42 protein-coding genes, 2 tRNA genes and 2 pseudogenes are annotated in these 50,191 nt (G+C 60.8%); 10 read left to right on the forward strand and 36 right to left on the reverse strand.

Going from position 1 to position 50,191, the window contains the following annotated elements:
* Positions 1 to 1,913 (forward strand): MDR family MFS transporter (locus SFHG_RS09600; protein WP_222859231.1); only part of this gene is annotated, 1,913 nt, incomplete at its 5' end.
* 124 nt (positions 1,914 to 2,037) lie between these two features.
* On the opposite strand, the gene SFHG_RS09605 is transcribed toward SFHG_RS09600, so the two are convergent.
* The 5 genes from SFHG_RS09605 to SFHG_RS09625 all read right to left on the reverse strand — a co-directional run bounded on the left by SFHG_RS09605 (position 2,038) and on the right by SFHG_RS09625 (position 7,756).
* Entirely contained in the window at positions 2,038 to 2,955 is a 918-nt protein-coding gene (locus SFHG_RS09605; RefSeq protein WP_042436902.1) for a dimethyl sulfoxide reductase anchor subunit family protein, read from the reverse strand.
* A gap of 108 nt (positions 2,956 to 3,063) precedes the next feature.
* Positions 3,064 to 3,735, reverse strand: a complete 672-nt coding sequence (gene dmsD, locus SFHG_RS09610; protein ID WP_042436905.1) for a Tat proofreading chaperone DmsD — start codon at positions 3,733 to 3,735, stop codon at positions 3,064 to 3,066.
* A gap of 93 nt (positions 3,736 to 3,828) precedes the next feature.
* A complete protein-coding gene (locus tag SFHG_RS10280) occupies positions 3,829 to 4,686 on the reverse strand; it encodes a dimethyl sulfoxide reductase anchor subunit family protein (protein ID WP_052297938.1) in 858 nt (285 codons plus the stop codon).
* A 1-nt stretch (position 4,687) separates the two neighbouring features.
* Complete coding sequence (locus SFHG_RS09620) at positions 4,688 to 5,308, reverse strand: 4Fe-4S dicluster domain-containing protein (protein WP_042436907.1); 621 nt, start codon at positions 5,306 to 5,308, stop codon at positions 4,688 to 4,690.
* Between the two features lie 27 nt (positions 5,309 to 5,335).
* Positions 5,336 to 7,756 (reverse strand): DMSO/selenate family reductase complex A subunit, encoded by a 2,421-nt coding sequence (locus SFHG_RS09625; protein ID WP_042436993.1) that lies wholly within the window; start codon positions 7,754 to 7,756, stop codon positions 5,336 to 5,338.
* 408 nt (positions 7,757 to 8,164) lie between these two features.
* On the opposite strand from SFHG_RS09625, the gene SFHG_RS09630 reads away from it, so the two are divergent.
* Positions 8,165 to 9,931, forward strand: a complete 1,767-nt coding sequence (locus SFHG_RS09630; protein ID WP_202898178.1) for a helix-turn-helix domain-containing protein — start codon at positions 8,165 to 8,167, stop codon at positions 9,929 to 9,931.
* Positions 9,932 to 9,978: 47 nt separating this feature from the next.
* Here the strand turns inward: SFHG_RS09630 and SFHG_RS09635 are convergent, their stop codons facing one another.
* The 13 genes from SFHG_RS09635 to SFHG_RS09695 form a co-directional block, all read right to left on the reverse strand.
* Positions 9,979 to 10,614 carry a SanA/YdcF family protein gene (locus SFHG_RS09635; RefSeq protein ID WP_238318330.1) on the reverse strand — a complete coding sequence of 212 codons (636 nt, stop codon included), beginning with the start codon at positions 10,612 to 10,614 and terminating at the stop codon, positions 9,979 to 9,981.
* A gap of 188 nt (positions 10,615 to 10,802) precedes the next feature.
* Entirely contained in the window at positions 10,803 to 13,376 is a 2,574-nt protein-coding gene (gene leuS / locus SFHG_RS09640) for a leucine--tRNA ligase (RefSeq protein ID WP_042436913.1), read from the reverse strand.
* A gap of 312 nt (positions 13,377 to 13,688) precedes the next feature.
* Positions 13,689 to 14,981 carry a phosphopyruvate hydratase gene (eno, locus tag SFHG_RS09645; protein ID WP_042436916.1) on the reverse strand — a complete coding sequence of 431 codons (1,293 nt, stop codon included), beginning with the start codon at positions 14,979 to 14,981 and terminating at the stop codon, positions 13,689 to 13,691.
* 270 nt (positions 14,982 to 15,251) lie between these two features.
* The gene (locus SFHG_RS09650) at positions 15,252 to 15,998 is read right to left on the reverse strand and encodes an energy-coupling factor transporter transmembrane component T family protein (RefSeq protein ID WP_042436999.1); all 747 of its coding nucleotides are present in this window, start codon (positions 15,996 to 15,998) and stop codon (positions 15,252 to 15,254) included.
* 224 nt (positions 15,999 to 16,222) lie between these two features.
* On the reverse strand, positions 16,223 to 16,711 hold the full coding sequence (gene rplQ, locus SFHG_RS09655) for a 50S ribosomal protein L17 (RefSeq protein ID WP_042436918.1): 489 nt from the start codon (positions 16,709 to 16,711) through the stop codon (positions 16,223 to 16,225).
* A gap of 12 nt (positions 16,712 to 16,723) precedes the next feature.
* Positions 16,724 to 17,674 (reverse strand): DNA-directed RNA polymerase subunit alpha, encoded by a 951-nt coding sequence (locus tag SFHG_RS09660; protein WP_042436921.1) that lies wholly within the window; start codon positions 17,672 to 17,674, stop codon positions 16,724 to 16,726.
* Between the two features lie 27 nt (positions 17,675 to 17,701).
* A complete protein-coding gene (rpsD, locus tag SFHG_RS09665) occupies positions 17,702 to 18,298 on the reverse strand; it encodes a 30S ribosomal protein S4 (RefSeq protein ID WP_042436924.1) in 597 nt (198 codons plus the stop codon).
* Between the two features lie 19 nt (positions 18,299 to 18,317).
* Positions 18,318 to 18,716 carry a 30S ribosomal protein S11 gene (gene rpsK, locus SFHG_RS09670; RefSeq protein WP_042436927.1) on the reverse strand — a complete coding sequence of 133 codons (399 nt, stop codon included), beginning with the start codon at positions 18,714 to 18,716 and terminating at the stop codon, positions 18,318 to 18,320.
* A gap of 16 nt (positions 18,717 to 18,732) precedes the next feature.
* Positions 18,733 to 19,101, reverse strand: a complete 369-nt coding sequence (rpsM, locus tag SFHG_RS09675) for a 30S ribosomal protein S13 (protein WP_042436929.1) — start codon at positions 19,099 to 19,101, stop codon at positions 18,733 to 18,735.
* 21 nt (positions 19,102 to 19,122) lie between these two features.
* Complete coding sequence (gene rpmJ / locus SFHG_RS09680) at positions 19,123 to 19,236, reverse strand: 50S ribosomal protein L36 (protein ID WP_006363204.1); 114 nt, start codon at positions 19,234 to 19,236, stop codon at positions 19,123 to 19,125.
* A gap of 100 nt (positions 19,237 to 19,336) precedes the next feature.
* Complete coding sequence (infA, locus tag SFHG_RS09685; RefSeq protein ID WP_042436934.1) at positions 19,337 to 19,555, reverse strand: translation initiation factor IF-1; 219 nt, start codon at positions 19,553 to 19,555, stop codon at positions 19,337 to 19,339.
* 378 nt (positions 19,556 to 19,933) lie between these two features.
* Positions 19,934 to 20,007 (reverse strand) — tRNA-Gln (locus SFHG_RS09690).
* Between the two features lie 37 nt (positions 20,008 to 20,044).
* Positions 20,045 to 20,120 (reverse strand) — tRNA-Lys (locus tag SFHG_RS09695).
* 142 nt (positions 20,121 to 20,262) lie between these two features.
* Here SFHG_RS09695 and SFHG_RS09700 point away from each other — a divergent pair.
* Positions 20,263 to 21,183, forward strand: a complete 921-nt coding sequence (locus SFHG_RS09700; RefSeq protein WP_042436936.1) for a LysR family transcriptional regulator — start codon at positions 20,263 to 20,265, stop codon at positions 21,181 to 21,183.
* Between the two features lie 115 nt (positions 21,184 to 21,298).
* Here SFHG_RS09700 and SFHG_RS09705 read toward each other — a convergent pair whose 3' ends face one another.
* The 6 genes and pseudogenes from SFHG_RS09705 to SFHG_RS11275 all read right to left on the reverse strand — a co-directional run.
* A complete protein-coding gene (locus tag SFHG_RS09705) occupies positions 21,299 to 22,816 on the reverse strand; it encodes an IMP dehydrogenase (protein WP_042436938.1) in 1,518 nt (505 codons plus the stop codon).
* Positions 22,817 to 23,012: 196 nt separating this feature from the next.
* Positions 23,013 to 24,419: a sodium-dependent transporter gene (locus SFHG_RS09710; RefSeq protein ID WP_042436941.1), complete on the reverse strand. Its 1,407-nt coding sequence runs from the start codon at positions 24,417 to 24,419 to the stop codon at positions 23,013 to 23,015.
* 140 nt (positions 24,420 to 24,559) lie between these two features.
* Positions 24,560 to 27,874, reverse strand: a complete 3,315-nt coding sequence (locus SFHG_RS09715; RefSeq protein WP_042436943.1) for an ABC transporter ATP-binding protein/permease — start codon at positions 27,872 to 27,874, stop codon at positions 24,560 to 24,562.
* Between the two features lie 292 nt (positions 27,875 to 28,166).
* Positions 28,167 to 29,108 carry a serine hydrolase gene (locus SFHG_RS09720; RefSeq protein ID WP_162096592.1) on the reverse strand — a complete coding sequence of 314 codons (942 nt, stop codon included), beginning with the start codon at positions 29,106 to 29,108 and terminating at the stop codon, positions 28,167 to 28,169.
* Between the two features lie 11 nt (positions 29,109 to 29,119).
* Positions 29,120 to 30,130 carry a DUF6273 domain-containing protein gene (locus SFHG_RS09725; RefSeq protein ID WP_222859233.1) on the reverse strand — a complete coding sequence of 337 codons (1,011 nt, stop codon included), beginning with the start codon at positions 30,128 to 30,130 and terminating at the stop codon, positions 29,120 to 29,122.
* Between the two features lie 126 nt (positions 30,131 to 30,256).
* Positions 30,257 to 30,385, reverse strand: a pseudogene (locus SFHG_RS11275) (zinc-ribbon domain-containing protein); the annotation flags it as partial.
* Positions 30,386 to 30,576: 191 nt separating this feature from the next.
* On the opposite strand from SFHG_RS11275, the gene SFHG_RS09730 reads away from it, so the two are divergent.
* The 4 genes and pseudogenes from SFHG_RS09730 to SFHG_RS09740 all read left to right on the forward strand — a co-directional run bounded on the left by SFHG_RS09730 (position 30,577) and on the right by SFHG_RS09740 (position 33,945).
* The gene (locus SFHG_RS09730) at positions 30,577 to 31,233 is read left to right on the forward strand and encodes a DUF4282 domain-containing protein (RefSeq protein ID WP_042436949.1); all 657 of its coding nucleotides are present in this window, start codon (positions 30,577 to 30,579) and stop codon (positions 31,231 to 31,233) included.
* Between the two features lie 121 nt (positions 31,234 to 31,354).
* Positions 31,355 to 31,417: pseudogene (locus SFHG_RS11280) on the forward strand (zinc-ribbon domain-containing protein); the annotation flags it as partial.
* Positions 31,418 to 31,528: 111 nt separating this feature from the next.
* Complete coding sequence (locus SFHG_RS09735) at positions 31,529 to 32,398, forward strand: hypothetical protein (protein ID WP_238318328.1); 870 nt, start codon at positions 31,529 to 31,531, stop codon at positions 32,396 to 32,398.
* A gap of 140 nt (positions 32,399 to 32,538) precedes the next feature.
* On the forward strand, positions 32,539 to 33,945 hold the full coding sequence (locus SFHG_RS09740; protein ID WP_042436952.1) for an aminopeptidase: 1,407 nt from the start codon (positions 32,539 to 32,541) through the stop codon (positions 33,943 to 33,945).
* A gap of 274 nt (positions 33,946 to 34,219) precedes the next feature.
* Here SFHG_RS09740 and purB read toward each other — a convergent pair whose 3' ends face one another.
* Positions 34,220 to 35,563 carry an adenylosuccinate lyase gene (purB, locus tag SFHG_RS09745; protein WP_042436955.1) on the reverse strand — a complete coding sequence of 448 codons (1,344 nt, stop codon included), beginning with the start codon at positions 35,561 to 35,563 and terminating at the stop codon, positions 34,220 to 34,222.
* A 206-nt stretch (positions 35,564 to 35,769) separates the two neighbouring features.
* On the opposite strand from purB, the gene SFHG_RS09750 reads away from it, so the two are divergent.
* Positions 35,770 to 36,414, forward strand: coding sequence for an MOSC domain-containing protein (locus SFHG_RS09750; RefSeq protein WP_202898180.1), 645 nt, complete (start codon positions 35,770 to 35,772; stop codon positions 36,412 to 36,414).
* Between the two features lie 245 nt (positions 36,415 to 36,659).
* Here SFHG_RS09750 and SFHG_RS09755 read toward each other — a convergent pair whose 3' ends face one another.
* The 6 genes from SFHG_RS09755 to trhA all read right to left on the reverse strand — a co-directional run bounded on the left by SFHG_RS09755 (position 36,660) and on the right by trhA (position 41,916).
* Positions 36,660 to 37,331 carry a potassium channel family protein gene (locus tag SFHG_RS09755; protein ID WP_042437006.1) on the reverse strand — a complete coding sequence of 224 codons (672 nt, stop codon included), beginning with the start codon at positions 37,329 to 37,331 and terminating at the stop codon, positions 36,660 to 36,662.
* Between the two features lie 45 nt (positions 37,332 to 37,376).
* Complete coding sequence (locus tag SFHG_RS09760) at positions 37,377 to 38,036, reverse strand: potassium channel family protein (protein ID WP_042436957.1); 660 nt, start codon at positions 38,034 to 38,036, stop codon at positions 37,377 to 37,379.
* 67 nt (positions 38,037 to 38,103) lie between these two features.
* Entirely contained in the window at positions 38,104 to 38,913 is an 810-nt protein-coding gene (locus SFHG_RS09765; RefSeq protein ID WP_042436959.1) for a hypothetical protein, read from the reverse strand.
* Positions 38,914 to 39,244: 331 nt separating this feature from the next.
* Positions 39,245 to 40,177 (reverse strand): PspC domain-containing protein, encoded by a 933-nt coding sequence (locus SFHG_RS10285; protein WP_052297941.1) that lies wholly within the window; start codon positions 40,175 to 40,177, stop codon positions 39,245 to 39,247.
* Positions 40,174 to 41,055: a hemolysin family protein gene (locus tag SFHG_RS09775; RefSeq protein WP_052297942.1), complete on the reverse strand. Its 882-nt coding sequence runs from the start codon at positions 41,053 to 41,055 to the stop codon at positions 40,174 to 40,176. Before SFHG_RS09775 ends, SFHG_RS10285 begins: the two co-directional genes overlap by 4 nt.
* A gap of 42 nt (positions 41,056 to 41,097) precedes the next feature.
* Positions 41,098 to 41,916, reverse strand: a complete 819-nt coding sequence (trhA, locus tag SFHG_RS09780; protein WP_081469077.1) for a PAQR family membrane homeostasis protein TrhA — start codon at positions 41,914 to 41,916, stop codon at positions 41,098 to 41,100.
* Positions 41,917 to 42,079: 163 nt separating this feature from the next.
* On the opposite strand from trhA, the gene SFHG_RS09785 reads away from it, so the two are divergent.
* A complete protein-coding gene (locus SFHG_RS09785; protein ID WP_042436967.1) occupies positions 42,080 to 42,523 on the forward strand; it encodes a GatB/YqeY domain-containing protein in 444 nt (147 codons plus the stop codon).
* 391 nt (positions 42,524 to 42,914) lie between these two features.
* On the opposite strand, the gene SFHG_RS09790 is transcribed toward SFHG_RS09785, so the two are convergent.
* The 4 genes from SFHG_RS09790 to mazG form a co-directional block, all read right to left on the reverse strand.
* Positions 42,915 to 44,042: an aldo/keto reductase gene (locus SFHG_RS09790; RefSeq protein WP_042436970.1), complete on the reverse strand. Its 1,128-nt coding sequence runs from the start codon at positions 44,040 to 44,042 to the stop codon at positions 42,915 to 42,917.
* Between the two features lie 328 nt (positions 44,043 to 44,370).
* Positions 44,371 to 45,798, reverse strand: a complete 1,428-nt coding sequence (locus tag SFHG_RS09795) for a glycoside hydrolase family 30 protein (RefSeq protein WP_052297943.1) — start codon at positions 45,796 to 45,798, stop codon at positions 44,371 to 44,373.
* A 5-nt stretch (positions 45,799 to 45,803) separates the two neighbouring features.
* Complete coding sequence (locus tag SFHG_RS09800) at positions 45,804 to 46,580, reverse strand: GTP pyrophosphokinase (protein WP_222859232.1); 777 nt, start codon at positions 46,578 to 46,580, stop codon at positions 45,804 to 45,806.
* A 284-nt stretch (positions 46,581 to 46,864) separates the two neighbouring features.
* Positions 46,865 to 47,767: a nucleoside triphosphate pyrophosphohydrolase gene (gene mazG, locus SFHG_RS09805; protein ID WP_042436972.1), complete on the reverse strand. Its 903-nt coding sequence runs from the start codon at positions 47,765 to 47,767 to the stop codon at positions 46,865 to 46,867.
* 618 nt (positions 47,768 to 48,385) lie between these two features.
* Here mazG and SFHG_RS09810 point away from each other — a divergent pair.
* Complete coding sequence (locus tag SFHG_RS09810) at positions 48,386 to 49,237, forward strand: TrmH family RNA methyltransferase (RefSeq protein ID WP_042436974.1); 852 nt, start codon at positions 48,386 to 48,388, stop codon at positions 49,235 to 49,237.
* 202 nt (positions 49,238 to 49,439) lie between these two features.
* Here the strand turns inward: SFHG_RS09810 and SFHG_RS09815 are convergent, their stop codons facing one another.
* Complete coding sequence (locus SFHG_RS09815) at positions 49,440 to 49,871, reverse strand: universal stress protein (RefSeq protein ID WP_042436977.1); 432 nt, start codon at positions 49,869 to 49,871, stop codon at positions 49,440 to 49,442.
* Positions 49,872 to 50,191 lie beyond the last annotated feature (320 nt).

The raw sequence follows: 50,191 nt of genomic DNA on the forward strand, positions 1-50,191 counted from the left end.
CCGCTATGGCTGATTGGGGGCTTACCCGCAAACAAATCGTCATGCTGATCGTGCTGGTGTTCGGTACCTTCGTCACCGTGCTGAACCAGACGGTCGTGGCACCGGCATTGCCGTCGATCATGAGCGAGATGAGCGTCGACGCCGCCGTCGCGCAGTGGTTGACCACCGGATTCACCCTGGTCAACGCCATCATGGTGCCCATCACCGCGTTTTTAACCGACCGCTTCACCACGCGCCGGCTGTTCCTTGCGTCCATGGTCCTGTTCACCGCCGGCACGGCGCTTGCCGCCTGGGGCCCGAACTTCCCCGTGCTGCTTTCCGGCCGCTTGATTCAAGCAGCCGGCGCCGGCATCCTCATGCCGCTCGTGATGACGGTGCTCATGTGGACGTTCCCCATCGACCGCCGCGGCACCGCCATGGGCGTGTTCGGCATCGTCATCGCATTCGCCCCTGCCGTCGGCCCCACCGTTGCAGGCATCATCATCGACCAGGCGAACTGGCACATCATGTTTTGGATCATCGCCGCGCTATGCGCTGCGGTCATCGTGTTCGCCGGCGCAGCGCTTGAACGTGGCGGCGAAACGAACAAGGATGTGAAACTCGACGTGGTTTCGGTCGTCCTGTCAACGCTCGGGTTCGGCGGCCTGCTGTACGGCCTGTCCGCCATCGGCAGCTACGGCGTGACCGTCGATTCGGCTGCCGGCGTCATCATCGGCGTGGTTGCACTGGCGTTCTTCTTCCGCCGCCAGCTACGGATGGAGCAGCCTATGCTGCAGGTGCGCGTGCTGACGAACCGCAAGTTCTTCATCGCCACCATCATCGTGATGCTCGTGCAAGGCGCGCTGCTCGCCGGCGGCATCCTCATCCCCATCTTGCTGCAGTCCTACATGGGATTCTCGGCCACCACGTCGGGCCTTGTGCTGCTGCCCGGCGCCATCGTCATGGGCGCCATGGGCCCGGTCGCCGGCCGCCTGTTCGATAAGCACGGCCCGCGCGTGCTGGCCGTCATCGGCACCGGCGTGCTGGCGCTGACCACCGCCACGTTCATGTTCATGGGGCCGGGTATGGGTCTGATCACGCTCACGGTCATCTACACGGTGCGCCTGTTCAGCCTGTCGCTCGTGAACATGCCCATCTCCACCTGGGGCATGAACGCGCTGCCTGACAAGCTGATGAACCACGGAACCTCCGTGCAGAACACGTTCCGCCAGGTGGCGGGCTCGCTGGGAACCGCCGTCATCGTCTCGACGTCCACCGTTGCCACCAACATGGTTTCCGGTTCGACCGATACCATGACCGCCGGCGTGTTCGGTATCCACATGGCGTTCGCTGTGGCAACGGCGCTATGCGTGCTGGGCTTTGTGCTGACGGTGGTGCTCGTGCGCAACAAGCCCGGCGACGAGGCGGCCGCCGACGAAGATAACGCGCACCGTTCCCTCATCGAGCAGATCATGAAGCGCGACGTGTACACGCTGCCCGAAAACGCCACCGTGCTCGAAGCCATGCAGCTGCTGGTGAACAACCATATCAGCGCCGCGCCGCTGGTCGACGCCGCCGGCAAGCCGACCGGTTTCATCTCCGACGGCGACATCATGCGCTACCTGTCCAAGCGCGGCCAGATGATCATGGACCCTGTGGTGATGATCGTGCAAACCGTGGACGCATACTCCGACCACAAGGATTACGCCCACAAGCTGGAGCACCTGATGGGCATGAAAGCCTCCGATATCGGCGCGAAGGGGATCATCGGCGTCAGCGTGCACGCCGACCTGCCCGAGGTCTGCCGCGTGCTCGGCGAGAACCACTTGAAGAAGGTGCCCGTGCTCGAAGACGGCGTGATCGTGGGCGTCATCAACCGTAGCGACATCACGCACTTCAGCATGGAAAAATATTTGGAAGAGCGCGGGGCGTAGAGTCCCTGCGTTGAGGCACGAAAGGGGAGCCTCAACGCGAGCGATCCCCCCTGAACGCAAAAAATCCCGCAACCGCGCTATTTGCGGTTGTGGGATTTTTTGCAACCTGAACCTATTTCTGGGCCTATACGGCAAGGCCGACCGTCAAATGCATCATGTAGAACGCGAAACGCATGACGAAGATGCCGGCGAACGCCAGCAGACACGAGACAAGCAGGCGAACAAGCACGCGCTTGGAGAATGCAAGCTCATCCCCGCCGCGCACCACCGCTTCCCTCGACACGACATGCATCGTGAAGGCGGCAAGCACGCAACCGGCAAAGCACATCAACGCGAACGCCAGCAGCATCGTGCGGTAATGCGGCACAAGGTCGGCTGCCGCGAGCACCGAATTCGCAATACCGTTCAATAGCCGCCCCTGCACGATATACACGACCATATTCGCCGCAAACGCAATGAAGGGCACCGTCATCAGCAGCAGGCCGAAACGCCCCGCAAGCGCGCGCCACTGGGCGGCATACAACGTGATCGCCGCCAGCAGAGGCCCTCCCATCAGGGCATTCAACCACAATGAAATCGGAACCGTAGGCAGGCTCCAAGTGACGATGGTGTCAACGGAATACGCGAGGGACACCATTATCACGAACGCGACGCCCATTGCCGCGATCATCATCAGCAGCAGCCGCTGCAGCCATACAAGGGGTTTGACCGAAAACGAGTACAGCCAATACAGGCCGCTGCACGCCAACAATCCCACCGCACTGACGACTTCGTTCGAAAGAGGGCTGGAGCCGAAATGCAAAAACACGTACAGCGCATTGGCCGGGTTCCCAAGATGCGTAGCCGACGCGACAAGCCCCACCATGGTAACCACAAGGGGGATGCACATGAACGTGCTGATGCGCGCCCGCATCGTCGATTCAAGTTTCGGAAACAACAGCACCGCCGCAACCAAGACAAGGGCGACGGCGCCCGAGGGGGCAAACGTGGTGAACAGCACCAACGTCACCTCGCTTAACGCGGTATCGAACCCGGAAATCATCAGCTCCCCCTCTTTGCAGCACTGCTCGACGCGAAACGCGCATAACGCCCGCATGGTCCGGCGCGTCAGCCTGCAGCGACGCGCCGGACCAAACGATTCCTTGGTATTTTAGCGATAGAAGCGAGGCGTGACGACCTCCAACCCCAACGCCTCCCGAACGCCGTCCAAGCTTGCACGCGTTAAGCGAGCCAGCCCTTCATAGAAAGGATGCTCGGCGGCATCGGCAAGCTCGTCCAGGAAATGCCCCGCCCACGTCAGGAAATGAAGGCTCAGAAACTCGCCCAGGTCAGCGGGCTGGTTTTGAGCAAGCCACGCCATAAGGGCAAGCATGAGCCCGATATGATCCTCCGGCGTTTTCTCGTCAGCGGTTCGCGCAACGCCGTGTTCACGCATCCATGCGCGCAGCTCAAGGGTGGTCGCACCGAACACCACGCACTCGCGATCGGTGTATACCGAGCCCCACGGCGGCGCCGGCTTTGCGCCCGGGCCGATGAACAAGCGGCGATATTCCCACATCAGATCATCGTCTGCGACAAAGGCGCCGCCCTCTCCGGCAGCACGGCTCGGGGCAAGACCCTCAACCATCATGCCCAAACAGCGAGCGGCCTGCGCCTCGCCGACGAAGGGCCATTCCGCGCCGGCAGCCTGCGCATCAAGCGCAGCGACCGCCGCAAACTCGGCGCCGGCATCGCCCGTGCGCGGGTCCTGCAGGAAAAACGGGGCCAGCGTGTTCCCTAAAAACGCAACGCCTTCAAGCGTCGCAGCATCAAGATCCGTCATGCGATCCTCTCCTTATCGCTTAAGGCAACCATCATACGGCAAGGGGCGCGCCCGCAAACCGGACGCGCCCCGAAAAAGCATCGACCTCAGCGATTAGCCGATATACAGGCCAACGCTCAGCTGCACCGCGTAGAACGCCAGGCGAGCGGCGAACACGCCCACGATTGCCAGCACCGGAGCCGCAGCGGCAAGCGCCGTGGACTTCGAGTTACGCAGAGCCATGAAGGCGGCGGCTGCGGCAACGACCATGCACACCACGCCGATCCACATGGGAGCGGAGGCGGCGGCGACCAGGTCCGCGCCATCGACCAGCGCATTGCTCATGCCGGACACGTTCATGACCTGCACCAACAGGCCAACAACACCAAGGACCAGGCCGATGACCAGCACCGCCAGAGCCGCCATCTTGAAGCCGCCCTTCGCAGCGTCCTCAAGCGCACCGGACAGCGCCAGCACGAGCACGCCCAGGGAAACGCCGCCCAGCAGGCTGAAGCCCAGCACGGCAACGGGGACCATCGGGGTGTTCCAGGAAGCGATGGTCTCCATCATGTAGGCAGCGCCCGTGAAGCACGCGAACACGATCGCCATGACAGCTACCACAGCGGCAAAACCCTTGCGAGCACCCTCGCCAAGCTTGCCGGCGAGCGCCACGATCCAGTACACGATAGCCAGCACGGCGAACACGACACCGGCGAGCAGCTCGTTGGACAGCGGACTCGCGCCCAGGCCGGCGAACACGCCGAACGCATGCATGGGGCTAGCCAGGTGGAAGAACGCGCAGATGAAGCCGGCCACCAGCACGACGACCGGGATGGTGGTCATACGGTCGATCTTCTTCAGCTGCTCATCGGAGAACTTCGTGGTGAAGAAAGCCACGGCCAGCGCGATGAACGCGCCCGCGCCGATAGGCGCCAGCGTGGTGAACAGGGCCAAAGGCAGCTCTGCCATCATGCTACATCACCTCCAGGGGATTCACGACTTTGCCGTCCTCCGCGCCTGCGGGCAGGGCATCAGCGGAAGCCTTGATGTATAGATTCGGTTTCGTGTAGGTGGGCTCGGGCAGGGGCGCGATGTTCCCGCGCTCGCCCAGCTTGGCCATTTCCTCGATCGTGCCGAAGTCCAGCGCGCGAGCCGGGCACGCCTCCACGCATACCGGCTTCTCACCTGCGGCGACGCGCTCGGCGCAGCCGTCGCACTTCACGCTGTGGCCCTTTTCACGATCGACCTTCGGCGCGTTGTACGGGCAGGCCATGTGGCAGTAGCCGCAGCCGATGCACTTGTCGGCGTCCACGGACACCAGACCGGTTTCGGGGTCTTTGTGCATTGCGGTGGTCGGGCACACCTTGGTGCACGCCGGGTCATCGCAGTGGTTGCACGACATGGACAGCGGATAGCTCACGCAGCTGCTGATGACGCAGCCGTTCGCATCGCGCTCGGTCGTGCCCAACGTCACCTCGTACACCTTGCGGAACGCGGTGCCGACGCTCAGGTCCTTGAAATCCTTGCAGGCCATCTCGCAGGTTTTGCAACCCGTGCAGCGAGTGCCGTCGAAATGAAATGCATATCGAGTCATCTTTTACTCCTCTCGTACTCGCTGCCTTTAAGCCTTCACGACTTCGCAGATGTTGGAATGCTGCGGATTGCCCTTTGCCAACGGGCTCGGGCGATGCGTGGTTAGCGTGTTGATGCAACCACCCTTGTCCAGACGAGCCTTGGGATCGGAGGAGGACATGTCCGCATTGTGCCAAGCGCCCTGGGAGATGGCGACCATACCCGGGATAACGCGCGGCGTAACCTTCGCCAGCAGCTCGATGGTGCCGAACTCGTTCTTCACTTGGACGGTGTCGCCCTGCTTGATGCCGCGAGGTTCCGCGTCGGCGGGATTGATCCAAGCCTCCTGCGGGTTGACCTCCTTCAGCTCCTCGATACCGCCCCAAGAGGAATGCAGACGACCGCGATAATGGAAGCCGCCCAACGCCAACGGATACTCGTCGGTGGTCGTTTCAACGCCATCCCACTCGGGGACGTACGCAGGAATCGGAGGCAGCGTATTCAGGCACGCAAGCGTATCGCCATCGGTCAGCTCCCAGCCTTCGGTGTCTTTCAGCAGCTTCTCAGAGAAGATCTCGATCTTGCCGGAAGGCGTGGTCAGGGCATTGGCCGCAGGGTCGTCGCGGAACTTCTTCATGGAGATGGTGGGGGCGTATTCGCGCGTGTACACGCCCATCTTCACCGCCTCGTCCCACGTGGGCAGCTCCTCGTCCTTCTCGCGAGACTTCTCGTACAGCTCCTTCATCCACTCGAGCTCGGTCTTGCCCTCGGTGAACTTATCTTTAATGCCGAACTTGTCGGCGATAAGCTCGCACATCTCGTAGCAGGTCTTGCGCTCGTACTTCACGGACGTAGCAGGGGTGCCGGTGATGACATAGCCCCAGTTCGAACCCGTGGCGATCTGCGAGTTCTGCTCAAAGCGGAACATGTCGGGCAGGATGACGTCGGAATACTTCAGGGAATCGGTCATCACGATATCAATGCCCAGGATGAACTCGCACAGCGACTCGTCCACCAGGATGTCATGCGCGTAGTTGATGTCGCCATGCTGATTGGTCAGGCAGTTGCCGGCATAGTTGATCATGTACTTGATGCCAGTGTTCAGCTTGTCGACGTATTTCACGCCCCAGTTCTTGGCCGTCATGTCCGCGCCATGCTTGATGGCGTCGGTCCACACGAAGCACGAGATGGAGGCCTTCACCGGATTGGTGCCCGCCGGCAGGGACTGCAGCGTCGGGCTGTTGCGCGCCTCGCGGCAACCGTTATTGGTGCCCGCCAGGCCGACCTGGCCGACCAGGCACGGCAGGGCCATGATAGACCAGGACGTCCACTCACCGTTGCTGCGGCGCTGCGGGCCCCAGCCCTGGCAGACGAACAGCGGCTTGGTGGTGCCGATCTCTTCAGCCAGCTCCTCGATCTTCTTCTCGGGGATACCGGTGACCTTGGCAGCCCACGCCGGCGTCTTCTCCACCTTGTCGTAGCCCATGCCCATAACGTAATCGAAGTAGGACATGTTCTTGCCCTGATATGCCTCGGGCATGGTCTGCTCGTCAAAGCCCACGCAGTAGGTGTGCAGGAAGTCCATATCGCACATGTCGTGCTGAATCAGGTAATGGGCGATACCCGCGACCAACGCGGCGTCGGTGCCGGGATTGATGGGCAACCACTGGTCGGAATGGCCCATGATGGAGTCGTTCATGCGAGGGTCGATCACATAGATCTTCGCACCGGTCTTCTCGCGCAGCTGGACCCAATCGTAATGAGTGGTAAGACCGCCCTGGCGCGTTTCGGTGGGGCTGGTGCCGAACATGAGGATGAGCTTGGCATCCTCGGCGTTCTTGAAGGAGCTGCCGCCATTGTTCTTGGAGCCGTACATGTAAGGGGTGATGGCCGTGATCTGGGCAGTGGAATAATCGCCGTAGCGATTCAGGCTGCCGCCCAGCATGTTCAGCAGTCGATTGAACGGACGAGCCGTGGTTGCGGAAACGCCGGTCGCATACGGCAGGTACACGGCCTCGTTGCCATACTTTTCGATAACCTCTTTGAGCTTCGTGGCTGCCAGATCGATAGCCTCGTCCCAAGAGATGCGCTCGAACTTGCCCTCGCCGCGCTTGCCGACGCGCTTCATGGGGTAGTTGATGCGATCGGGATGGTTCATCCAACGACGATACGTACGGCCACGCAGGCACGCACGGGGCTGCGGGTCGTCGAAGCCGGCGTCCTTGCTCGTGCAGGTGTCCACCCACACAACCTCGTCGTCCTTCACATGGAACTTCAGGCTGCAGCGGCCCGGGCAGTTGATGGCGCAATGGCCCCACGTGATCTTCTCCTCGGACTCCGCGAGTGCCGGCTCGGTTGCGCCGAACAGGTTCGCGCCCGTTGCAGCGGCGCCGCCGACGGCGGCCAGAGCACCCAGCGCACCCGTCGACTTGACGAACGTGCGGCGGTTCATGCTTGGCATGTCTTGCATTGCCTCCCCCTTCATTCTTTCCTTTTCGCCTCTGCCGAAACGGCTGCGCTATCGCGCGCCGCGACACGGCTTCTTCCTTTCGCGACCTTTTCGCCGCGCACCACCCTTGCTTCCTTAGTTGGGGCTCGTCTACCCTCCAAGCGCGGATTTGGTGATGAAATCTTATCGCCTTGTTTGCCCCACCGTGTCACATAAAACGTGCGAATTTCACGTTTGCCCAGTTCACAGGCTATCACCCATTACAGTATGTGACAGCCTGAACCCGATTGCGCGCTATACTGTTTTGAGCAATCGATTTCGCATTCTTGCTATGCAGCGGCGAAATCACGCAAGGGAGAAGAGCACTCGACCATCCGCCGCCGGCACCTTCAGGCGGGCGAACGGCAGTGCCCGACGACGAGGATCTCTGTGGCACGCACACGCATTTCCAACATAGCCCGCACGTTCAAGCCGAACACCGCATCGCTTGGATACGCCCTCTTTTTGGCCATCAACGCAGCCGGCGTTTGGGGTGGCGTGTTCCCGTTTTTACCCATGAGCTTCCAAACCCCGGATGTCATGTTCTGGTTCTTCTTTATGCAGTCGCTCGTGTTCTCGCTATGCTATTTCGCCAGCGCCATCGGAGTGTACTACCTTCCCGGACCCACGCGCCGATTCATGGTGATGCTCGCAAGCGCGCCATATCTGCTTGGCTGGTGCTGCCTTATCGGGGCCATTTACCTGCATGGAATCGCTCAGATATTGGTAATCGCCGGCGGTGCGCTTCTGGGCTTAGGGTCTGCCGGTTTCTACATGCTGTGGCAGCGACTGTTCGCCAGCTTCGACGCAGACCATGGCAACCATGATCTGATCCTGGGCACCGCTTATGGTGCGCTTCTGTACTTCGCCCTGTACGCCATCCCGCAAGCCGTGACCGCGTTTCTCATCCCGCTGGTGTTCATGCCGCTGTTCGCGCTTGCCATCGTGCTGAAAAGCCGGCACATCGACTTGAAGCAGCCCATGTTCGAGGATGTTCCGCGCGAGCACCCGAACGTGTATAGGCGCGTGCTGCGCGATTACTGGCGCAGCGCCTTGTGCGTCGGCGCCATCGCATTCTGCACCGGCGTCATGCGCTCGCTGGCCATCGGCGACCCGCGAGTCGGCAGCCTTGTGAACCTGCTGTCGATGACGGGATGCCTGGTTGCGGGCATCGGCGTTTTGGTGCTCTGGCAGTTCAAGAACGTGAGAATGAATGTCGCCAACGCCTACCGCATCGCCTTCCCGTTGCTCATCACCTCGTTCCTGGTGCTTCCGTTTTGCAGCGACGGTTATGCGCGATGGCAAGCCGCCATCCTGTATGCGGTATACAGTGTCGCCATCGCGCTCATGATGATCCAGTGCGCGCAGGCATCGCGCGACCGAGGCATCAACCCCGTGTTCATCTACGGCTTCTTCGCCGGCATCGTGTACGCGTTGCATGATGTCGGGTTCCTTGCCGGCACGTTCGCCGAGCAGATCCGCGTCATGGGCATGCAGCCCGATGCCGTCGTCGCGCTGGTGGCGGTGTATTTGCTCGGTCTCATGTTCTTCATCGGCCAGGGCGGCTTCAAGCGAGCATTGGCCGCAAGCCAAGCAGAGGATATCGAGCTCGTCGCTGGCATGCCTTTGCAAATCGCCGATATCAACGAGCGCCAAACCGACCTCGATGAGGCCGAATCGGAAAGCGAAGCGTCTCCCGCGGCGAACGCCGGATGCGCGGGCCCCTGTCCTTTCAACATGCAAGATATCGGCTTGTTCGAGATGAGGCCCATCATCATCGCACGGACGGATACCGAGAACGCCCTGACCGTCGAAGAGCCTGCGATGGCGCCCGACAACGGCCCCTTCCCGACGGATACCGCAAAACTCGAGAAACGCGACCATGCCCGCAGCTCCGATGCACCCAACTACCAGGATCGCCTGTCGAAGCAGGCTGCGCTAGTTCGACAGCACTACCGCCTATCCGCACGCGAAACCGAGGTCATGGAGCTCATCGCCCGCGGCAACACCGTGGCGCGCATCGCCGAGCAGCTGGTGGTTTCGGAAAACACCATCCGAACCCACAGCAAGCGCATTTACGCCAAGCTGGATATCCACAAGAAGCAGGAGCTCGTCGACCTGCTGGAAACGTTCAATCCGAAAGACCTGGAAGATTAGCCCCCCTGAACGGACGACGGCCGCGCATTCCGCGCGGCCGTCTTGTTCTAGTTCGTCACATCTCCGCTTTGGTCAAGGCTGATCGCTTCGCCCACATACGTGGACGGCACGCGGAACAGCGCCTTGAAGAAGTCCTTCGTGCGCGCGGGAATCTCGCGGATATCATACTGCAGCTGTTTTTGGTACTCGTGATAGTCGCTGGGAACGCCCTCGGCTTGCATTCCCAGGCTTTTCGCGGACCACAGCGCGCGATACAGGTGATACGTCTGCGTGGCAACCACGATGCGCTCGCACCCGAACACGTACTTCGCCCGATACATGCTCTCATACGTGGAGAAACCCGCGTGATCGCAGAAGATGTCCTGGCTTGGCACGCCCTGCGCAATGGCGTACTGCTTCATGGCCTTCACCTCGTTGTACGAGGCGGTGCCGTTGTCGCCGCTCATGATGATCTTCGGCGCCACGCCCGCGAAGTACAGCGCGATGCCGTCATCCAGACGATCGGCCAGAATGCCCGAAGGCGTTCCGTCCGGCAGCACCGATGCCCCGAGCACCACGATGGCATCGGCATTGCCGATACTGGCCTTCTCGGGGGTGACGATGGACCCTTTCGATCCCACGATGGTCACCACGTTCGTAATGGTGAACACCGCCACCACGGCCAATACCGCCGCCAGCACCATATCCAGCACCCGCCTCAGGCATCCCTTATGTTTCTTCGCGCTACTCATAGGAAACAGACAATAGCAAACGCCGAAACCTCACGGCAAGCATTTCGCCGGAACGGCGCAACAACGCCACCGAAACCCAACCCCGAAAACAAAACGACCCGGAGCATCCTCCGGGTCGTTTCGACTGCAATGTCAGCGTTTTACTTCGCCACGATGTTCACCAGACGGCCGGGCACCACAACGACCTTCTTCAGGTCCTTGCCTGCCACGGCATCCTGCACGGCCTCGAGCGCCACAGCCTTCACGGATTCCTGATCGGCATCCGCGGCAACCGTGATACGGGCCTTCACCTTGCCGTTGATCTGCACGGCAAGCTCGACCTCGTCGTCCTTGGCCTTCTCGGGGTCGAACTCGGGCCATTCCTGCGTATGGATGGAACCCTCGCAGCCCAGCGCATCATGCCACAGCTCGTCGGTCATATGCGGGCAGATAGGAGCCAGCAGCCTTACCAGCACATTGGCGACCTCGGTCGCAAGCGCCTGCTCGTCAGCAGATGCGGCGCGCTGCTCCGGGCCGACCTTGCGCAGGTAATCGCCGATGGCGTTCACCAGTTCCATGATGGCGGCGATGGCGGTGTTGAAGTTGTTGCGATCGAAATCGTCCACAACCTTACCGGCGACGCGATGACGCTCGCGCAGCAGCACCTTGCGAGCCGCTGCTGCCTCTGCATCGGATGCGCCCGGCTGGTACAGCGTGTCCTCGTCGGCCTTGCCCACCAAGTCGTACACCATGCGCCACACGCGGTTGAGGAACTTGTGCATACCGGCCAAGCCGTCCTCGTTCCACTGCAGCTCCTTATCGGGCGGGGCCATGAACAGGATGTAGGCGCGCACGGCATCGCAACCATAGCCCGCGATCATCTCCTCGGGGGAGATGACGTTGCCCTTGGACTTGCTCATGACGTCACCGTGCTCGTCGAGCACCATGCCCTGGCATAGCAGGTTCTTGAACGGCTCGTCAAAATCCAGCATGCCCAGATCGCGCAGCACCTTCGTGAAGAAGCGGCTGTACAGCAGGTGCAGGATGGCGTGCTCGATGCCGCCGATGTACTGGTCGACCGGCATCCAGCGGTTGGTTTTCGCGCTGTCGAAGGGCAGCTCGGTGTTGTGCGGGTCGGTGTAGCGCAGGTAGTACCAGCTCGAGCACGTGAACGTGTCCATGGTGTCGGTCTCACGACGAGCCTCGCCGCCGCACTTCGGGCACGTGCACTTCGCGAAGCCCTCGTGCGTTGCCAAGGTTTCGCCAGCGGAAAGGTCGATATCCTCGGGCAGGCGCACCGGCAGGTCCTCCTCCGGCACCGGCACCAGACCGCACTTGTCGCAGTAGATCATCGGGATGGGGTTGCCCCAATAGCGCTGGCGGGAGATCAGCCAGTCGCGCAGACGGAACTCCACCTTGCGCTTGCCGCGGCCCGCAGCCTCCAGGTCGGCGACGATGGCCTCCTCGCCCTCGGAGTGCTTGCCGCCCGTAAGGCCGGTGTACTTGCCGGACTGGACCAGTCGACCCTCGGCTTCCATGGCGCTGTCCCAATCGACGCTGGTAACCACACGGCCCTGCTCGTTTTTCAACTGCTCGAACAGTGGATCGTCGTCGCCCAGGATGATGGGGATGATGGGCAGGTCGTATTTCTTGGCGAACTCGAAGTCGCGCTGGTCGCCGCACGGCACGGCCATGACCGCGCCGGTGCCGTAATCGGCCACGATGTAGTCGGCAACCCACACGGGCACCTTCTCGCCGTTGATGGGGTTCACTACGTAACGGCCGGTAAACGCGCCGTGCTTCTCCTTGTTGCCCTGCGCGCGCTCGACGGCGGTGATCTTCTTCGCGTCCTCGACCACCTGCATGACCGCGGCCTCATACTCCGTGCCTTCCACCAGGCCCTTCAGGATGGGGCTTTCGGGGGCAAGCAGGAAGAAGCTGCAGCCGAACAGGGTGTCGGCGCGCGTGGTGAACACGGTGATCAGGTCGTCTTCCGTGGGGTTCTCGGGTGCGTTGCCCTGCTTGTCGCACAGCGTGAACTTCACCTCGGCGCCCTCGGAGCGGCCGATCCAGTTCGCCTGCATCTGCTTGACGCGCTCCGGCCAGCCGTCCAGCTGATCCAGGTCGTCCAGAAGCTCCTGCGCGTAATCGGTGATCTTGAGGTACCACTGCGTCAGGTCGCGCTTCTCGACGGCGCTATGGCAACGCCAGCACTCGCCCTCGGTGACCTGCTCGTTGGCGAGCACGGTCTGGCACTTCGGGCACCAGTTCACCGGCGAGTTGCGGCGCTCCACCAGGCCGCGCTTCCAGAACTGCAGGAAGATCCACTGACCCCAGCGGTAGTACTCGGGGTCGCATGCCACGACGGTGCGGTCCCAATCATAGGAAAGGCCCATGCGCTTGAAGCTGGCCTTCTGCGTTTCGATGTTGGCGTAGGTCCACTTCGCCGGATGGCTGTGATGCTTGATGGCCGCGTTCTCAGCCGGCAGGCCGAACGCGTCCCAACCCATGGGATGCAGCACGTCGAAGCCGCGCATCTTGGAATAGCGGGCGATGACGTCGCCGATCGTGTAGTTGCGCACATGGCCCATGTGGATGTCGCCCGACGGGTACGGGAACATCTCGAGCACGTACTTCTTGGGCTTGGCGTGATCTTCCGTAACCTTGTACAGGTCGGCATCTTCCCAAGCCTTCTGCCAACGAGGTTCGATCTCGTGAGGGTTGTACTGTTTCATCGTCCATCTTCCTTGGCTGACGCGGTAATACACATAGGGTTCATTGTAGCAGCCCCGCGTTTTCACGAGGGGAAAAAGCGACAACATCCCAGGCAAGGAAAGCCGAGCGGGCTCCCGGGGAAACCTCATCCGGTTTTGCGCCAGTATCGCGTGCCCGATGCCGGAAAACAACAAGCCGCCCAGGCGGCCCGATCCCGCTTGCAGCGCACGATCGAGGCTTACCCTCGATCGCATAAACTGCAGCGGAACGGCGCGCCTGAGCGGCCTGCATTCGCTACGGTGTTTGCCGAACTTGATTCGGCAGCATCCCGATTAACGCTTGATGTTGTAGAAAGCGTTCTTGCCGGCGTACTGGGCCTGGGAGTCAAGCTCCTCCTCAATGCGCAGCAGCTGGTTGTACTTGGCAACGCGGTCGCTACGGCACGGAGCGCCGGTCTTGATCTGGCCGGTGTTCAGGGCCACGGACAGGTCGGCGATGGTGGTGTCCTCGGTCTCGCCGGAACGGTGGCTCATCACGCATGCGTAACCTGCCTGTTTGGCCATCTCGATGGCATCCAGCGTCTCGGACAGGCTGCCGATCTGGTTGACCTTGATGAGGATGGCGTTCGCGCAACCAAGCTCGATGCCCTTCGCCAGGCGCTTGGAGTTCGTGACGAACAGGTCGTCGCCCACCAGCTGCACCTTGTCGCCGATGCGGTCGGTCAGCTGCTTCCAGCCGTCCCAGTCCTCCTCGGCCATGCCGTCCTCGATGGAGATGATCGGATACTTCTCGACCAGCGCGGCCCAGTAGTCCACCATCTCGGCGCTGGTCAGCTCGCGACCCTCGCCCTTCAGCTCGTACTTGCCGGTTTCGGCGTTATAGAATTCGGTGGAAGCCGGGTCCATGGCGAACATGATGTCGTCGCCGGGCTTGTAGCCAGCCGCCTCGCAAGCCTTCACGATGTACTGCAGCGGCTCTTCGTTGGTGGTGAAGTTCGGAGCGAAGCCGCCCTCGTCGCCGACGCCGCCGCCCAGACCGGCCTCGTGCAGGACCTTCTTCAGGGTGTGGTAGATCTCGGCGCACCAGCGCAGCGCCTCGGCGAACGACTCGGCGCCCACCGGCATGATCATGAACTCCTGGAAGTCGACGTTGTTGTCGGCATGCACGCCGCCGTTGAGGATGTTCATCATAGGCGTGGGCAGGATATGGCCGTTCACGCCGCCAACATACTTGTACAGCGGAAGACCGGCGGACTCGGCAGCGGCCTTGGCGCAGGCCAGGGACACGCCCAGGATGGCGTTAGCGCCCAGAGCGCCCTTGTTGTCCGTGCCGTCCAGCTCCAGCATAACGTCGTCGATGGCGCGCTGATCGTCGGCCTCGAAGCCGACGAGCGCGTCGGCGATCTCATCATTCACATGGCCAACGGCATCCAGCGTGCCCTTGCCCAGATAACGCTCCTTGTCGCAGTCGCGCAGCTCAACGGCCTCGAACGCGCCCGTGGACGCGCCGGAGGGAACGGCCGCACGACCGAAGGAACCATCCTCCAGCACAACTTCCACCTCGACCGTGGGGTTGCCGCGAGAGTCCAGGATTTCACGCCCGAACACATCGATGATGACGCTCATTGAATGCCTCCTCGTAGGATGTTTCCTTTTGCGCCCGGCGCCTTGCACCAGGCCATACGGGCAAATAATACCATGCCCGCCCCGACATGTGCGAACCAGCAGGCGGACGGCGAAATGCGTCTGTGCGCGGAGGCGATGACTTGGCCAGCTTCACGTTAGCGAACGTGTCGGACGGTGATATGCGTCTGAGCATAGAGGCGATCGCCAAAGAACGGCGATGGCGACGACGTTCCCCGCGGCCGAACACGCGTCTGTAATCGGAAGCGATCGCTAGAGAAGTGCCGCTATTGCCGCAAGAACGCCTAAACCGACAACCGATACGGCAACCGAAGCGGGTGTCATGCGATAGTCCCGCAACGAGGTACGTCGCCCTCCTCTGACACCATAGCAACGGGCGTCCATGGCGACCGAGAGCTTATCAGCCCTTCGGAACATGCCCACGAACAACGGGATGAACACAGGAGGCCATGCAGACAAACGTTGCCATAAGCCACCGCGATGAAACGAGGCGCCTCGCGAGAATTGGGCATCATGGATCGCGCAGATCTCTTGAGCCATCAAAGGAATGAAGCGGATAGCCATGCTGAACACCATGGCGATATCATCAGCAGGTACATGCAGAACCCGTAGCGGGGACACGAACGACCGCAGCGCATCGGTAAGCGCCGTCGACGTGGTGGTGAGCACCACGATGAAGCTGCCGAGGACAAGCAAGATTATCCGAACGCCATAGAAGCAGCCCAACGCGAATCCAACCTGGTTATTGATCGACGCGAACAAAACGGTAAGAGCCGCCATCATGTACACGGGGATTCCCATGGCCAGCATACGCCCAAGCGGAACATGGGCCGACAAGGCTAGCACCAGACATAGGAAGCCAAGGAGCCACTGTCCAGCCCATGTTTCAACCCAGAAAACGGTTGCGGTATATGCGCACAACAACAGCACCTTCACTCGAGCATCGCAGGTATGGACAAAGGATTCGCCGTCGATATACGTATTAATTCGTAATTGCATGCGTGAAGTATAGCGCAGCATCCGATGCAGAAATAAGAAACTCCTGAGAAGCAACGGCGCACAAGGCTACATGACCAACGAGCAGCAACGTGCGCAGATGTCCTCGAGCAGCATAGGTTGCAAAGCATGCCGAAGATGAAGCCAAACGCATGCCCGCAAGCAATTCGTCCCAAAAAGAAAGGACCCCGAAGGGTCCTTTCAAAATAGCATGTGGGGCGAAAAGCTTATTCAGCCTTCTCCTCAGCAGCCTCGACAGCCTCAGCAGCTTCCTCGGCCTTGGGCTCCTCGACAGCCTCGACCTTCTTCGGAGCAGCCTTCTTGGCAGCCGGCTTCTCAGCCTTCTTGGCCACCGGCTCGGTGACGAGCTCCATGATGACCATGGGAGCGTTGTCGCCCTTGCGGTTGCCCAGCTTCATGATGCGGGTGTAGCCACCCTGACGATCGGCGAACATGCCCTGCTCGACCTTCTCGAAGATCTCGCGGACCAATTCCTTGTCGTTGCCCAGCGCGGCGATGGCCAGACGACGGCTATGCAGGTCGCCCTTCTTCGCCCAGGTGATGATCTTGTCGACATCGGGGCGGATTTCCTTAGCGCGGGACTCGATGGTCTTGATGCGGTCGTTGAGGAACAGCGCCTGCACCAGACTACGCTTCATGGCCTTGGTATGGGCAAAGTCGGTGCCCAGCTTGCGGCCCTTGTAGTTATGCCTCATGGTAGGTTTCTCCTATTGCTTCAAATTGAGGTCCATGGAAATGAGCTTGTCCTTCACTTCCTCAATGGACTTCGCACCAAAGTTCCTGATGTTCAGCAGGTCGTTCTCGGAGAACTCGACCAGCTGGCGCACCGAATGAATGCCGGCACGCTTCAGGCAGTTGTACGAGCGGACGGACAGGTCCAGGTCCTCGATCTGCTTGTCCAGCTCGGCGTTCGACTCCTGACCCTCCGGAGCGAAGATGGACGGCACTTCGCCCTCTTCCTCTTCGGGGGTGCTGGTCAGGCTGAGGAACGCGCCCATGTACTGGTTGATGATGTTGGCCGCACGGGTGACCGCATCGATAGGCTCGATGGAGCCGTCCGTCTCAACCTCCAAAACCAACTTATCGTAGTCGGTACGCTGGCCCACGCGGGTGTCGGTCACGTTCATCGTGCAACGGCGAACCGGGGAGAACAGCGAGTCGACATGGATGACGCCGATAGGATCCTCCGTGCGCTTGTTGCGCTCGGCGGAAACGTAACCGCGGCCCACACCGATGCGCACCGTCATGTCAAGCTGGCCGCCGTCGGCAACCGTGGCGATGACATGCTCGGGGTTGATCAGCGTGAACTCGGTGGGAACCTGCAGGTCCGCACCGGTCACAACGCAGGGGCCCTCGGCAGAAACATGAGCCGTGGCCTCTTCCACGTCGTCATTGAGAGCCGAGAAGACCAGGCCCTTGACGTTCAGGACGATATCGGTGATATCCTCGATAACGCCTTCGGCCGTGGTGAACTCGTGCTGCACACCGTCGATTTGGATGGCCGTCGCCTTGGCGCCGTCGAGAGACGACAGCAGAACGCGACGCATGCTGTTACCCAGCGTATAGCCGTAGCCACGCTCCAGCGGTTCCACGATGAAACGCGCAACAGTATCGTTGACTTCTTCCGTTGTTACCGTCGGCCTCATGAACTCTGTCATGTTGGGTAAGCCTCCTTACTAGCGCGATTACTTGGAGTAGAGCTCGACGATGAGCTGTTCGCGGATGTCGAGATCGATCTGATCGCGGGTCGGAAGAGCCAGAACGCTGCCCTGCAGCTTCTCGATGTCAACCTCAAGCCAAGCCGGAACCTGGAAGCGGGCGTTGGAAACCAGAGCGCTCTTGATGACCAGCAGTTCCTTGGACTTGTCGGCAACGGCGATCTTGTCGCCGGCCTTGACGCGGTAGGACGGGATGTCCACGCGGCGGCCGTTGACGGTGATGTGGCCGTGGGTCACGATCTGACGAGCTTCCTTACGGGTGCGGGCAAAGCCCAGACGGAAGATCACGCTGTCCAGACGGGACTCCAGGATAATCATGAGGTTGTCACCCGTGATGCCCGGCATGGACTTGGCCTTGTTGAAGTAGCCATGGAACTGCTTCTCCAGCACGCCGTAGATGAACTTGACCTTCTGCTTCTCGCGAAGCTGCATCGCGTACTCGGATTCCTTACGACGACGCTTGGGCTCGCGCTTGGAAGTCTTGGAGCTGCTGTAACCCAGCACGACGGGATCCAGGCCCAGCTGGCGGCAGCGCTTAAGAACCGGAGTTCTATTGATAGCCATAGTAAATAGATCCTTTCAGTTACACGCGACGACGCTTCTTGGGGCGGCAGCCGTTGTGCGGAATGGGGGTGCAGTCCTGAATGCTGGCGACTTCCAGACCGGTAGCCTGCAGCGAACGGATAGCCGTCTCGCGACCAGAGCCGGGGCCCTTCACGTACACGGCGACCTTCTTCAGGCCGTGCTCCATAGCCGTCTTGGCAGCAGCCTCAGCAGCCATCTGCGCGGCAAACGGCGTGGACTTACGGGAACCCTTGAAGCCGACGGTACCGGCGGACTGCCAAGAGATCACGTTGCCCTGAGGATCGGTGATGCTGACGATGGTGTTGTTGAACGTAGACTTGATATGCGCAGCGCCAACGGCAATGTTCTTGCGCTCGGAGCGCTTGATGCGCGTGCGCACGTTTTTCTTAGTTGCCACTTCTTAGCTCCCTTACTTACTTCTTCTTGCCGCCGATTTGCTTGCGGGGACCCTTGCGGGTACGGGCATTCGTGTGGGTGCGCTGACCGCGAACGGGCAGGCCCTTGCGATGACGCAGGCCACGGTAGCAGCCGATTTCCATAAGGCGCTTGATGTTCTGAGACACCTCGCGGTGCAGGTCGCCCTCCACCTTGATGTTGTTCTGGATGTAGTCACGCAGCTTGACGAGATCCTCTTCGGTGAGGTCGTTCGTGCGCGTGTCCGGATTGATGCCCGTCTCAGCCAAGATCTTCTTGGACGTGGTCAGGCCAATGCCGTAGATGTAGGTCAAGCCGACTTCAATGCGCTTGTCGCGAGGAAGGTCGACACCAACAAGACGTGCCATAGGTTTATCTCCTCTTTCTTCCTAGCCTTGACGCTGCTTATGACGGGGGTTCTCGCAGATAACGAGGACCTTGCCATGGCGTCGAATGATCTTGCACTTGTCGCACATTTTCTTGACCGAAGGACGTACCTTCATTTCAATTTCCTTTCGGTTAATGCGGTCCTATATGTACACACCCAGCCGCAGGTGATTATTCTCGGGGACACTGGCGCGCCGGCTTGCGCGCGAGCTGAGACTACTTGAAACGGTACGTGATACGCCCGCGATTCAAGTCGTAGACGGACAGTTCGACCGTCACCTTGTCGCCGGGCAAGATCTTGATGTAATGCATACGCATCTTGCCGGAAATGTGGGCCAGGATTTGGTGGCCGTTTTCCAGCTCCACCTTGAACATGGCGTTCGGCAGGGCTTCGAGAACCTTACCACCCAGTTCGATAACATCTTGCTTGGTCAACGGTGCTCCTTCAAACTAATCTCGTCTTTTCGCAGCAATCCAGAATGATACCAAACTTATTGAGTTGTGTGGGGAAAATACACAAAGCGCACAAGACCAGAGGAGCTCGTGGCTTTTCGATACCTGCATGTCAGGCGTGCGGTCTAGATGCCGCGCAGCCTTCGCCGCTGAGATTGGGCGAGGCCGCCAGGTATTCGCGCATTGCGCAGCCGCCTTGTCGGCTTGACGCGTGAGAATGATTGAGATGAGATTCGCGTTCAGATTCTTGTAATTATACCCTTTTACCGCGACGCGTCAAGGGCATTGCAGGAGAAATCACGCGTTCCGACTCTTCTCGGACAATAAAAAACCTCCCAATCGGGAGGCTGAAACGTTAAATGGCTGGGCCACTAGGATTCGAACCTAGGTAGCTGGTACCAAAAACCAGAGTCCTGCCGTTGGACGATGGCCCAGTGCATTCAAACCGCCATGGCGGCCCTGCGCAAAAAGTGGTGGGCCCTGTGGGGATCGAACCCACGACCTTGGGATTAAAAGTCCCCTGCTCTACCGACTGAGCTAAAGGCCCACTTCGCATATGCGCGGCTTTTCATTCTACCGGTGCCCTACGAAACGGTCAACGGGAAAATGGTGAATTCATCTTGCCGCCGCATTTGCAACCTCCGAGCCTTACAATTCGTTGCAACGCTATCTTTCGCGAAGGACGCACCATGACGCTTCAACAGCTTCGTTACCTTATCGCCATTGCCGAATACGGGTCGATCAACGCCGCCGCTCAGAACCTTTACGCATCGCAGTCGAACCTATCCACGGCCATCAAAGAGCTTGAGCAGGAGCTCGGCATCTCCATCTTCACGCGCAGCAACCGCGGCGTGACGCTGACCAACGACGGCACCGAGCTGCTTGGCTACGCACGTCAGGTCATCGAGCAGGCGAACATGCTGGAATCGCGCTACGCCAACAAGGAGAAGCCCCAGGCTCGCCTGGCGGTGTCCACCCAGCATTACGCCTTCAGCGTAGAGGCCTTCGTGAACGTGGTCGAGCAATGCGAGGGCGATTTCTTCGATTTCATCCTTCGGGAAACCACCACCGCCGAGATCATCGATGATGTGCGATCGTTTCGCAGCGAAGTGGGCATCCTGTATCTAGATGCTTTCAACCAGCGCGTCATGCAGAAGGCCTTCGATGACGCCGATGTGTCGTTCTACCCGCTGTTCGACGCGGGCGTGCATGTGTTCGTGGGAGAGAACCACCCGCTGGCCGGACGCGACATCATCAAGCCCGAGGAGCTGACCGTATGGCCCCGCTACAGCTTCGAACAAGGAACCGCGAACTCCTTCTACTACTCCGAGGAGCCGCTGAGCTACGTCGAGCACTCGCGCAATATCCGCATCTCCGACCGCGGCACGCTTTCCAACCTGCTGACCAGCTACAACGGCTACACGCTTTCCACGGGCGTGCTTTCAAGCGAAATGCATACGGGCATCGTCAGCATCCCGCTTGATACCGACGAGCGCATGACCGTGGGGTACATCATGCACAACGAACGCAAGCCCTCCGAACTTTTGGACCGTTACATCGAGGAGCTGCATCGCATCATCGGGGAGAGCGAGGGCGTGACCGCTCGATAGCGGCCCATACACGAGCTTCGCCTCGCACAGGAACTGCGTGCGCAAAACGCCACGCAAGCAAAAAGCCTCGCCCGGCACGAACCGGGCGAGGCTTTCGTTTAGCTAGACGGCAAGCTTAGCGCATGTTGGAGGCGTAAGGAGCCTTGTCCTTGAGCACGACGTCGTGTGCGCCGCCCTCGACGATGGAGGTGGAGCTGATGACGGTGAGCTTGGCCTTATCCTGGAACTCAGGGATGGTGAGCGCACCGCAGTTGCACATGGTGGACTTGATCTTCAGCAGCGTGACCGCGATATTGTCCTTAAGCGGGCCGGCATACGGCACGTAGGAGTCGACGCCCTCCTCGAAGGACAGGCTCTTCTTGCCGCCCAGGTCATAACGGCCCCAGTTGCGGGCACGGGCAGAACCCTCGCCCCAGTATTCCTTCATGTAAGTGCCGTTGACCATGACCTTGGCCGACGGGGACTCGTCGAAGCGGGCGAAGTAACGGCCCAGCATGACGAAGTCGGCGCCCATGGCCAAAGCCAGCGAGATGTGGTGGTCGTAGACGATGCCACCGTCGGAGCAGATGGGCACGTAGATGCCGGTTTCCTTGAAATACTCGTCACGAGCCTTGGCAACCTCGATGGTGGCCGTGGCCTGACCGCGGCCGATGCCCTTGGTCTCGCGGGTGATGCAGATGGAGCCGCCGCCGATGCCGATCTTGACGAAGTCGGCGCCAGCCTCGGCCAGGAAGCGGAAGCCCTCGCCGTCAACGACGTTGCCTGCGCCGATCTTGACGGTGTCGCCATAGTGCTCGCGAACCCACTCGATGGTCATCTTCTGCCAGTCGGAATAGCCCTCGGAGCTGTCGATGCACAGCACGTCGGCGCCTGCCTCGACCAGCGCGGGGACGCGCTCGGCGTAGTCGCGGGAGTTGATGCCCGCGCCCACGATGTAGCGCTTGTGGCTGTCGAGCATTTCATTGGGGTTGGACTTGTGGCTGTCGTAGTCCTTGCGGAACACCATGTAGACCAGATTGCCCTCGGCATCCACCAGCGGCAGGGAGTTCAGCTTGTGGTCCCAGATGATGTCGTTGGCAACCTTGAGGGAGGTGTCCTCGGAGGCGGTGACCAGCTTCTCGAGCGGGGTCATGAACTCGGAGACCTTCTCCTCGCCGGTCATACGGGACAGGCGGTAGTCGCGCTCGGTGACGACGCCAAGCAGCTTGCCATGGGCAGAGCCGTCGTCGGTGACGGGCATGGTGGAGTGACCCGTCTGCTCCTTCAGAGCCACGACCTGGTTGAGCGTCATATCAGGGGAAAGGTTGGCGTCGGACTCGACGAAGCCGGCCTTGTAGTTCTTCACACGGGCGACCATGGCGGCTTCCTGCTCGATGGTCTGGTTGCCGTAGATGAAGCTCAGACCGCCCTCGGTTGCCAGGGCGACGGCCATGTTGTCGTCGGACACGGCGGCCATGATGGCGCTGACCATGGGGATGTTGAGCGAAAGCGGGCACTCTTCCTGGCCCTTGCGGTACTTGACCAACGGGGTTTTCAGGCTCACCGACGCCGGAACGCACGTAGCAGGCGTATGACCAGGTACCAGAAGATACTCGTTGAACGTACGTGACGGCTCGTCGTAATAATAAGCCATGGGAGACGGCTCCTTCTCTCGCAACGGGATTTTCGTTGCTAGCCATTATAGTCACGCCGACGGCCCGATTGCGAGGGCGGGCCGGCAAATAGCGGAGAATGTGGAGAAACGCACGGAGAACAACGCTCGGGCAACGAAAAGGACCGCCGGTTCCCCAGCGGCCCTACCAGGTACGATATGCGGTTTTGCAGCCTTATCAGCCCAGCCCCGCCCATTTCGCGATGATGGGGGCGTAACCCATGGCGAACACAATGAGCATGCCCACGGGGATGACATAGGCCACATAGCCGCGCGCCCACCGCGGGAACTTCAGGCCGCTGCCCGTGTCGGCCTCCGCCAGGAAGCCTTCCCAGCCCCACCCGCTTTTACGCGTGCAGAACAGCACCAGCAGCAAGCCGCCCCATGGCAGGATGTTGTTCGATACCAGGAAGTCCTCGATGGCCTGGATGTCGCCGATGCCCGGGACCGTAAAGCCCGCCAGCACGTTGAAGCCCAGGACGCAGGGCATGCTAAGCACGGCCAGCAACACGCCGTTGACCAGGCATGCCTTCTTTCGCGGCGTCCCCCACTGGTCCATGGTGAAGCTCATGATGTTCTCGAACACGGCGATGACGGTTGACAGCGCGGCGAACGTCATGAACACGAAGAACAGCACCGCCCACAGCTGACCGAACGGCATCTCGTTGAACACGCTGGGCAGCGTGATGAACACCAGGCCCGGGCCCGAACCCGGCTCCACGCCGAACGCGAAGCAGGACGGGAAGATGACGAGGCCCGCCATCAGCGCCACGAGCGTATCAAGGCCGGCCACGCGCACCGCCTCGCCCGTGAGCGTGTGGTCCTTGCCGATGTAGCTTCCGAAGATGGACATGCCGCCCATGCCGACCGAAACGGTGAAGAACGCCTGGCCCATGGCCGCATACACGGCATCGCCGAACGTTGCAAGCTGCTCGGCCAGCGTGGCGCCGGCGAACATCTTGCCGAAATCGGGCATCAAGTAGAAGCGCAGGCCTTCAGCGGCGCCCGGCAGCGTGACCGCGCGCACGCACAGGGCCACGAGCACCACGAACAGGGCCATCATCATGACCTTCGTCACGCGCTCCACGCCCTTCTGCACGCCGGCGCGCGTGACGCCCACGCCCACGCCCACGATGATGAGCATGTACACGGCAAGCTGCACCGGATCGGCGAGCAGGCCGTTGAAGACGTCGGCAACCTGGGAACTTTCCAGCCCCACGAACTCGCCCGAGGCGCTTTTCACCACAAAGGCGAGCATCCAGCCGCCCACGGTGGTGTAGAACATCATGAGCAGGTAGTTGCCGGCAAGCGCCAGCCACTTGAACGCATGCCATTTCGTGCCCGCCGGCTCAAGCACGTCGTAGCTGCGCGCGATGGAGCGCTGGCTTGCGCGGCCGGCGGCGAACTCCATGATGAGCGCCGGAAGCGCGAAGATGGCCAGGAACACCAGGTACATGATCACAAACGCCGCGCCGCCGTACTCGCCCGTGATATAGGGGAATCGCCACACGTTACCAAGGCCGATGGCGCAGCCCGCGCTCACCAGGATGAACCCAAGGCGGGTTCCGAACTTCTCGCGTTCCATTCGTCCTCCAAACCGCGCGCCGTGGCGCGCGTAACGCAAAAAACGCCCGGCGTAGCGATACGCCGGGCGCTCACAATCAACCCTTGCAGTGTAGCGGAAAGCATGGCCTGCCGCCAGAAACGTTACCGAACACGGTCGCCTTATTCCGACCGCAGGGCCTCGACCGGGTCCTTTCGGCTGGCGGCGCTTGAGGGGATAAGGCCCGCCAGGAACGTAAGGAGCACGCTAATGCCCACGAGCACCACCGCCGCCTGCCACGGCAGGATGGCCACATTGCGAACATCGAACAGCGAGTACACGATGGCGTTGGCAGGTATGCAGGCAAGCGCGGTCAGCCCGATGCCGATGACGCCGGCCGTGAAGCCCACGATGATGGTCTCAGCGTTGAACACGCGGCTGATGTCGCCCTTGCTGGCGCCGATGGAGCGCAGGATGCCGATCTCCTTCTTGCGCTCGAGCACGCTGATATAGGTGATCACCCCGATCATGATGGAGCTGACCACCAACGAAATGGCCACGAACGCCACCAGCACGTAGCTGATCATGTTCACGATGGTGGTGACCGAGCTCATCAGCGCGCCCACGATATCGGTGTAGCTGACAACCTTGCCCTCTTCGCCGTTCGACTCCATGCGGTCGTTGTATCTGTCGAGGATGTCGATGACGTTTTGCTTGCTGGGGAAATCCTTCGGATAGATGTCGATGCTGGCAGGTTTGGCGTAGTCGGCCCAGCCCAGCTTCTTCATGTTGTTGTCGTAGCTGGACTGCTCGGTGGACATGAGGCTTGCCATGAGCTCGGCAAGCTCGTTCTCGTCCATGTTCATCTGGAAGGCGTCGGCGAACGCGGACTGGTCGACGCCCATAGCGCTGGACATGTTGCCGGCAAGCCTGGTCATATACGAGTTCATCGCGGCGGACACCTGCTGCTGCATCGCGCCCGCGAACTGGGTCATCACCTGCGCCATGGCGCTTTGCATATACGCTTGCATAGCGGCACCGAGCTGCGTTTGCAGCTGCGAGGAGATGGCCTGCGTCAACGCCGGGAGCAGCTGTTGCTGAATCTGCTGGCCGATCTGCTGCGAAAGCTGATCGCGCAGCTGCTGTTCGATCTGGCCTGACATGCCGCTAAAGTCGATGGAGCCGGCGATGACCTGCTGCATGGCGGCCTGCGTGGCGGGGTCTGCCAGATACGCCGCCACGGCCGCATCGACGTTGCCCGCGTATTCCGGGTGCGCCGCCAACCACGCGGGGTACCCTTGCACGATGCCCATGACGCCGGCGGTGAGCGCATCGGTTTTGATGGTGGGCTGCACACCGTCGAAGCTGATGTCCAGCCCGCTGAAGTCAAGGTTCAGCTTGCTCACGTCGATGGCGCTCGGGTCGATGCTGATGGAGGATGCATCGAAGGCAGGCAAGCTGGAAAGATCCAGGTTCATGCCCGACAAATCCATGCTGGCGCCCAGATCGGCTCCCTGCAGCCCCGCGGCCAGCACGCTCTGATCGAACGTGAAGGCGCTCTGCAGCTTCTGCCCGTCGATGGTGAACAGGCTTGACATATCGAAGCCGTTGCCGTTTTCCTGGTTGCTTTCCTCATCGGCGAACGACTTGCCCGTGATCACGTTCGTCGCCGGGTTCGCCTTCTGGTCCTGCACGATCTGGGTCTTGCCCGCTTGGTCGATCAAATGGTTCACCAGGCTAGAGGGGTAGTACAGCCCCGTCTGCAGGGAGGTGATCTTCGCGCCCTCCTTCGGCTTCACAACGCCCGCGATCTTCAGCGTTTCCCCGTTGTCCACCAGGTTCCTCATGTAGGCATCGTCGCCGGATTTGTCCTTCCACACGCCGTATTCGCTATCGCGCTGGTAGAAGTCCGCAGCGTTCACCAGCTTGAAGGTGACGCTCATCAGGTCGTCGTAGGAAAACGACAGGCTGTCGCTCGGCGCGTTGACGGCCTCCTCGTTGGCGAAGGCGCGCACCATGCTCTCGAGCTCGGCGCGATCGCGCAGGCCCATGGAGTAGAGCATGAAATCGCTCACGCTGCCGCCCGGGGTGAGCACCAGCACGATCTCGTCGTAGTTTTCGGGCCAATGACCTGCCATAACGTCGTATTGGCCCTCGACCATGCCCATATTGTCGGGCAGCTTGTAGAAGATGTTGGTGCTCATCATCGACGACATGATGCCGTTCGAAGCTGTAGAAGAGCCCAGGCCGATGCTGGCGAACGACTTGTCCGGGTTCACCTGATGCACGGTGCCGGATGTATCGGAGCTGAAGATCTGCGGCGTGACGTTGTAGCCGTACTCGATGGAGCTCACATACGGCTCCACGCCCGATTCGCCCGAGTCAAGGTATTCCTTCAACGACGCAAGGTCGTTGCTGCCGATGCTGTCGAAGGTGCTCGCGATCATCTTCGACTCGTGCACGGGCTTACCCGAATCGTCATCGGGGGCGTCGTCCTGGGCCTTCTCCGCCGACGAGCCCTCCGCGCCGCTGCCGAGCCCCATCATGCTGGTCATGTCGAACCCTTGGTCCTGGATCTGCAACGGGTATTCGGAAAGCGTCTCCTCTTCCACATTGGCGATGTAGCTGTTCACGCCGTTGGCCAGCGACAAGATGGCGGCAATTCCGATGATGCCGATGCTGCCCGCGAACGCTGTCATGAGCGTGCGGCCCTTCTTCGTGAGCAGGTTCTTAAACGACAGGGAAAGCGCCGTGAGGAACGACATGCTGGTGCGGCGAGCCTGCTTCGCGGTGCGGCGCGGGCTATTCTCGGCCGCCGGGTCGAACGGGCGGGTATCATCGCGGATGACGCCATCGGCCAAGGTGACGATGCGCGTGGCGTAGCGCTGCGCCAGCTCGGGGTTATGCGTGACCATGATGACCAGGCGGTCGTCCGCAATCTCGGTGAGCAGGTCCATGATTTGCACACTGGTCTTGGAGTCGAGCGCGCCCGTGGGCTCGTCTGCCAACAAGATCTCGGGATCGTTGATGAGCGCGCGGGCGATGGCGACGCGCTGCATCTGGCCGCCGGAAAGCTGGCTAGGCTTTTTGCTCACGTGCTCGGCAAGCCCCACGCGGCCGAGCGCCTCGACGGCGCGCTGCCGGCGCTCAGCGCGGGACACGCCGGAAAGCGTGAGGGCCAGCTCGACGTTTTCCAGAATGGTCTGGTGTGGGATAAGGTTGTAGGCCTGGAACACGAAGCCGATGCGGTTGTTGCGATATGCGTCCCAATCGCGGTCTTTGTACTCGCTTGTGGACACGCCGTCGATGAGCAGGTTTCCGTCGTCGTAATGGTCAAGGCCGCCGATGATGTTGAGCATGGTGGTCTTGCCCGAGCCCGAAGGCCCCAGCACCGCCACGAACTCGTTGTCGCGGAAGGCCACCGACACATGATCGAGCGCGGTTTGCGTGAAGTCCGCAGTGGTGTAGGACTTGCACACGTTTATCAGTTGCAGCATGCAGCCGCCTTTCGAATTTGAAGACAATCGCTATGATTATCCCCCTGCCGCGCGCCCCATCCGCCCCGTTTCCGCGAAATGCGTGGAATCCGTTACCTTGGGCCCGCAATGCAGGCGCGCTGCCCGGCAAAAACCGCAATCGGCGCCGACGCCGAAAGCGGAAGATCTTCGCCATTGCCCGCAAAGCTGGACAGAAACCGAGGCAACCGAAAAAACAACTGCAACGAAAGCAGCCTACAACGAACGGCCAACGCCGTTGCAAGCTGCTAGGAAAAAGCGAGCCGCATACCCGTTAGCCAATAGCGGCATCTGCCGCTTGAGCGATGTCAACCATGCAAGCCTGGGCCTGCGACCTTTCGGCATCGCTGGAAAGAACCACCATCACATAGGGATTCTGGTCGAGCACAATGCCCCCATCGTTGAACACGCCGTCCAGCGTACCCGTCTTGTGAGCGAAAACGCTGCCCACCGGCAGCCCTTCGAGCAGCCCAGCGTCATCGTGCTGACCTTTCAGCAAGTCAAGGGCGAACTCGCTCATGTCCGGGCTCACCAACTTTCCCTGGTAGATCAGTTGCAGCATGCGCGCAACATCATTCGCCGACGTGTAGTTCTCATCACCCGCAGCAAAATCCATCATACGGCGGTTGAGCACGGTCTGCGTGAGGCCGATTTCGCTCGCGTACTCGTTCACGGCCGGCATGCCGACCGCATCGATAATCAGATTAGTGGCGACATTATCGCTATCTTGAATCATGTAAGCGGCAAGCTGGCGATACGTATACGACTCGCCAGCGCCCGATGCTTGGATGACGCCTGTACCTCCGACTATGTCCGACGGGCTCACGGTTACCGTGCCGTCAAGCGACAGCACCCCGGATTGAGCCTGATCGAGCAAAGTCCCCAATATCGCCAGCTTGATGATGCTGGCGGAAACGAAGGGCTTGTCACCGTTCACGTCAACCGACCACGATCCATCAGCCGATGCGCATGTAACGGCATAGGCCCCCGAATGAGCCTCTACAGCCTGCTCCAACGCATCCCGCAAGCCCTCGGGCGCCGAAACAGGCGCCGCAGCTTCGCTGCCCCGAGCATCATCAACGCAGTCGACAAGCGCCTCGACATCGGTAGTGCCAGTTGCCTCCCCTTGTTTCTCCTGGCCGGAAGCGCACCCGGCAAGCAAGCACAACGCGATCAGCGCCACCATTGCCGCCGCCCAGGCGCCTGCCGCCCGCACTGGCGCGCCCATCACAAGCAGAACCCGAACACGACGCCCTCCGCGGTGGAGGCATAGCCGCCGTTATCTACCTCCGGGCCCATGTCCCCGAACGACGTTGCGACGTTGGGAGCCGAAGAGCGCATCCACCAAACGCCGGGATTGCTCGATCCGGCAACGCTGCGGTCAAGCGAGGCATGACCCTGCTCGCCGGCAACGCCCTGCTGCTTGAACCAAGCGTATTGCGACCCCTCCTTATTATCCACCGTGTCGATATAGCTTTGATTCGACCTGGCGTTCCACGCAATGGGGCCAAGGCATTCCACCCAGGAGAACAGCCATACGCTGTCCTGCGTCTCGGTAACACTTGAGGGCGAAGTGGTCTTACCGGCATTGTTCGACAGTTTGCTCACCGCCATCACGCCAGAGCGCATCTCATCGGGAAACGACTGCAGCACTTCCCCATTCAGCCAAGCGCGCATACCCGACGACTTCCAACCACCGGAGTTCGAATCCGTGGGATTCATAGGATGCTCGGAAAAAATCCCCGAGGTCATGAACGTGAACGCTGCGTTTCGCCCACTCGAGCCCTTGTCTTTAAACACATCGACGATAAACACATCTGCGTTTCCCATAGACGTCTGCAGCGTCTTCGTATCGCCGGTAAACGAGCCGTCCGGCTTCACAAGGTTGTAGCTTGCCGCCATCTTAACGGCATCGTCGCGATTTTTCGCCGCGCGCTCTATTTCCGCAGCGATATTCGAAAGGTCAGCCCACGAATACTCGGAGATGCCGCTTTTCACCTGCACTTGCTGGGAGACGGCGTTTTCCGTGGCGGATCCCTGCGCCCCATCGGATCGCTGCTGGGCCTGTTGATCGGCCTGCTGCCGGCTTGCCGCCTCGCTAGACGAGCCGCCAGCCACTTCGATGATGCGAGGGATGGCGAACACGGCTACCGCGATGACAAGAACCGCGCATACCGCCGCAACGGTCGCAACCTGCGGGGAGATGCCTTTGCCCCGAGGGGCGGCTCCTTGCGCCATCGCCGGACGAAATCCCTGATTGGCCCCCACATCCTGCGACGGCGATGCCTGCGCGGAGACGGTATCCCCCGCTTGCCGGCCCGAGACGTCGTCAGCATACGACGCAGGCCCTTCATCAAGAACCGGGGTCCCGCAGAATTCGCAGAACCTGGCATCATCCTCAATCGGCTTTCCGCAATTCGCGCAGAACATAGCGCACCCCCTACCGTTGAACGCCGAACAGCGTCCGCTGCGACAGCAATATGATGGCTCCATAGTAGCCGAACAGCAAGCAAAGGAAACGGGCGAATCAGCGTCCGGCGCTCCTCCATCCGGTTCCGCAACTTGCCCTCCGGGACGATTCCCGCCAAGACGATTGCGATGAATGCCACAGGGCGCCGTTGCCGGTATACTATCTTCATTGCGGCAGGAAGGCCGCTTTAGGGGTTCGAAAAGGAGGGATCGTTATGTACGGTTCAATTGGCTCTCACGGGATGTCTACGGCCGTCGACATCATTGCGCCCATTTTGGGAATTGCAGCCATTGCGGCGGCGATTGTGCTGTTCATCAAGTTCGCAAGCAAGAAAGCGGACAAGACGAAGCCGCTTACCAAGTTCTTCAGCTTCGACCACCTGTTCATCGAAAGCATCACGAAGTTCCTGTATGTGTTCTCAACAACCTCGATAGCGGCATTTTGCCTGATCTATCCCTTTATGTCCGCCGCATCGAAATCGGGGGCCAGGGCAGCGGGAGCCTTCTTCGAAGGCCTTGTCATTGCCGTCTTAGCATTCGTGATTTTCGAGGTCGTCAACCGCCTGCTTTTCGAGTGGAGCATGATGTTCATCCGCGGCGCAGTCGATCTGCACGACATCCGCAACAAAATGCTCGGATCGACCGATTCGACGTCTGATGATTCATTCGATTTGAGCGGGATATTTGCCGCAAAACGTCGTTCCAGCAATGTCTCGACGGACAAGGCCGAGCAGACGACTGCCCAACCCTCCCAGCCTGCACAGCCGACGGTGCCCATCAACCCCGTCGTAACGAGCACATGGGACTGCTCATGCGGAAAGACGGGCAACGCCGGATCGTTTTGCCCCAAATGCGGACACCCCCGGCCGTAGCTTGCAAGCCGCCGCAAACGGCTTCGGCTCATAAGCAGGGCAACCGCCCTGAACGGATTGCCATAGTCTTTAGTATCGGGCATCGGCTGCAGGCATAACTGCAGCTGCAAAGGAGGCATCGATGTACTGCGAGCATTGTGGAACGAAGCTTTCCGAACATGCACGGTTTTGCCCAACCTGCGGAAGCGCAACCAACGAACAGACCCCTGCCGATGGCCAAGACTCGGCGAGCGCATCCGACGCAACGTCCTGCCCCCAAGCGGATACGCCACGGAAAGCCATCAGGAAGCCCGCCGTGATCGCGGTTTCGGCCGTGGTGTTTGCGCTTATCGCCGCCGGAGCCGCTTTCTTCGCGCTCTCCATCAACAGCCCGGCAAAACCCGCAGACGAGCAAACCTCAACCGAACAAGAGGCCCCGGCGCCGCAGCAACCGGAACAGCCATCGACCGCTGCAGGGCCAGAGCAGGAGCCGGCACCCGATACCGCACCGGAGCCCGAGCCCACGCCCGCACCCGTTAACCCCGCCGCAGAGGCGCAAACCGCCCTGCAAGCAGTCATCGACGACTATCGCTCGCTTGCAGACGATTCCGCCAAGCTCAGCAAGGACGACCTAGCTTCCAGACACCCTTACGTGAATTCGATGGCCATTCCCAATTATCTTATGGACTGGGCGAACAACGGCTTTTCGAACGTTTGCTACGCCTTTTCCGATTTGAACGGCGATAACGTACCCGAGCTGATCATCGGTTGCAAAGATGCGCAGGCGAACACGCAGGCGTTCGACATCTGGTCCTACGTCAACAACGCCCCCGTTCGCGTCGCTTATTCATGGGAACGTTCGATCATGCGCGTCTGCGCCGGCGGCTATCTTTACGAACGCGGAAGCGGCGGCTTCCAAGACTGGATGATCACCGTGAGCACGCTAAGCGCCTACCCAACCGGCATCGGCGACGCCTGGACGGACTATGCGAACGGCTTCAACGGTCGCACCGATAACCTCAACGTAGTCGAGAAGCTCGGTATGGAGAGTGGGACTTACGTGAAAATTGATGCGCAAGGCAACAAGACGGCTATCACCGCCGAGCAATTCCAAACCGAGAATCAAACCATCGAGCAACAATACCCTGCCGACAACTCCATCGAGTGGATTCCGCTCGTTTCATAGCGTCTTCGCAGCGATTCGCCCGAAATCCCGATTTCGCAGTTGTCGGCTTTCCCGGTTGCGCCCCTTCCCCGCCTAGCATGCCCGCGTCTGTTGGCGTACTATCGTCTGCGAGCAACGATCCCCGAATGCAAGGAGCGTATATGGAACGCGAATCCGCGTGGAAACGCTACGATGAGGACCAGCTGGCCGAGCTCGAGCAGCTCGCCGCCGGCTACATCGACTTCATCTCCGAGAACAAGACCGAGCGCGAGTTCTCCGCCGCAGCCATCCGCAGCGCCGAGGCCGCCGGCTACGAAAGCCTGGACACCGCCATCTCCGCAGGCCGCAAGCTTGCTCCCGGCGACAAGGTGTGGGCAACCATGCGCAACAAGGCCGTCATCCTGGTGCAGCTGGGCGCCCGCCCGCTGACCGACGGCATGAACATCCTTGGTGCGCACATCGACAGCCCGCGCCTGGACGTCAAGCAGAACCCGCTGTACGAATCCAGCGAGCTTGCCTTCATGGACACCCATTACTACGGCGGCATCAAGCACTATCAATGGGTCACCGTCCCGCTGGCGCTGCACGGCGTGATCGCCAAGAAGGACGGCAGCGTGGTGGACGTGAAGATCGGCGAGGACGCCGACGATCCCGTTTTCTGCATCTCCGACCTGCTCATCCACTTGGCGAACCAGCAGATGGGCAAGAAGGCCAACGAGGTCGTCGAAGGCGAGGCGCTTGACATCCTGGTCGGCAACCGCCCGCTGGTGGTGCGCGACGAGGATGGCGAGGCCAAGGAGCAGAAGGACCCCGTGAAGGCTTTCGCCCTTAAGCTGCTTGTCGACAAGTACGGCATCGAGGAAGAGGACTTCCTGTCCGCCGAGCTTGAGGTCGTGCCCGCCGGCCGCGCCCGCGACCTGGGCTTCGACCGCAGCATGGTGCTGGGCTACGGCCAGGACGACAGCGTGTGCGCCTACACCTCGCTGGTGGCGCAGCTTGCCGTTGCCGGCGAGGAGCTCGACCGCGCCGCCGTGTGCGTGCTCGTGGACAAGGAGGAAATCGGCAGCGTGGGCGCCACGGGCATGGCCTCGCAGTTCTTCGAGAACACCATCGCCGAGATCATGGAACTTGCCGGCGAGGGCGGCATGCTGCCGCTGCGCCGTGCACTGGCCGCTTCCGCCATGCTCTCCTCCGACGTCTCCGCAGGCTTCGACCCCGCCTACGCCAGCGTGTTCGAGGCGAAGAACAGCGCGTATCTGGGCCACGGCCTGGTGTTCAACAAGTACACGGGTGCTCGCGGCAAGTCGGGCAGCAACGACGCCCACGCCGAGTACATGGCGCGCATCCGCAAGATCATGGACGACGCCGGCGTACAGTTCCAAACCTGCGAACTGGGCAAGGTCGACGCTGGCGGCGGCGGGACCATCGCCTACATCCCCGCCAAGTACGGCATGGACGTCATTGACTCCGGCGTGGCGGTGCTGTCCATGCATAGCCCCTGGGAGGCCACCAGCAAAGCCGATATCTACGAGGCCGAACGCGGCTACGAGGCGTTCTTGCGCGCATAACAAGCAGAGGTGCGAAAGCGAAGACCGTTCTCGCACGCAACCTCGGAAAACCGTCGATAAACAGCAAGAAGCGCCGCGACTTCAAGTCGCGGCGCTTCTTTATTCGCTAGCTTGTCACAAGCTGCATACGCACCCCGCGTGCCCATCGCCATCAGGGACGCTCAAGCAGCCTGCCGGCTACGACGCAAGCTTCCAACAGCGACGACACGCCCGCACGGCAGCCCGTCTTCGCCGGCAGGCGACAAGACGGTCGCCGAAACGCATGCGGCACCGTTTAGAACTCGAGGCCCTCCAGGCGCTCGAACACCTCGTCCTTGCGGGTCAGGAAGTCCCACGGATCGAAGATCTCGTCGAGCGTCTCCTTGGACAGCTTGGCCTCGGGATCGTTCTCCAGGCGCTCACGATACGTGGGGCCGTCCACCGCGTTCTGGATATCCTCCCACACGGCCATGGCGTTGCGCTGCACGATGACGTACGCCTCCTCGCGCGTGATGCCCGTGTTCACCAGGGCCAGCAGCACCTTGCTGGAGAAGATGAGGCCCTTGGTGCGCCACACGTTGTGCTCCATCTTCGCCGGATAGGTTTGCAGGCCGTCCATGATCCACTGCATCTTGGCGAACATGTAGTCCAGCGCGGTGAAGCTGTCGGCCAGCGCCACGCGCTCGGTGCCGGAGTGGCTGATATCGCGCTCGTACCACAGCGCCACGTTGTCAAGCGCCACCTGGGCGTTCGCCTTCACGCAACGGGCAAGGCCGCACACGCGCTCGGCTGTGATGGGGTTGCGCTTGTGAGGCATGGCCGACGAGCCCTTCTGGCCCTTCTTGAACGGCTCCTCCGCCTCGATGACGTCGGTCTGCTGCAGCAGGCGCACCTGCATGGCGATGGACTCGAGCGTTGCGGCAGCGCAGGCCAGCGCGCACATGACCTGGGCGTGGCGGTCGCGCGCCAGCACCTGGGTGGACAGCGGGTCGGGCGTCAGGCCCAGCTTCTCGCACACGTACTTCTCAACATAGGGGTCGATGCTGGAGTACGTGCCCACCGCGCCGGAGATGGCACCGGTTGCGGCGACCTCGCGAGCCTGCTCCAAGCGAGTCTGCGCGCGCTTGAGCGCCCAAGCCCAGCTGCCGAACTTCATGCCGAACGTCATGGGCTCGGCGTGGATGCCGTGCGTGCGGCCCACGCACAGGGTGTTCTGGAACTCGAACGCGCGGCGCTTGCACGTCTCGCCAAGCTGCTTGACGTCGTCCAGGATGATGTCGATGGCCTGCACGATCTGGTACGACAGCGCAGTGTCGCCCAGGTCGGAGGAGGTCATGCCGTAATGCACCCAACGGCTTGGCTTTTCCCGACCCTCGGGGACGTCGGCGTCGATGCACTCGGCCATGCACGTGGTGAAGGCGATGACGTCGTGGTTCGTGACCTTCTCGATCTCGTCGATGCGCTCAACCGTGAAGTCGGCGTGGTCGCGGATCCACTGCGCCTCCTCCTTCGTGATGCCGGCTTGGCCGAGCTCGGCCTGAGCCTCGCACGCCAGCACCTCGATTTCCTTCCAGATGGAGAACTTGTTCTGAAGCTCCCAGATGGCGCCCATGGCAGGACGCGTGTAGCGGTTGATCACAACGGCCCCTTTCGCGATTGATAGCTGATGACCACATCATACCGTGCGCATAAGCGGCACGTTGTCGCCGCACGCGTTTCTGCAGATGGTTTACGCATGCCCGCACCCTACCCTTGCCTTTCGCAGATTCAACGTGTTCGTTCGCCGAATCATTCTCAGATATGATAAGATGCGCCTAGCTATTTACTAGGTTTATTGGGGGGATCATGACGCTCGAAAACAAGGAGGGCCGCCAAGATGGCGCCCTTGAAGCATGCAACGCCGAAGCCGCCAAGCACGAGGCAAGCGAGCAGCTCAACGTGTTCGACAAGGGCCGCATGGAAGGCCCCGACGCCGACAGCACCACGCACGGCACCGTGCGAGCCGTCTGCGTGTCCAAACGCAAAGGCATGCGCAAGACCGTGGTGGACGGCCCGGTGACCATCGAGGCCCATCACGGCGTCGCCGAGGATGCGCACGCCGGAGACTGGCATCGCCAAGTTTCGCTTCTGGCCTGGGAATCCATCGAGAAGGCCCGGGCGCGCGGCCTAGATGTGAAGGAAGGCGATTTCGCCGAGAACATCACCACCGAGGGCATCAATCTCATGGCGCTGCCGCTTGGCACGCAGCTCAAGATCGGCGACGACGTGCTGCTGGAGCTGTCGCAGCAGGGCAAGGTATGCCACAAGAAGTGCGCGATCTTCTACCTGGCCGGGGACTGCATCTTCCCACGCGAGGGAATCTTCTTCGTCGCCCTCACCGGCGGCAAGGTCAAGGCCGGCGACAGCATCGACGTGGTGAAGCTGGGCGACGGCACGTGCGAATACACACCGCAAGAGGCTTTGGACGAGCTGGCGAACACGCCGCGCTAAACCGAGAGGCGCCAACCTCCGCGCGGGCGCCTGCCAACAGCCAGCCCGCCCGCCTGCGAGCCGACCCGCCTGCGAGCTCGCCTACCCGAGCACATGCAGGCGCTTGCCCACACCAGGCACGGCGGCTTCGCCGGCTCAACCCCCGCGCCCCAGCCCATTCCCTAACGCGAAAGAACCCGAAATGGATTTCCATTTCGGGTCCTTTCGTCAGGAGGCTCGTTTCGCGCAAGCTCCCTTTTTCGTTGCTACAAACCTTTGAACGCGGCACGCACGGCGTCGATGACCTGGTTGTCCGCCACCACGATGGCTTTGTCGCCGGGGAACATCACCGTGTCCTCGTTCACCACCTCTACATTGTCGCTTGATGCGACCGCCGCGATGATGCTGTCGGGAGGCAGGGGTATGGCGCTTGCCAGCACGCCGGCATCGTTGGAATGATGGCGCATGCGCGGGACGACCACCTCGGTCAGCATGACGTTACCATGCGTCAACGACGACACGACGCTCACGCTGCCCAGCAACGTCTCCTCCTCGATGAGGTTGGCGATGAGCGTGGTGGACGACACGCACTCGATGCCCACCTCGTGGAAGATGCGCAGGTTCTTCGGGCTGTTCACGCGGGCGATGCAGCGCGGCACGTTGAACACGCGCTGGGCGATCTCGCACGAAACCAGGTTGTCATCGTCCTGACCCGTGGTGGCCACGAACACGTCCGCACGGCGGATTCCCGCGTCCTCCTGGTACTTCGAATCGCAGCCGTCGCCGTGGATGACCAGGTATCGGCCCTGCAAAACCACCGACAGGCGGTCAGCCGTCTCCAGGTCCTCCTCGATAATGGTCACATCGTTGCCGCTCTCAAGCAGCACGTTCGCCAGATATTCGCCGATTTTGCCGCCGCCGGCGATCACTACGTACATCAGCCAAACCTCCCCCGCTTCGCCGTCGGGCAAGCGGAAACCGCGTTAATCTTGAATGTACTTGCTGAATTGCTCGATAAGCTCATGGCGCACGCATGCCAACACCGAGTCCCCGTTGTACAGGATGGACTCGCGCGTGGGAATGGAGCTGGCGCTGCCGTCGCCGCGCTCGAACGCCACGATGCGGATGTCGTGATCGCGCTCCATCTCCGCCACGCGGATGGTGTTCCGCTCCGACCAGCTCAGGTCAAGGGAGAAGCGCAGCACCTCGAACTCGCCGAACGTGTCCAGATGCGCGCCATGCCCGGAAACCACCTTGCTGAACACGTCTTCGGCCACCAGCGACGTGCCGCACACATAGTCGATGCCCAGCTGCATGTACGCACGCTCATGGTCAGGGTTGTACAGGCGCGCGATGACATGGGGCACGCCGAACAGGCGGCTTGCCACCTCGCAGCACATGAGGTTGGTGTTGTCCAGCTGCGTCACCGCCGCCACAACGTCGCATTCATCGACGCCCGCCTTCTCCAGCGTTTCCTCGTCGAAGCCCACGCCCTGAATGGTGGACCCGTTGAAGTTGCGGCCCAAGTTGGCGAATGCGTCCACGTTGCGATCGATCACGCACACGTTGCTGCCGTTGTCCGACAGCATGTTGGCCAGCTGCGATCCCACGCGGCCGCAGCCCACCACGATGACGTTGCTCATGCGAAAATCCTTCCCGAAGTTCACGCAACAGGATAACGCAAAAGGCGGCCCGCAGGCCGCCTTCGCGCTAGATCAGCTGCATTTGCGCAAGCGTTTTCGCATACCAATCCTCATAGGTTGGCGGGCAATACTTGTTGGCGTTCGCCAGGGAGATGGTGTACCCATAACCCTTCGCCAAACCCTGCACGTGCGCGTTGATGGATTCGTTCCAACTTCCCCAGGACGTATTCCCCATCCAGCCCCATGCGTTATGGCTGCGGAAGCAGTTCAGACCTTTCGTGGACTCGGTATTGGAGATGGCCGGGGAGAAACGCGGGTCCACGCCGTTTTCCCAAGCCGTCTCGGCGAACGTGGCGCCATAACCCGAAAGCGGGCTTCCCGCCAGATACGCGTCGATGCGCAGCGTCCATTCGCCTACGAACTCCGCCTTGCTGACGTTCCAGTCGACCTCGGTCAGGCCCGTCAGGCCGGCGCCTTCGTCGCGCGCGAGCTGAGCGTCCCTGTTGGCAAGCGCGGCCTGCGTATGCGCCAGGTCTTCGGCGCGCTGCGCCTCCTCGGCGGCGCGACGAGCGGCCTCCTCCTCGGCCTCGATGGCGGCGACGCCCTTCGAGATGTCGCGCGTTCCAGCAGCCGCCAATCGGGACGTTGCGGTCACGGAGGCGTCCGCAGCCTGATCGGACAGGGACTCCGCCGATGCCGACGCACTGCCCGGCGTGCTGACCTCGCTGATGCCGAACGTCTGCATATCATGGGAAACGCCGCCGGCGGCAGTTGCGAATCCCACGCCCAAGCAACCTGCCAGCACGCACGACACGCATGCAAGGCCGACAACCTTCAGCGCCAGCCCGCCGGTGCGGTATGCATTCCGTTTCTTCAAACAAAACCTTTCGCTCGCAGCATACGACCAAACCGCCAAGGCGGCGACAGCTTGCTTCGATTGTCGAAAGGGTTTGCTGCCTGAAGGGCGATATGCTGTTCTGACAGGGATTATTTTACCGGAAGGCCCGAAACCGACAAAATCATGTGAAGGCGCCCTTCATCGTTTGTTCGATTGACAAGTAAAACATTTATATTTCCCCAGGTGGTTTCTCATAGCTTGGGCAAAACCGAAACACGAACAAGCGTACCGCATCCGACGAGCGGCGCCTTACAAAACGGAAGCGGCCATGCGCGCTGCGCATGGCCGTGATGCAAACCTATCGACTCGGTTAATCAAAAGGCAGAGGAAAGCGGTATTCGCGCCCCAACGGCGTACCGAAGGACAGCTCGCGCAGCGGGCCGGGTTCGGAAAACAAGTCGAAGCCGAGCACACAGAACAGCAGCACGAGCACCGCCGCCGCCACGATAACGACAGGGCGGCGGGCGTACGCCCCCATTGCTAGCAAAACGGCCGCCAACGCGGGAAGAGGCCATAAGCACTCGAACATCTTGGGCAACGTGGCCCACGAGATGAACCCCATGCTCATGGGCAGCAATGTCAGCCCCACCGCGAACACGGAAACGCCCGCGAAAAACGCCAAAGCGCGCTCGCCTTCGCCACCCGGCACGGCTATACGCACGATGCCGAAGACCACCAAAGCCAACGGCCAGCATTGCCACCAGGCAACCCCGTGCAAAAACCCCGAAACGGCAAACGACGCGCCCAGCGAAGCCAAAAGGCAGCCCACCGCAAGAGCGAGCACGATCCGAGCAGTTGACGGGCCATCCCCTTCGCCGGCCTTGGCATCGTGCGGTTCGACGGAAGCGACATCGGCGCCCATAGCGGGCCCTTGTTCGCATCGAGCGCCCTCCGCCATCGCGGGCGGCATGGGCGGCAGATGCGCCGCGCTCACATAGGGCACGGCATTCGCGCACCGCCCCATCGCGGCGCCGCGGGCGCGACGGCAATCCACCGCGCCGAACGTATCGGAGTGAACGGAATCAGGCTCCACCTTCACGGGCTTCACCTGCATGGGTCTTTTAGGAAGCACAGCCCAGAGCACCAGATACGCAAGGCCTGCAAGGCCCAGCGTCAACACGGCGAACGTCAGGAAAAGGATGCGCACGACCAGAGGGTCGACATCGAAGCGCTCGGCGATCCCGGCACACACGCCCCCTACCAGCGCATTGCGCGACCGGTATAGCTGGCGTGTTGGGTTCACCGCTCCTCCTGACCTGCCTTGCCATCGGATGCCTGCAAGGCATCGTCGGATATGCGCTCCACGCGCACCGCAAGGATGCGCCGGCGTCGCATGGAGTGGATGGTGAAGCGGTAGCCGTCCTTCTCGAAGGAGTAGCCCATTTGCGGAACGGTGTCCAGCATACTGAGCACCCAGCCGGCTATGGTCTCGTAGTCCTCGGACTCGGCAAGCGGCCAGCCCATTTCAACGGCGTCCTCAACGGGGAAACGACCGTCGGCAAGCCACACGCCGGGACCTTCCTGCTTCAGAATGGGGCGCTCGCGATCGGTTTCGTCCACGATCTCGCCCACGATCTCCTCGACGATGTCCTCGACGGTAATTAAACCATCGGTCCCACCGTACTCGTCTACCACGATGGCCATCTGTTGCCGTTTCGTTTGCATTTCGGCCAGAAGGGGGAACACATCCTTCGACTCGGGCACGAACAGCGGCTCGAAAGCGTAGTCGACCGCCAGGTCGTCGCCATGGCCGTCGAGCACGGGAGGCACCAGGTCCTTATAGTGGACCACGCCGACGATGCGGTCGATATCCCCTTGGAACACCGGAAGGCGCGAATAGCCCGTTCCCATCATGCGGTCCACCGCCTGGCGCACGGTTTCGGTACCCTCCACCAAGATCATATCCACGCGCGGCGTCATGATCTCGCCGGCGTCCATGTCGCCCAGGTCCAAGATCTCATGGATCATGCGCTTCTCATCATCAAGCAGATCGTCGCTGTCCGCCACGAAATCCTTGATCTCGTCCTCAGCCGACAGGGCCTGGCGCTTCGGTGCGCCCAAAAAGCCGAAAATGCCCTTCAGTCCCTTTTTAACGTCGTCGTCTTCGTTTTTCCCGTTCATGCGCTAAAACCGCTCCTAGTGATAATTTCCTTTTGAGCTAGCCTACATGACATACAGCGCAATCGCCAGGAATTGCAGCACGCTTCCCGCCACAACCCACAAATGGAATATGGAGTGCATGTACGGGATCTTCTTCAATACGTAGAAGACGCATCCGACCGAGTAGCAAAGACCGCCTGCGACCAGCAGCCACAAACCCGCAGCAGGGATGGCCTGGATAAGCGCCGGCAGGAACCCCACGATAGACCAGCCCAGAGCAAGATAAAGCACCGCGGAAATCCAGCGCGGGCGGAAGACCCAGAACGCCTCGCAGGCAACGCCTATCACGGCGAGCACCCACACGAACGCGCATAGCACGATACCGTTCGAATCGGCAAGCGAGATCAAGCAGAACGGCGTGTACGAACCGGCGATGAACAGGTAGATGCAGCTATGGTCCAACACCTTGAACACGCGTTTCGCCTTGTCGACGGCCAACGCGTGATACAGCGTGGACATGGTGTATTCGAGCAGCATGGTAAGCGTGTACACCAGCGCGGCGAACAGCAGGATGCCGCCGCCGTGGCTTACCGCCTTCACCACGAGGATGGGGATGGCGGCGATGGCCAGAAGCGCGCCAACGCCGTGCGAGATGGAGTTGGCAATCTCCTCGCCCAGCGTGTATTCGCGCACGTTATGCTTCCTGTTCGCCTCGTTCGCCGAGGTTTGCGCAGGCTCATTGCGATGCGCTCGGGCCTCGCGCAGGTCGCGCGGCTTGAACTGGGACGGCGTCCAGGCATGGGGAGTAGCAGGCGCTGCGGGGGTTTCACCGGCGCCGAAAGGCATATCAGACGATGCGGGGTATGTCGTTTCAGTATCCATAGGCACCAGTTATACCACACACGCAGCATAACGGCTCCCGTATGCTGCGCGCCCGTAGCGAAGCGGCTGCGCAGCGGAAGCCAGCGTCTTGCAAGCGGCGTTATACTGGGAAACGGAACACCTGGCGCCAAGCGCCGCAGGACCTCGATATCAAGGAGCGCACATGCAGTACGACGAGCTGAAAGAGCACATCAAGCAAGCCATGAAGGCACACGACAAGGTACGCCTGTCCATCCTTCGCCAAGTGCACGGCGAGATCAAGAACATCGAGGTGAATGAGCGCCGCGACATCACCGAGCAAGACGTCGACGATATGACGAAACGCGTCATCAAGCAAACCAAGGAGACGCTGGAGGGATCCATCAAGGCCGGCAACAACCAGGAGCGCACCGACACGCTCACGGCCCAGGTGAAGATGCTCGAAGAGCTGCTTCCCCAGCAGCTGGCCGGCGAGCAGCTTTCCGCGCTCATCGATGCCGTGCTGTCCGAGACGGGCGCGACCACGAAGAAGGAGATGGGGCGCGTCATGGGCGAGCTCACCAAGCGCACCGGCGGCAACTTCGACAAGGCCGCTGCCGCGAAGGAGCTGCAAGGCAAGCTTGCCTAACGAAGCACCGGTAAGCGAATAGGGAAAATGCCGCTTGCAGCGCAGGCGGCGAAAGTGAACGGGGTCGAAGGCGAGCACCGCCTTCGACCCCGTTCACGTATGGTAGCTTCGACCCCGTTCCGCATTGGAGCATCGCAGCGCTCGATCGCCTTCGCGGCCACGTCAGCCGCGCCAGCTCCGTATCACGGCTTAGGGACGGCCGCCTTCTCGACAACAGCCAGCTCCGCAGCAGCCTTGATCGAAGCACTTGGCGGCCTTCTGCAGCCACCCCCCAGCTCAGCATCACGGCTTAGGGACGCTCGATCGTCTTCGCGGCGACCCCCGCCCTGCAGCAGCCCTGCGCTCGAAATGCTCTCGGCGGCCCTCTCTGGCGCAACCGGAGCCGAATGCCTTACTCGAAATGCTCGGCTGCTTTCTCAAGCTGCTCGATGATGTCGATGCTCTGCGGGCACATAGCTTCGCATGCGCCGCATTGGATGCAATCGCTCGCGCGGCCCGGCGCCGCCTGCCAGCTATATTGCTGCTTGGCGAACTCGGTGTTCTCCGTTTGAACCTCCAGGTTCAACAGGTTCATGATCTCGGGGATGGCAATCTGCTGCGGGCAATCTTTCACGCAGTAACGGCAATTGGTGCACGGCACCGTGGGCACGGAAGCCAGTACCTTGCAAGCCGCATCGAGCGCCTTCTGTTCCCTTGGGGAGAACGCGTCGCCGTGCTCGCGCCATTCGGCGACGTTTTGCCTTACCTGATCGGGCGTGGACATGCCGGAAAGCACCGTGAGAACGCCAGGCTGGTTGTAGCAGAAGCGATACGCCCATGACGCCTGGCTCAGATCGGGGCGCGCTTCCAGCAACGGTGCCGCAACGGCTGCCGGCAAATCGGCCAAACGTCCGCCACGCGCAGGCTCCATGATCACCACCGGCTTGCCGTGCTTGCGGGCAACCTCCATATTGCGGCGCGATTGCACCACGGGGCTTTCCCAATCCAGGTAGTTCACCTGCAGCTGGATGAAATCCACCTCGGGATGCTCGTCGAGCAGCTGATCGAGCGTCTCCGCTCCATCGTGCATGCTGAAGCCCACGTTGCGGATCCTGCCGGCGGCCTTCATCTCCTGCGCCCATTTCCACAAACCGAAATCATCGAACTTCTTCGTACGCTCGCCGCCCACGTTGTGCAGCAGATAATAATCCACATAGTCGGTGCCCAAGCGCTCAAGGGAGGTATCCAGGCAAGCCTTGGCGGTTTCGGCATTGGGCAGCGCCCAGGCAAGGCACTTCGTGGCAATGGTGAAGCTATCGCGTGGATAGCGCTCCACCAGAGCCTCGCGCAACGCTACCTCGGAGTGCCCGTCATGGTAGACGAAAGCGGTATCGAAATACGTGCCGCCGGCATCCATGAACAGGTCGACCATCTCCTTGACCTGATCGATGTCGATGGCGGTGACGTCCTTGGGGTCGGTCAGCGGAAAGCGCATGCAGCCGAAGCCGAGCTTCGGCACGGTATTGCTGTTTGCGGTCATCGAATGCTCCTCTCGTTACATTCGATGGTAAAGGCTAGAGCGCACTTCAGGTCAAGGGCGGTTTCAAACAACGGCGAAAACCATCGCTCCCGCAAATAGCCGCCGGTTACGAGCTCCAGACAAAGCTCCGCGGGCCGCAGCGGCAACCATCGCAGGCGCAACAAGCCGCAACGAGAACAATCGCATCCTCGAACAGCACCGCCGACCGCAAGCCCCAAATCGCACATCATCGTAAGCCGCAGCAAATCGTCGCAAACAGCATCTCAAATAGCGAATTCCGAACCAAATGCGCCGCAAGCCACAGCAAGACCGCAGTGTGCGCGAAAGGCTACCTCTCGCGCACCTCGTCCTCGTCCCAAACCAGCGTGGTGATGCTGTGCCCCGCCGCCTTGCACTCCGCCGTAAACACCCCCTCCGACACCAGGAACTTTCGCGGCCTGGCATGACGGTTGAGCACCACCAGCGCACGCGACCCATCGGGATGCAGGAAGCCCACGGTCTCCAAGTCATCGGTATACCGGGACGTCAGGAAGCGACGCGACCCCACCGGCGCAAAGCGGGAGAAGTGCGCCATATAGAAGAACGACCGGTTTGCCACCAGCTCGCGCCTGTCGCGGTCGTACATCAACGGCGCCTCGCAGAAGTTGCGGGCATGGTTCGGCCCGCCCTTCTCATTGAGCAGCAGATTCCAATCGATGAATCCGGCAGCGCCTGCGTTCAAGCTGCCTATGACGGCATGCGCATACTGCTCGGCCTTGCGTTCCTGCGTGGCCTTGCGATCCTCGCCGCGTGTGTATTCCACGCAGCCTTCGGTGAACAGCAGCTCCTTGTCGGGCCAGCGTCGCGCCACTTCGTCCACCTGCTCGAAATGATCGCCCGCATACCAATGGAACGCCACGCCCGCGAAAGCGTCGGAGGCAACCGTGCCCTCGGCTCGCCAGCCGGCGGCGGCAAGCGGCAGCTTCCCCGCCTGATTCACCGGCGCTCCAAAGGTAGATTGAACGCGCGACAATATCTTGTCGGTGTTGTGATCCCATGCGAACAGCTTCACATCGCCATGCCCCGACGCGTCCAACGCCGGACGCAGATACGCCGCCGCAAATTGAGCTTCCTCTTCCGCGCTGAACAGGCACGAATCCCACGCCTGGCTTGCCATGGGCTCGTTTTGCACGCTCATACGGCTTATGCGCACGCCTTCGCGAGCATACGCGTCCACATATTTCGCCAGCACCTCGGCCCATGCCTCATACTGCGAACGACGCAGCTTTCCCCCACCGTTCATGCGTCGATTGGTCTTCATGAACGCCGGCGGGCTCCAGGGACTTGCGAACAACTGCAGTTGCGGGTTCACCGCAAGCCCGCACTTGACGAACGGAAGTAGCAGCTGCCTATCGCGGCTAATGGTGAACGACCGCAAGCTTGAATCGAATGGCCGCACATACGAATAGTTGCTCAACGCGAAGTCGCAGCTCTGGATATGCGTGCGGCATAAGCTATACGCATTTCCGCCGGCGGCAGGATCGCCATCCTTCGCTCCCCCGAAGCACAGCAACAGAAAGCGGTCCTGCAACTCCGGCGGCATGAGGGCGAACACGTTCGCCGCTGCCTCCGTGAACGCACCGCCGAACCCCGATATACGTTGATACGCCACATCGGGACGGCAGGTGATCAAATGGAGTTCAGCATCCGGATTGCGCGTGAATCCCAGCTCATCCTGGGATAGCGTGTTGTTCGCATCGGTGACGTAGCGCTTCATGATGACTACCCTTCAGGCTCCAAGGCGCCCGCCAGCACCTGCATGCGGGCCTCGACCTCCTCGATGATACGGCTGCAATCCTTCAGCTCGCTGCTGGCATCGATGCCTTGCACCTCGCTGACGGCCTTGTACTTCAAATCGTGCTCCAAGCTTGCCCAGAAGTCCATGGCCAGCGTTCTCAGCTGGATTTCCACGGGAATGGACTCCTTCTTATCCATGAAGAACACGGGGATGCGCGCGATGACGTGCAGGCTGCGATACCCGTTCGGCTTCGGCGAGGCGATGTAATCCTTCACCTTCACGATCTCAAGATCATCCTGGCGATTGAGCAGCTCGAATAGGCTGTACACATCCTGGATATAGGGGCAGATGACGCGAATGCCGGCGATATCGAGAATGTAACGCTCCATGTTCTCAAGCGTCGCCTCGTACCCGTAGCGCCCGATCTTCTCGTATATGCTCGCAGGAGTCTTCAGGCGGCTTTCGATATGGTGGATGGGATTGCGATGCTTCTTCAGGTTCAGATCCTGGTCCAAGATTTCCAGGCGAACCTGCATCTCCCTCATGGCGGCCCGATACTTCTGCATGATCGACTGGGTCTCCACGCTAGCCTGATGCAGCTTCTCCATGCTCTCGGAGGTCATATGCAGATTCCCGTTCATATCGAACGCCGAAAGGTCGGGCACGTTCGGAACAGGCAGCTGCTTTGCGGCGCTGTCCTCCACCGTACGCCCCTGCAGCCTTTCCGCAGCTTCAATCGAGGGTTCACCGGTCGTACTCATCGGCTTGCTCCTTCTCCGCACCTTACCGATGCGGCGTAATCGCGATTCACGCAGTTCGCGCATTGAAAATACGCGCCGCAGGCCTAACGGCTTACGGCGCGTGCTGTCGATTGAGATTATGGTACCGCACGGGAAGCCAGGTTTACAGAGCGGCAAGGGCTTTCTTACCATCCTGTTACCACGGCCAATTTCCGTTCCGGCAATCGCGCCGCGCGAGGGGGAATCGGGGAGGTTCCCCCGCGAAGTCGGTCGCCGCGGCCAGCTTCCCGTTCCAGCGATAGCGCCTACTTGCGCAAATCGGCCTTCGCCTGCTCCCACAAGCGGCTCTGCTCCTCGCAGGTCATATCCTCAAGGCGTACGCCCTGCTCAAACGCCGACTGCTCCATGGCAGACCAGCGCGTACGGAACTTGCGGCAGCTTGCCCGCAGCGCGTTCTCGGAGTTCACGCCCATACGACGAGCAACGTTGACCAGGCTGAACAGCACATCGCCTAGCTCCTCCTCCACATGGGCAATTGCCTCAGGGTCGCCTTCGACCTTGCCATTTGCCGCCTTCGGGGCCTGGTCGTACGCCTCGTTCAGCTCATCGATCTCGCTTCGAACCTGACCCCAAACATCTTCGAGCGTTTCCCATTCGAATCCGGCCGCAGCCGCCTTGCGCGATATCTTCTGCGCCTGCATCAGAGCCGGAAAGCTCACCGGCACACCATCCAGCAACCCAGCCGGCGGTTCGCCTCCGCTTTCCTCACCAGCCTGGTCGGCCGCCTGCTTTTCCCGAAGCTTCACCTTGTCCCATAGGTTCAACACCTCGGATGCGCCAGCTGCCGCCTCATCCCCGAACACGTGCGGATGGCGCCTGACCATCTTGGCATCCACGTCCGCCGCAACATCCTCGATATCGAACTCGCCCGCATCGGCCGCAATCTGACTTTGCAGCACCACCTGCAACAGCACATCGCCAAGCTCCTCGCGCATATGGGCAACGTCGCCCGCCTCGATGGCATCGACCGCTTCGTAGGCTTCCTCGATCATGTTATGAGCAATGGACGAGTGCGTCTGCTCGCGATCCCATGGGCAGCCATCAGGCGCGCGAAGCGCCGATATCGTAGCTACGAACTGATCGAACGCGGGGTGCTGCTCGGGATGCGCTGCCCGCTCAAGCGCATTCTCATGTTGCGATGCCGACATACCATGCTCCTTTGTCGAGTTATCTTTATTGGAAAGTATACCCTTCAACACAACGAAGCCGCCAAACCTCAGAGACAGAGTCCTCATTCACGAGGTGAAGCTTTCACGATTTGCCAAGGAGCCAAAACCGGCTTTTCTGCCACGGAACGAGAACTGCACTTTTCCGAGCGGAGCCTTGATTTCGCTAAGCATTGCGTTTATATGCCATGGTACAAGAACCGCACTTTTCCTTAACGAAAAGAAACTGGAGCTTTGTTTTGTCGCGCAACAGCCCGCAATCTACCCTTACAGAGCCGATCGCACATCCCTGATACTTGCGGCATAAATTCGCCCCATGGATTGAAACGGCAGAACTCAGAAGCGTGCGCTTTTCTAGATTTGACCCTCGTTGCCGCAGGACATGAACGAAACCAACAAGCACCGCAGCCTCTCCCCCGCTTGCCCGTCCGCCGGCCTATTCATCTGCACCCTTGGCTTGGCGTCTTGTTTCCCCATCGCCCTCCGTCAACCCACTGTCTTGGTTACACGCCAAGCTGCAGGTTCCGCGCACATGCTGCGCATCGATGCTGCCATCGGGTATCATTGACCCTAAGCAACACCGAACAGGAAGAACGGCTCATGATCATCAACGTCAGCACTATAGACGACCCCCGCCTTGACGCATACGCGCGCCTGACGGAGGTGCAATTGCGAAACAAGCTCGAACCCGAAAAGGGCATGTTCATCGCCGAGTCGTCGAAGGTGATCGAGCGCGCCGTCGCAGGCGGCATGCAACCGCTGTCGCTGCTGATGGAGGAGAAGTTCCTTCCCGGCATGCAACCCATCATCGAGCAAATCGGGCAACGCTACCCTGATATCGACCTACCAGTGTTCATTCTTCCTCACGGTCAGCTCAAACAACTGACCGGCTTCGAGCTCACACGCGGCGCACTCGGCGCCTTCCGCCGCCCAATCGCTGCAAGCGTTGAGGAGGTTTGCCACAACGCACGACGAGTAGCCGTACTCGAGGACATCACGAACCACACCAATGTCGGAGCCATCTTCCGCAGTGCGGCCGCACTTGGAATCGACGCAGTGCTCGTTACGCAAGCTTGCTACGATCCGCTCTATCGCCGAGCAGTCCGCGTATCCATGGGAACCGTGTTCCAGATTCCCTGGGCCCGTATCGGCGCAGATTCCGGAGCCACGGGAGCCGGCTCATGGGCCCACGACGGCATTCCGCTGCTGCACAGCCTGGGGTTCAAAACCGCCGCTTTGGCACTGTCGGACGATTCTGTTTCAATCGACGATCCCCAACTTGCAAGCGAAGAGCGCCTAGCCCTGGTATTAGGAACCGAAGGCGACGGCTTAGCCTCCAGCACCATCGCAAATTGCGACTACACCGTGCGTATCCCCATGGCCCACCGAGTTGACAGCCTCAACGTAGCAGCAGCAAGCGCCGTTGCCTTCTGGGAACTGAGAGCAAAGTAGCAAATCGCTGCTTTTCCGATCCTTGAGACAAGCGGCCCAAAGTTCAAATGCAGGAACAGCCGACATGCGACGAAATGCGACCACCGATTGATCGTTTCGCGACGCCGGCGGCACGCATAGACAAATTCATCCGCTGAATAAAATTGGCCGCCAGCGAACACTCGCAAGCGGCCAATCAAATCGGTCGACGTTTGACTTCACGCTATTTCACAACCAGCACAGGTACCTTTGCACCGGCAAGCACTTTGTGGCTAACGCTGCCCGTATACTCCTTCAGACCGGAAAGACCCCTGTTGCCGATAACGATCATGTCGTATTCACGCTGATCGGCAAGTCGAAGGATCTCACTAGCGGGATTCGTGCCCGTCAACAAGAGAGAATCCGTACGAGATGCGACATCATCACCCATATCACTAGCGGCAGCAGCCAACAAATCTTCGCCATCGGAAATCATCAGGTCCAAAATACTTTGGAAACTAGCCATTTGATCAGAGTTCAACATGGGAATCGGCACAACATAGACAAGATCGATGTGGGCATTCGGATTAGCAGCAGCCAACTCCGATGCAGTCTTAAGCGCCTTCTTCGAACCCTCAGACTCATCAAATGCAACGAGCATCTTATCAACAGCCATAACAGATCTCCTCCCTTGCAGCCCAAATGAGCAGGTCGCAGAATCGCGATCAATCACTCTAATCCCTGATTTGAAGTATAGTCGACTTACCCTCCACGGTTCATGCACAATTCGGTAACAGCAGGCGCAGCATCCTAACCTTGCTCAAAACCGGCCACAAATCCGGAGTGAATCTCACATCTTGCTAGGCATTAGCGTCTCCAAAACGCAAATAGACTCCGCGAGGGTAACAGCCCTCAGCGCACCCTGGGGCCGAGCCCGTGAACCATGCCGAGGCCTCACGACGCATAAACCTGCCGGCATCGCGCGCAACGCCACTC

It is taken from the genome of Senegalimassilia anaerobia JC110, assembly GCF_000236865.1.
In the GTDB taxonomy this organism is placed as follows: Bacteria; Actinomycetota; Coriobacteriia; order Coriobacteriales; family Eggerthellaceae; genus Senegalimassilia; species Senegalimassilia anaerobia.

Bases quoted from the DNA above. Each gene is read 5' to 3' on its own strand.
- SFHG_RS09605 (WP_042436902.1), bottom strand. From the start codon at position 2,955: ATGATTTCCGGGTTCGATACCGCGTTAAGCGAGGTGACGTTGGTGCTG.
- dmsD (WP_042436905.1), bottom strand. From the start codon at position 3,735: ATGACGGATCTTGATGCTGCGACGCTTGAAGGCGTTGCGTTTTTAGGG.
- SFHG_RS10280 (WP_052297938.1), bottom strand. From the start codon at position 4,686: ATGATGGCAGAGCTGCCTTTGGCCCTGTTCACCACGCTGGCGCCTATC.
- SFHG_RS09620 (WP_042436907.1), bottom strand. From the start codon at position 5,308: ATGACTCGATATGCATTTCATTTCGACGGCACTCGCTGCACGGGTTGC.
- SFHG_RS09625 (WP_042436993.1), bottom strand. From the start codon at position 7,756: ATGCAAGACATGCCAAGCATGAACCGCCGCACGTTCGTCAAGTCGACG.
- SFHG_RS09635 (WP_238318330.1), bottom strand. From the start codon at position 10,614: ATGGTGCTGGCGGCGGTATTGGCCGTGGTGGCGGTGTTCACCATTACG.
- leuS (WP_042436913.1), bottom strand. From the start codon at position 13,376: ATGAAACAGTACAACCCTCACGAGATCGAACCTCGTTGGCAGAAGGCT.
- eno (WP_042436916.1), bottom strand. From the start codon at position 14,981: ATGAGCGTCATCATCGATGTGTTCGGGCGTGAAATCCTGGACTCTCGC.
- SFHG_RS09650 (WP_042436999.1), bottom strand. From the start codon at position 15,998: ATGCAATTACGAATTAATACGTATATCGACGGCGAATCCTTTGTCCAT.
- rplQ (WP_042436918.1), bottom strand. From the start codon at position 16,711: ATGAGGCATAACTACAAGGGCCGCAAGCTGGGCACCGACTTTGCCCAT.
- SFHG_RS09660 (WP_042436921.1), bottom strand. From the start codon at position 17,674: ATGACAGAGTTCATGAGGCCGACGGTAACAACGGAAGAAGTCAACGAT.
- rpsD (WP_042436924.1), bottom strand. From the start codon at position 18,298: ATGGCTATCAATAGAACTCCGGTTCTTAAGCGCTGCCGCCAGCTGGGC.
- rpsM (WP_042436929.1), bottom strand. From the start codon at position 19,101: ATGGCACGTCTTGTTGGTGTCGACCTTCCTCGCGACAAGCGCATTGAA.
- rpmJ (WP_006363204.1), bottom strand. From the start codon at position 19,236: ATGAAGGTACGTCCTTCGGTCAAGAAAATGTGCGACAAGTGCAAGATC.
- SFHG_RS09700 (WP_042436936.1), top strand. From the start codon at position 20,263: ATGACGCTTCAACAGCTTCGTTACCTTATCGCCATTGCCGAATACGGG.
- SFHG_RS09705 (WP_042436938.1), bottom strand. From the start codon at position 22,816: ATGGCTTATTATTACGACGAGCCGTCACGTACGTTCAACGAGTATCTT.
- SFHG_RS09710 (WP_042436941.1), bottom strand. From the start codon at position 24,419: ATGGAACGCGAGAAGTTCGGAACCCGCCTTGGGTTCATCCTGGTGAGC.
- SFHG_RS09715 (WP_042436943.1), bottom strand. From the start codon at position 27,874: ATGCTGCAACTGATAAACGTGTGCAAGTCCTACACCACTGCGGACTTC.
- SFHG_RS09725 (WP_222859233.1), bottom strand. From the start codon at position 30,130: ATGGCGCAAGGAGCCGCCCCTCGGGGCAAAGGCATCTCCCCGCAGGTT.
- SFHG_RS09730 (WP_042436949.1), top strand. From the start codon at position 30,577: ATGTACGGTTCAATTGGCTCTCACGGGATGTCTACGGCCGTCGACATC.
- SFHG_RS09740 (WP_042436952.1), top strand. From the start codon at position 32,539: ATGGAACGCGAATCCGCGTGGAAACGCTACGATGAGGACCAGCTGGCC.
- SFHG_RS09750 (WP_202898180.1), top strand. From the start codon at position 35,770: ATGACGCTCGAAAACAAGGAGGGCCGCCAAGATGGCGCCCTTGAAGCA.
- SFHG_RS09755 (WP_042437006.1), bottom strand. From the start codon at position 37,331: ATGTACGTAGTGATCGCCGGCGGCGGCAAAATCGGCGAATATCTGGCG.
- SFHG_RS09760 (WP_042436957.1), bottom strand. From the start codon at position 38,036: ATGAGCAACGTCATCGTGGTGGGCTGCGGCCGCGTGGGATCGCAGCTG.
- SFHG_RS09775 (WP_052297942.1), bottom strand. From the start codon at position 41,055: ATGAACGGGAAAAACGAAGACGACGACGTTAAAAAGGGACTGAAGGGC.
- trhA (WP_081469077.1), bottom strand. From the start codon at position 41,916: ATGGATACTGAAACGACATACCCCGCATCGTCTGATATGCCTTTCGGC.
- SFHG_RS09785 (WP_042436967.1), top strand. From the start codon at position 42,080: ATGCAGTACGACGAGCTGAAAGAGCACATCAAGCAAGCCATGAAGGCA.
- SFHG_RS09790 (WP_042436970.1), bottom strand. From the start codon at position 44,042: ATGACCGCAAACAGCAATACCGTGCCGAAGCTCGGCTTCGGCTGCATG.
- SFHG_RS09795 (WP_052297943.1), bottom strand. From the start codon at position 45,798: ATGAAGCGCTACGTCACCGATGCGAACAACACGCTATCCCAGGATGAG.
- SFHG_RS09800 (WP_222859232.1), bottom strand. From the start codon at position 46,580: ATGAGTACGACCGGTGAACCCTCGATTGAAGCTGCGGAAAGGCTGCAG.
- mazG (WP_042436972.1), bottom strand. From the start codon at position 47,767: ATGTCGGCATCGCAACATGAGAATGCGCTTGAGCGGGCAGCGCATCCC.
- SFHG_RS09810 (WP_042436974.1), top strand. From the start codon at position 48,386: ATGATCATCAACGTCAGCACTATAGACGACCCCCGCCTTGACGCATAC.
- SFHG_RS09815 (WP_042436977.1), bottom strand. From the start codon at position 49,871: ATGGCTGTTGATAAGATGCTCGTTGCATTTGATGAGTCTGAGGGTTCG.